51 protein-coding genes (1 of these 51 running past the window's edge) are annotated in these 53,208 nt (G+C 35.2%); 29 read left to right on the top strand and 22 right to left on the bottom strand.

Going from position 1 to position 53,208, the window contains the following annotated elements; translation table 11 throughout:
- Positions 1-181: 181 nt before the first annotated feature.
- The gene (locus tag VXN63_RS04975) at positions 182-712 is read left to right on the top strand and encodes a hypothetical protein (protein WP_327756872.1); all 531 of its coding nucleotides are present in this window, start codon (positions 182-184) and stop codon (positions 710-712) included.
- A gap of 673 nt (positions 713-1,385) precedes the next feature.
- On the opposite strand, the gene queF is transcribed toward VXN63_RS04975, so the two are convergent.
- The 3 genes from queF to VXN63_RS04960 form a co-directional block, all read right to left on the bottom strand.
- Positions 1,386-1,883 (bottom strand): preQ(1) synthase, encoded by a 498-nt coding sequence (gene queF, locus VXN63_RS04970; protein ID WP_327756871.1) that lies wholly within the window; start codon positions 1,881-1,883, stop codon positions 1,386-1,388.
- Entirely contained in the window at positions 1,880-2,383 is a 504-nt protein-coding gene (locus VXN63_RS04965) for a QueT transporter family protein (RefSeq protein WP_327756870.1), read from the bottom strand. Before VXN63_RS04965 ends, queF begins: the two co-directional genes overlap by 4 nt.
- Before the next feature lie 342 nt (positions 2,384-2,725).
- Positions 2,726-4,594 (bottom strand): diguanylate cyclase domain-containing protein, encoded by a 1,869-nt coding sequence (locus tag VXN63_RS04960; protein ID WP_327756869.1) that lies wholly within the window; start codon positions 4,592-4,594, stop codon positions 2,726-2,728.
- Positions 4,595-5,118: 524 nt separating this feature from the next.
- Here VXN63_RS04960 and VXN63_RS04955 point away from each other — a divergent pair.
- From VXN63_RS04955 to VXN63_RS04930, 6 genes are all read left to right on the top strand, one after another.
- Complete coding sequence (locus VXN63_RS04955) at positions 5,119-6,882, top strand: ABC transporter ATP-binding protein (RefSeq protein WP_327756868.1); 1,764 nt, start codon at positions 5,119-5,121, stop codon at positions 6,880-6,882.
- Positions 6,875-8,644 carry an ABC transporter ATP-binding protein gene (locus VXN63_RS04950; protein ID WP_327756867.1) on the top strand — a complete coding sequence of 590 codons (1,770 nt, stop codon included), beginning with the start codon at positions 6,875-6,877 and terminating at the stop codon, positions 8,642-8,644. The genes VXN63_RS04955 and VXN63_RS04950 overlap by 8 nt, the downstream gene beginning before the upstream one ends.
- A gap of 61 nt (positions 8,645-8,705) precedes the next feature.
- Entirely contained in the window at positions 8,706-9,143 is a 438-nt protein-coding gene (locus VXN63_RS04945) for a MarR family winged helix-turn-helix transcriptional regulator (protein ID WP_327756866.1), read from the top strand.
- A gap of 163 nt (positions 9,144-9,306) precedes the next feature.
- A complete protein-coding gene (locus VXN63_RS04940; protein ID WP_327756865.1) occupies positions 9,307-10,296 on the top strand; it encodes a metallophosphoesterase in 990 nt (329 codons plus the stop codon).
- A gap of 228 nt (positions 10,297-10,524) precedes the next feature.
- Positions 10,525-12,213 carry a methyl-accepting chemotaxis protein gene (locus VXN63_RS04935; RefSeq protein ID WP_327756864.1) on the top strand — a complete coding sequence of 563 codons (1,689 nt, stop codon included), beginning with the start codon at positions 10,525-10,527 and terminating at the stop codon, positions 12,211-12,213.
- A gap of 145 nt (positions 12,214-12,358) precedes the next feature.
- Positions 12,359-12,976: a hypothetical protein gene (locus tag VXN63_RS04930; RefSeq protein WP_327756863.1), complete on the top strand. Its 618-nt coding sequence runs from the start codon at positions 12,359-12,361 to the stop codon at positions 12,974-12,976.
- 20 nt (positions 12,977-12,996) lie between these two features.
- On the opposite strand, the gene VXN63_RS04925 is transcribed toward VXN63_RS04930, so the two are convergent.
- From VXN63_RS04925 to VXN63_RS04895, 7 genes are all read right to left on the bottom strand, one after another.
- Positions 12,997-13,389, bottom strand: coding sequence for a hypothetical protein (locus VXN63_RS04925; RefSeq protein WP_327756862.1), 393 nt, complete (start codon positions 13,387-13,389; stop codon positions 12,997-12,999).
- Positions 13,390-13,619: 230 nt separating this feature from the next.
- Positions 13,620-13,979 carry a hypothetical protein gene (locus VXN63_RS04920; RefSeq protein WP_327756861.1) on the bottom strand — a complete coding sequence of 120 codons (360 nt, stop codon included), beginning with the start codon at positions 13,977-13,979 and terminating at the stop codon, positions 13,620-13,622.
- Between the two features lie 27 nt (positions 13,980-14,006).
- A complete protein-coding gene (locus VXN63_RS04915; protein ID WP_327756860.1) occupies positions 14,007-14,828 on the bottom strand; it encodes a metallophosphoesterase in 822 nt (273 codons plus the stop codon).
- A gap of 42 nt (positions 14,829-14,870) precedes the next feature.
- Positions 14,871-15,248: a hypothetical protein gene (locus tag VXN63_RS04910; RefSeq protein ID WP_327756859.1), complete on the bottom strand. Its 378-nt coding sequence runs from the start codon at positions 15,246-15,248 to the stop codon at positions 14,871-14,873.
- Between the two features lie 40 nt (positions 15,249-15,288).
- A complete protein-coding gene (locus VXN63_RS04905; RefSeq protein WP_327756858.1) occupies positions 15,289-15,672 on the bottom strand; it encodes a hypothetical protein in 384 nt (127 codons plus the stop codon).
- A 32-nt stretch (positions 15,673-15,704) separates the two neighbouring features.
- On the bottom strand, positions 15,705-16,094 hold the full coding sequence (locus tag VXN63_RS04900; RefSeq protein WP_327756857.1) for a hypothetical protein: 390 nt from the start codon (positions 16,092-16,094) through the stop codon (positions 15,705-15,707).
- Positions 16,095-16,114: 20 nt separating this feature from the next.
- Positions 16,115-16,543 (bottom strand): hypothetical protein, encoded by a 429-nt coding sequence (locus VXN63_RS04895; RefSeq protein ID WP_327756856.1) that lies wholly within the window; start codon positions 16,541-16,543, stop codon positions 16,115-16,117.
- Between the two features lie 209 nt (positions 16,544-16,752).
- On the opposite strand from VXN63_RS04895, the gene VXN63_RS04890 reads away from it, so the two are divergent.
- Positions 16,753-17,169: a hypothetical protein gene (locus VXN63_RS04890; RefSeq protein ID WP_327756855.1), complete on the top strand. Its 417-nt coding sequence runs from the start codon at positions 16,753-16,755 to the stop codon at positions 17,167-17,169.
- Between the two features lie 71 nt (positions 17,170-17,240).
- On the opposite strand, the gene VXN63_RS04885 is transcribed toward VXN63_RS04890, so the two are convergent.
- Positions 17,241-17,828, bottom strand: coding sequence for a sugar O-acetyltransferase (locus VXN63_RS04885; protein ID WP_327756854.1), 588 nt, complete (start codon positions 17,826-17,828; stop codon positions 17,241-17,243).
- Positions 17,829-18,381: 553 nt separating this feature from the next.
- Here VXN63_RS04885 and VXN63_RS04880 point away from each other — a divergent pair.
- Positions 18,382-19,824 (top strand): sodium/glutamate symporter, encoded by a 1,443-nt coding sequence (locus VXN63_RS04880; RefSeq protein WP_327756853.1) that lies wholly within the window; start codon positions 18,382-18,384, stop codon positions 19,822-19,824.
- Positions 19,825-19,874: 50 nt separating this feature from the next.
- Here VXN63_RS04880 and VXN63_RS04875 read toward each other — a convergent pair whose 3' ends face one another.
- Positions 19,875-20,903 (bottom strand): YdcF family protein, encoded by a 1,029-nt coding sequence (locus VXN63_RS04875; protein ID WP_327756852.1) that lies wholly within the window; start codon positions 20,901-20,903, stop codon positions 19,875-19,877.
- A 121-nt stretch (positions 20,904-21,024) separates the two neighbouring features.
- On the opposite strand from VXN63_RS04875, the gene pgeF reads away from it, so the two are divergent.
- From pgeF to VXN63_RS04855, 4 genes are all read left to right on the top strand, one after another.
- Positions 21,025-21,759, top strand: a complete 735-nt coding sequence (pgeF, locus tag VXN63_RS04870) for a peptidoglycan editing factor PgeF (RefSeq protein WP_327756880.1) — start codon at positions 21,025-21,027, stop codon at positions 21,757-21,759.
- A 99-nt stretch (positions 21,760-21,858) separates the two neighbouring features.
- Positions 21,859-22,068, top strand: coding sequence for a helix-turn-helix transcriptional regulator (locus tag VXN63_RS04865; protein WP_327756851.1), 210 nt, complete (start codon positions 21,859-21,861; stop codon positions 22,066-22,068).
- Positions 22,069-22,096: 28 nt separating this feature from the next.
- On the top strand, positions 22,097-22,423 hold the full coding sequence (locus tag VXN63_RS04860) for a hypothetical protein (RefSeq protein ID WP_327756850.1): 327 nt from the start codon (positions 22,097-22,099) through the stop codon (positions 22,421-22,423).
- Positions 22,424-22,548: 125 nt separating this feature from the next.
- Positions 22,549-23,190: a helix-turn-helix domain-containing protein gene (locus VXN63_RS04855; protein WP_327756849.1), complete on the top strand. Its 642-nt coding sequence runs from the start codon at positions 22,549-22,551 to the stop codon at positions 23,188-23,190.
- Positions 23,191-23,557: 367 nt separating this feature from the next.
- Here the strand turns inward: VXN63_RS04855 and VXN63_RS04850 are convergent, their stop codons facing one another.
- Genes VXN63_RS04850 through VXN63_RS04840 form a run of 3 tightly spaced genes read right to left on the bottom strand, consistent with a single transcriptional unit; the run spans position 23,558 to position 26,010 of the window.
- Positions 23,558-24,031: a PH domain-containing protein gene (locus tag VXN63_RS04850; protein WP_327756848.1), complete on the bottom strand. Its 474-nt coding sequence runs from the start codon at positions 24,029-24,031 to the stop codon at positions 23,558-23,560.
- Entirely contained in the window at positions 24,021-25,532 is a 1,512-nt protein-coding gene (locus VXN63_RS04845) for a PH domain-containing protein (protein ID WP_327756847.1), read from the bottom strand. The genes VXN63_RS04850 and VXN63_RS04845 overlap by 11 nt, the downstream gene beginning before the upstream one ends.
- On the bottom strand, positions 25,525-26,010 hold the full coding sequence (locus VXN63_RS04840) for a PH domain-containing protein (protein ID WP_327756846.1): 486 nt from the start codon (positions 26,008-26,010) through the stop codon (positions 25,525-25,527). The genes VXN63_RS04845 and VXN63_RS04840 overlap by 8 nt, the downstream gene beginning before the upstream one ends.
- A gap of 162 nt (positions 26,011-26,172) precedes the next feature.
- On the opposite strand from VXN63_RS04840, the gene VXN63_RS04835 reads away from it, so the two are divergent.
- The 4 genes from VXN63_RS04835 to VXN63_RS04820 all read left to right on the top strand — a co-directional run bounded on the left by VXN63_RS04835 (position 26,173) and on the right by VXN63_RS04820 (position 29,688).
- On the top strand, positions 26,173-26,511 hold the full coding sequence (locus VXN63_RS04835) for a PadR family transcriptional regulator (protein ID WP_327756845.1): 339 nt from the start codon (positions 26,173-26,175) through the stop codon (positions 26,509-26,511).
- A 2-nt stretch (positions 26,512-26,513) separates the two neighbouring features.
- Positions 26,514-27,188: a permease prefix domain 1-containing protein gene (locus VXN63_RS04830; protein ID WP_327756844.1), complete on the top strand. Its 675-nt coding sequence runs from the start codon at positions 26,514-26,516 to the stop codon at positions 27,186-27,188.
- Positions 27,181-27,789, top strand: a complete 609-nt coding sequence (locus VXN63_RS04825; protein WP_327756843.1) for a DUF4825 domain-containing protein — start codon at positions 27,181-27,183, stop codon at positions 27,787-27,789. Before VXN63_RS04830 ends, VXN63_RS04825 begins: the two co-directional genes overlap by 8 nt.
- Positions 27,790-28,308: 519 nt before the next feature.
- Entirely contained in the window at positions 28,309-29,688 is a 1,380-nt protein-coding gene (locus VXN63_RS04820) for an FAD-dependent oxidoreductase (RefSeq protein WP_327756842.1), read from the top strand.
- Positions 29,689-29,798: 110 nt separating this feature from the next.
- On the opposite strand, the gene VXN63_RS04815 is transcribed toward VXN63_RS04820, so the two are convergent.
- On the bottom strand, positions 29,799-30,350 hold the full coding sequence (locus VXN63_RS04815) for an NADPH-dependent FMN reductase (protein ID WP_327756841.1): 552 nt from the start codon (positions 30,348-30,350) through the stop codon (positions 29,799-29,801).
- Positions 30,351-30,704: 354 nt separating this feature from the next.
- Positions 30,705-31,244 carry an NADPH-dependent FMN reductase gene (locus VXN63_RS04810; RefSeq protein WP_442915297.1) on the bottom strand — a complete coding sequence of 180 codons (540 nt, stop codon included), beginning with the start codon at positions 31,242-31,244 and terminating at the stop codon, positions 30,705-30,707.
- A 249-nt stretch (positions 31,245-31,493) separates the two neighbouring features.
- Between VXN63_RS04810 and VXN63_RS04805 the strand changes: the two genes are divergently transcribed.
- Positions 31,494-32,063, top strand: a complete 570-nt coding sequence (locus VXN63_RS04805) for a TetR/AcrR family transcriptional regulator (RefSeq protein WP_327756839.1) — start codon at positions 31,494-31,496, stop codon at positions 32,061-32,063.
- A gap of 137 nt (positions 32,064-32,200) precedes the next feature.
- Positions 32,201-33,133, top strand: a complete 933-nt coding sequence (locus VXN63_RS04800) for a magnesium transporter CorA family protein (RefSeq protein ID WP_327756838.1) — start codon at positions 32,201-32,203, stop codon at positions 33,131-33,133.
- Between the two features lie 47 nt (positions 33,134-33,180).
- Here the strand turns inward: VXN63_RS04800 and VXN63_RS04795 are convergent, their stop codons facing one another.
- Complete coding sequence (locus VXN63_RS04795) at positions 33,181-34,125, bottom strand: aldo/keto reductase (protein WP_327756837.1); 945 nt, start codon at positions 34,123-34,125, stop codon at positions 33,181-33,183.
- Positions 34,126-34,282: 157 nt separating this feature from the next.
- Here VXN63_RS04795 and VXN63_RS04790 point away from each other — a divergent pair, with 157 nt between their 5' ends.
- Together VXN63_RS04790 and VXN63_RS04785 are read left to right on the top strand one after the other, a co-directional pair.
- Positions 34,283-34,456 (top strand): PspC domain-containing protein, encoded by a 174-nt coding sequence (locus VXN63_RS04790; protein ID WP_327756836.1) that lies wholly within the window; start codon positions 34,283-34,285, stop codon positions 34,454-34,456.
- Positions 34,457-34,594: 138 nt separating this feature from the next.
- On the top strand, positions 34,595-35,032 hold the full coding sequence (locus VXN63_RS04785) for a GNAT family N-acetyltransferase (RefSeq protein ID WP_327756835.1): 438 nt from the start codon (positions 34,595-34,597) through the stop codon (positions 35,030-35,032).
- 74 nt (positions 35,033-35,106) lie between these two features.
- Here VXN63_RS04785 and VXN63_RS04780 read toward each other — a convergent pair whose 3' ends face one another.
- The 4 genes from VXN63_RS04780 to VXN63_RS04765 all read right to left on the bottom strand — a co-directional run bounded on the left by VXN63_RS04780 (position 35,107) and on the right by VXN63_RS04765 (position 42,259).
- Complete coding sequence (locus tag VXN63_RS04780) at positions 35,107-36,018, bottom strand: AEC family transporter (RefSeq protein WP_327756834.1); 912 nt, start codon at positions 36,016-36,018, stop codon at positions 35,107-35,109.
- 149 nt (positions 36,019-36,167) lie between these two features.
- A complete protein-coding gene (locus tag VXN63_RS04775) occupies positions 36,168-37,925 on the bottom strand; it encodes a methyl-accepting chemotaxis protein (RefSeq protein WP_327756833.1) in 1,758 nt (585 codons plus the stop codon).
- Between the two features lie 396 nt (positions 37,926-38,321).
- Positions 38,322-40,082: a methyl-accepting chemotaxis protein gene (locus VXN63_RS04770; RefSeq protein ID WP_327756832.1), complete on the bottom strand. Its 1,761-nt coding sequence runs from the start codon at positions 40,080-40,082 to the stop codon at positions 38,322-38,324.
- A 416-nt stretch (positions 40,083-40,498) separates the two neighbouring features.
- Positions 40,499-42,259, bottom strand: a complete 1,761-nt coding sequence (locus VXN63_RS04765; RefSeq protein WP_327756831.1) for a methyl-accepting chemotaxis protein — start codon at positions 42,257-42,259, stop codon at positions 40,499-40,501.
- A gap of 626 nt (positions 42,260-42,885) precedes the next feature.
- Here VXN63_RS04765 and VXN63_RS04760 point away from each other — a divergent pair.
- The 8 genes from VXN63_RS04760 to VXN63_RS04725 all read left to right on the top strand — a co-directional run.
- A complete protein-coding gene (locus VXN63_RS04760; RefSeq protein WP_327756830.1) occupies positions 42,886-43,854 on the top strand; it encodes a phytoene/squalene synthase family protein in 969 nt (322 codons plus the stop codon).
- Between the two features lie 25 nt (positions 43,855-43,879).
- Positions 43,880-45,394 (top strand): phytoene desaturase family protein, encoded by a 1,515-nt coding sequence (locus tag VXN63_RS04755; RefSeq protein WP_327756829.1) that lies wholly within the window; start codon positions 43,880-43,882, stop codon positions 45,392-45,394.
- 78 nt (positions 45,395-45,472) lie between these two features.
- Complete coding sequence (locus VXN63_RS04750; RefSeq protein ID WP_327756828.1) at positions 45,473-46,600, top strand: glycosyltransferase; 1,128 nt, start codon at positions 45,473-45,475, stop codon at positions 46,598-46,600.
- A gap of 14 nt (positions 46,601-46,614) precedes the next feature.
- Positions 46,615-47,112, top strand: coding sequence for a glycosyl-4,4'-diaponeurosporenoate acyltransferase (locus VXN63_RS04745; protein ID WP_327756827.1), 498 nt, complete (start codon positions 46,615-46,617; stop codon positions 47,110-47,112).
- Positions 47,113-47,185: 73 nt separating this feature from the next.
- Positions 47,186-48,049 carry a VOC family protein gene (locus tag VXN63_RS04740; protein WP_327756826.1) on the top strand — a complete coding sequence of 288 codons (864 nt, stop codon included), beginning with the start codon at positions 47,186-47,188 and terminating at the stop codon, positions 48,047-48,049.
- A gap of 58 nt (positions 48,050-48,107) precedes the next feature.
- Entirely contained in the window at positions 48,108-48,572 is a 465-nt protein-coding gene (locus tag VXN63_RS04735) for a glutathione peroxidase (protein ID WP_327756825.1), read from the top strand.
- 177 nt (positions 48,573-48,749) lie between these two features.
- Positions 48,750-50,159, top strand: coding sequence for a cryptochrome/photolyase family protein (locus VXN63_RS04730; protein WP_327756824.1), 1,410 nt, complete (start codon positions 48,750-48,752; stop codon positions 50,157-50,159).
- A gap of 589 nt (positions 50,160-50,748) precedes the next feature.
- Positions 50,749-53,208, top strand: the 5' portion of a protein-coding gene (locus tag VXN63_RS04725) for a sigma 54-interacting transcriptional regulator (RefSeq protein WP_327756879.1). Its footprint extends 408 nt past the window's final position; 2,460 of the gene's 2,868 nt are visible here — the first part of the coding sequence; its start codon is at positions 50,749-50,751; the stop codon falls past the right edge of the window.

Raw genomic sequence — 53,208 nt, 5'->3', positions numbered from 1 at the left:
GCGATCATATGGCCTTTCTTTTTACACAATTATATGGACTTTATCAACTACTAGAAATAAATTGAAAAATTCTAATTAAGTTAATTTAGATAGATTATCTATTTTAAACCCGACTTCTAAAGGGTAGTTATATAAATGATTGATAAAAGTATACTAAGGTTTTTTTAAGGAGAGTTTTAATATGCAAGGAAAGTATCATTTAAGTTTCGAAGATATGTATCTATCAGAAAGATTAGCTAGTAAATTTATTAATGAAAAAAAGCGAGTAAAAAAAATCAATAGCTTTGTTATGGCGTCATTTTTAATTGCGGCATGTTATTTGTTTGCTCCAGATTTAAGGCAATCTAAGTATATAATCTCTTTATTATTAATTTGGTTGTTGATGTATTTATATATGTATTTTTTTGGTTATTATTTACAGTTAAAGAATACAATAAAGCTTCACAGGAATAAAAAAGAAATTATTTCAGCAAGTGTAATAGTTCAAAAAGATGTGCTTAAATTGAATTACCCAAAGGTATCATACTCTGTTTACTGGTCATCTATCACTGATATTAAACAAGACAAAAAGAATTTTTATATACTTTTTGGAAACTCCGTAACTTATTTCATTGTCAAAAAGGAATTTTTAAATTTGTCTTCTGAGGAAACAGAGTATATTGTAGATATTTTAGAGGACAGAGGTCAAAAAAGAAATGGGGATACTATATAATGAAATTTTCATTCAGGGTAGATGACACAGACATATTTGTAGCTGAAAGTGTAATTTTAAAGAATAAAATAACTAATAGAGAAATTATATATACTCTATTTATATACGCTATGATATTCTCAAGTGTATCATTTATTATAACGAAAAGTTTTTTATTCACTTTTATATCTTCCTTGGCTTTTATAAGCTTATACATTTTAAACATTAAAAAATCTAAATTTATACCAAGGTTGAAAGCTAAAATTGAATATAATAAAGACTTTTACCATGGTAGTTATACTTGTGAAATTATGGATGACTATATTTACATAGACTTTAAAAACTATATAGTAGAATTGAAAAAGGACGATGTAACTAATTTTTATGAAGACGAAGATAGATTAATAATTTTCAATCCATTGTCTGTATATTTTGTAGTCAACAAGTCAAATGTAAATATGAATATACTAGTAGATTGATGATTGGGTTTTTAATTGTCTATATAAAGAAGAATTTAAAGGCAAAAAGAACTATTTGAAGATAACTTATTAATGCTAGTCTTTTATTTAGAAGCTGATTTTATGTAGGTTTTATTGAATCAATCAATTTTCTTAGTTATTTTAAAGTTTGAAAAAGAGCAATAGTGATTGAGTATAAACTCGTTACTATTGCTCTTTCTTGGTCATTTTAAATTTTAACGATTATCAATCGTTTCTGGATACATATCGTGATTCGCCAAACGGTTCCAAGCTATGTCTTCCCAGCGCGTACCAGGTTTTCCGTAGTTACAGTATGGATCGATTGAAATACCACCGCGAGGAGTGAATTTACCCCAGACTTCGATATACTTTGGATCCATAAGCTTAATCAAATCTTTCATAATGATATTCATACAGTCCTCGTGGAAATCTCCATGATTTCTGAAACTAAATAAATAGAGTTTTAAAGACTTACTTTCAACCATTTTTTCACCGGGTACATAAGAGATATAGATTGTCGCAAAGTCAGGTTGTCCAGTGATGGGACAAAGACTTGTGAACTCCGGGCAGTTAAATTTCACAAAGTAGTCATTGTTAGGATGCTTATTATCAAAGCTTTCTAGTACTTCTGGCGCATAGTCCATACTATATTTAACGTCCTGATTGCCTAAGTGAGAGACACCAGTCAGTTCTGCTGCATTACGTCCCGTCATAGAATCACCTTTCTAGCTTTAAGTGGTTTTTCAAGCGCTTGAACGAGTAACACACCAATGATACCTGGAATGATTTGACCAATCACGAGATTAGTTACGAGTGCCCAGTAAGGGACGCCAAGCAACGCGCTCAAGTAACTAGGAATACCCAAACCAATTAAAAAGATAATCGGAATAGCAATCAACCAACGTGGTAAAGCGAATCGTCTAATGAATACGATTGAACCGGAAACAAGTATTCCAATGACTAATCCTCCAATCACATCGATGGATCCTAATCCGCCAAGGAAGAAGTTTGAAAATGCGTTTGCCAAACCAAGTGGAAGAACAAGAAAAGGGAATAAATAAGAAAGAGCGTAAAGACTGGTTGCGATTCGAATTTGATACGCTCCAAAAGATATCGATGCAGTAGAAGCCATAGCGACGATATAAAGCGCAATAACAAGTGCTGAAATGGTCAGTTTACGGGTATTGAATGACTGTCGAGTAGTCTCTTTCATATTAATCACCTCCAATAAATTTGCGTTGCTAGTATCTTAAATAAGATAGTAGACAACAAAAAACGTCCAATGCATGAGTATGCTAGGACGTTAAAATAGGCAATAGTCTTATGCTATTGCTTCCCTAGTTTTGTTTTCCGACAGGATGGTTACGAACTGTCTATTCTATTGGCTTATAGTAGAATACCATGGAATGAATAGATATGCTAGCAGTACTTTTTATAGAAATAATCGATATGCTTCAGTAGAAGTGCTCGCTAAAGAATGGTCTAAGGCACTTTAAATCAAAAAAAGCAGTAAGTTATCGACCGAAATGGTTTAACTTACTGCTTTTTAACTGGTTTATTTAAAGTGCTGTCCACTTCTTTTGACTCGGTACATTGCATTGTCCGCTCTACTGAGTAGTTCAGTTGCGGTTAACCCATCAACTGGATAATAGGCGAAACCGATACTAGCAGCACAGGTCAGAGAATGTCCATTGATCATATGAGGTTCACTTAATAGTTCTCGCAAGGATTGTATCTTTGCTGTAACAAGGTATGCGGAGATATTTTTTATAAGAACCGTAAATTCATCTCCGCCAAGTCTTGCCGCAATGTCATCTTCTTCTGTGAATTCTTGTATTCTTTTAGCAATAGAAATTAATAACTCATCACCAAACGCATGACCATAATAATCGTTGATTTCTTTGAATTTATCCAAATCGAGAAATAATAGTGCAAACTGTGTTTTATTCGTCTTTGAAAGAACTACGGTTTCTTGCAAGTTACTTTCAAAGGATCTTCGATTAGCCAGGCCAGTTAGATGATCATGATACGCGTAGAAATGAATTTTTTCTTGATCTAGTTTGTGCTCAGTGATATCTCTTCCCACACCAAAACTACCAACAAGCTTACTTTTAACTAAGATAGGGATGTGGGTCATATGAATCCAAAGCTTTTTCCCATGATTATTTTGGAATGGAAATTCATGACTATTAATCCAACCTTCGTTTATTTTCATAATATTTTCTCGAGCCTGTTTTAGTTGTTGGGAATCAATATAATCAGTGATTGGAGTACCAATCAAATTGCTTTGATCTTTACCTAAAAGAGAAGCACCAACAGGATTCGTACTTTCGATTTTTCCTTTCAAGTCGAGTGAAAATACAGAATCTGGATGGTATTCAAATAGCGATCGATAGCGCTCTTCACTGATTTCGAGCTCTTCAGCTTTATCATAATATTGTTTAACTAGATTTCTATTTTCGAAAATTACGACAAATTGCCTAAGGATAACAAGAACAATGGAAATACCTGAACCAATACTAATAACATCTAGTCCGCTAGAGTGATTGATCATAAAAATAAATAAAATCACAACAAATGTATACGGCAAGATCAGTCGAGGGATGGATGTAGCAACACCTTCAGTTTCTGTCAATTCAGGAATTTCTTGCATATCGCACTCTCCCTCAAGTAATGATGTATACCCAATCAGTAAAACAGGTAAAATGAAGAGCGGATCAAACCAGCTTCCAGATAAATAAGCAGCCTGTGCACTGTCAAGAAAGTACATAGCGATTGAAAATACTTGTATACAAATGGCTAATACAATGAAGAAAAGTGCCTTTTTTTGATAAAAATATTCGCCACCAAAATAAAATATTGATACACAAAGAATTAATACGATATCTCCTACAAGATAAAATAAGGCTACTAAGACGGAAGCGAGTATGGAATCAGACGTTTGAGAGACTATCGGTCCAAGGATATAATACCAACTGAATGTCAATGAAACAGATAGGATCACTAAAATATCAAATAGAAATTTTAAGATCAAAGATTTCTTAGCATAAGTTATAATACGCCAAAAAAAAGCAAGAAAATAACAAATACCAGAAATGGTATAGAAAATATCATAAATACCTGGGAAACTTGGTTCTCCTGGTAAAACTGTATCTACCAAAGTCCAACTGAACTCTGCAAGTAAATAACTGATGGAAGCGAGCAATAGCAACTGCCAATACCGTTTATTTTTCTCTAATTGTGTATATTTAAATGAATCGACTATCCAAATAACAGGTATAAAAGTACCAATCAAGGATAGGACATTACTACCAACACCCCGAACAGATGCATCATTTGGCCAAATCATAAGCCAACTATAATAAAATATAATCCAACCAACAATAGCAAATAACCAGATTTTATTTTTTGATTTTACGGTCATAGTTTATCTCCTTTAAATAAAGCAGTCAGAATAAGGGCAAATAATAGGTTAAAAACGATGATCATATTGTTGTTCGCATGAATCTTTATAATATAGTCAATATCGTAATAAATCGCTTTATATTAAGTGTATCACAGCCGAAATTAAATATAACACAGGATCTATAAATAGTTTCTCAAAATGATTTTTACAGAGTAAGTTATACTCTATTTATAAAAGAAAACGATTTAATCTACAAAACATTTTTTTAAAAGAAACTGCAAACGTCAACAACATTGAAGATATAGATTTCAGGCGTTATAATCCTTGATACGAAAAGGATTTCATAGAGCCGAGGGCACAGAATATTCATGAATTTCACATTGACATTTACTAAAAGTAAGGATAATATAGTTAGCACGGTAACTATATTTCGGTAAGCGAAAAAAATAGCCTATATTCATTGAAAGGAAGAGTACGATTTTTAAGACGCTACTTGAGTCTTAGAAGAATGCAAAGACGCTTACTGCTAGACGGAGGACGATATGTTAAAACTATTAAGAAAAGCAAATACAAAAGAAAGAATCGGGATTATTCTCAGTGTTCTTTTCATCATGGTTCAAGTGTGGTTGGAGTTGAAAATTCCTGATTACTTGGCTGATATCACTACAAGACTACAAACACCAGGAACAACGGTTTCTGACATTTTCTCACCAGGATCGATCATGGTCACACTGTCTTTACTAAGTTTAGTGGCCTCTATTATCGTTGGGTACATCGCGTCAAGAGTTGCGGCAGGCGTAACGCAAAGAATTCGTGGACAAGTCTTCAATAGTGTCATGGACTATACACCTGGAGAAATCAAACAGTTTTCCATTCCTAGTTTGATTACACGAACAACAAATGATATCACGCAAATTCAGCTCGTTATTGCAGTTGGACTACAAGTGGTTATCAAAGGACCGATTACAGCTATCTGGGCGATTACGAAGATTGCAGATAAAAACTGGCAATGGACTGCGGCAACTGGTGTAGCGGTATTAGCTTTACTAATCATGCTGAGTACAATTCTAGTATTCGTTCAGCCAAAATTTGGCCGAATCCAATCTTTGACAGATAGATTGAATAGTCTGACTCGTGAGAACTTACAAGGTATTCGTGTAGTTAGAGCCTATAACGCTGAAGGTTACCAAAACGGTAAATCAATGGATGCGAATGAAGAACTAACAAACGTGAACTTGTTTACAAGTAGAATGTTAGCCATCATGAATCCCGGAATGTCTATCATTTCAAGTGGATTAGCTTTATCGGTTTACTGGATTGGTGCACATTTGATTGATGCAGCAGGGCTAGAAGACAGAATCACATTATTTAGTGATATGGTCGTATTTTCTTCTTATGCTTTCCAAGTTGTTTTAGGATTTATGTTAATGACGATTGTCTTCTTGATTCTACCAAGAGCACTTGTTTCAGCAAAACGAATCAATGAAGTGTTGGAACTAGACTCTACAATCAAGTTTGCTAGAGAGAGTGAACAAGCAGCTAACGGAAAAGGAACAGTCTCATTTAAAAACGTGACGTTTGCTTATCCAAATGCTTCCGAACCTGTGATTAAAGACATCAACTTCACAGCTAATGCAGGAGATACTGTTGCTTTTATCGGTTCAACAGGTAGTGGTAAAAGTACCATTATTGGCTTAATCCCAAGATTCTACGATGTAACAGAGGGTCAGATTCTGATTGATGGACAAGACATCAAATCCTATAGCCACCAAGATTTAAATGAAAAAATTGCCTATATTCCTCAGAATCCATTTTTATTCAGTGGAACGATTCGTTCGAACATGAACTTTGGACATAGTTCTAAATTACCTGAAGATGATTCGGAAATTTATAAAGCACTAGAACTCGCAGAAGCAAAAGAGTTTGTCCTTGGAAAAGAAGACCAGTTAGAAAGTCGTGTTGCACAGGCGGGAAGTAACTTCTCTGGTGGACAAAAACAACGTCTATCTATTGCACGTGCGATTGCTAGAAAAGCTGAAATTCTAATCTTTGATGATTCATTTTCTGCTTTAGATTACAAAACAGATAGAAAATTGAGACACAACCTGTCTGAACAAATGGCCGAAACGACTAAACTGATCGTTGCGCAAAGAATCAGTACGATTATGGATGCAGATCAGATCCTTGTTTTAGAGGAAGGAAGAGTCGTTGGTCAAGGAACGCACAAAGAACTGTTGGAAAGTAATAAAGTGTATCAAGAGATTGCCTATTCTCAACTTTCCAAGGAGGAACTGAATAATGGATAATACAAAAAAAGATCAAAACTATAGTTTGAAAGAAATACTAGCGAATGTAAATATCTATGCTGGACAATACAAGATTCCATTCTTGTTATCGATCATCTTTGCAGCATTCGGTAGTGTTACAGTTATTATCGGACCTGACCGCTTAAGTGAAATTACAGATATTGTTGTTCAAGGTATTGGAACACAGATCGATATCGCGCAAATCAACCGTATTGGGATCACTTTGGTGATTTTGTACTTGATCGGTAGTGCCTTAACTTATGGACAAGGCTTCATTGTAGCAACGATCACTCAAAAATTCTCGAAACGCTTGAGAGAAGAAATCTCGATCAAAATCAATAAATTACCGCTTAAATATTTTGACTCTAATAGTCAAGGAGATATTTTAAGTCGTGTAACTAATGACTTGGATACAGTTGGACAATCACTGAATCAAAGTCTTGGAACGCTCGTCAGTTCAGTTGTCTTGTTTATCGGATGTCTGTTTATGATGCTGAAAACAAATCTCATCATGAGTTTTTCAGCCATTGCCTCTGTAATGCTTGGTTTCGTGATTTTGACATTTTTAATCAAGAAATCTCAAATTCACTTTAAAGGTCAGCAAAGCAAATTGGCTAAAGTTAATGGATTTGTCGAAGAAGCTTATACTGGGCACAATACAATTTACTCTTACAATGCAAAAGATCAATCAGTCGAAGATTTTGACGAAATGAATTCAGATCTTTATTCAAGCGTTTGGAAAGCTCAGTTTCTTTCTGGGATGATGCAACCCTTAATGGGATTCATCGGGAACTTTGGATACGTAGTGGTTTGTATCGTCGGTGCGATCCTAGTGATTCAAGGATCAATCACTTTTGGTGTGATTGTAGCTTTCACTGTATATGTTAGATTGTTCTCTCAACCACTTGGTCAAATGGCACAAGCATTCACTGGTCTACAACAAGCGAATGCTGCAATGGGTCGAGTATTTGAATTCTTAAATGAAGATGAAATGCAAAACGAAGCAGGTAAAACTCAAAAAATCACGAGTAAAACAACTGGACACGTTGAGTTCGACCATGTCAGCTTTGGATATGATCCTTCTAAAACGATTATTGATGATTTCTCTACAGAAGCTTTACCTGGTCAAAAAATTGCTATTGTTGGACCAACAGGTGCGGGTAAAACAACCATCGTTAACTTACTGATGAAATTCTATGAAGTAACGGAAGGTAGAATACTCATTGATCATGAAGATATTGCAGAGATGACTCGTGAAGAAATTCATGAGCAGTTCTGTATGGTTTTACAAGATACTTGGTTGTTCGAAGGAACCGTCAAAGAAAACTTGATCTATAACCAGAAAAACATCTCAGATCAACAAGTGATAGATGCTTGTGTGGCTGTCGGTGTAGATCACTTTATCAAAACACTTCCTGAAGGTTACGACACAGTCTTGAACGATACTGTTTCACTTTCAGTTGGTCAAAAACAATTGATGACGATTGCTCGAGCATTACTGAAAGATTCTCCAATGTTAATTTTGGATGAAGCAACCAGTTCAGTAGATACAAGAACAGAAGAACTAATTCAAGCTGCAATGGATAAATTAATGGAAGGCAGAACATCATTTGTTATTGCCCACCGTTTATCTACGATCCAAAATGCAGATACGATTCTTGTTATGAAAGACGGTGCCATCATCGAAAGTGGTAACCACGAAGCGTTGATGCAAGCTCAAGGATTCTACTCTGATCTTTATAACAGTCAATTTGAAAAATGATCTTATAACTTGATTTAACCTACAGCGTTAAGTGGGCATGGTTAAGAGAGGATGAGTCAGCATGGACCCTCATGGTACGATTGGATATGAATTAAGAGAGTTATCGATCTTATTTGTACGCTTTATCGAAAAGGAAAAAGCCGGAAAAGATTTCGAAGAGATGCACCGAATGCAAGCATGGACGTTGAGTTTCTTGTATGAAAATCAACACAAGCCCATTTTTCAAAAGGATATCGAAAAAGAATTCTCCATTCGTAAATCTACAACAAGTAATTTAGTTAAACGCTTGAAAAATAATGGTTATATAGATGAAAGAAAAGGCACGCAGCCAGATAAGCGTTTAAAGGAAATTGTTTTAACAGAAAAAGCGATTGAACAAATCAATGCATTCAGACCGTATGTCGAAAAACTTGAAGAAACCATTACTCAAGGGATCAGTGAAGCGGAACTTGCACAGTTCAAAGAGACTTTATCCAAGATTAAAGCAAATTTCAAATAATTCTCAAAATCACCAACGACTAAATAGTTGTTGGTGATTTTTTTGTTGCATACAGTTCTTTACAGGTTTGTTTTGAGTTCTCACGAGTAATTGCTTTATTAATCCAACCTGCATACCGTATACTAGGGATAAGAGAAATAAGGTTTAATAGGAGAATAATAGGATGTTTACAGACAGAAGGTTGACAGAAGCTTATCAGAATGCCAAACAAATGTATTTTGACGATCACTCTCGTATCGTTTTTATGAGTGATGCCCATAGAGGCGATGGTAGCGTGTCAGATGAGTTCCTGAGAAGTCAGAACTTGTTTACACATGCATTAAACGAATATTATGAAAGTGAGTATACGTTTGTAGAAGTAGGTGATGGAGAAGAACTTTTAGAGTATTCTAAATTTGAACACATCAAAAATGCTTACGTCGGTGTATATGAAATGATCAAAAAGTTTTATGATGAAGATCGCTATATTCGAATTTATGGTAATCACGACCTCTTTTTGCGAAATGAAAAGTATGTAGAAAAGAACTTCTATGTTAATTATGATGAATATACAGAAGAATATTTTGATTTTATGAAAGGCTTAAAGCCAATAGAGGCGCTCGTTTTGAAGCATCGTCAGACGAGTCAGGAAATATTTGTCTTACATGGTCATCAAGGTGATGCACCAAATGATCAATTTTGGTTTTTTACCATGTTATCATTGAAATTCTTCTGGCGTTTCTTGCACCGTTTCGGAATCAGGAACCCGGCAAGTCCTATCAAAAATGTCAATAAACGACATAAAATTGAACGGAATTATAGTAAATGGATTCAAAAGAATAGAAGAATGCTGATTTGTGGGCATACTCATCGATTCAAGTTTCCTAAAAATAATGACCGTCCCTATTTCAATACGGGGTGCGGCATCTATCCTGCAAGCATTACGGCGTTAGAGCTTTCAGAAGGCATGATCCGCTTAGTAAGATGGAAAGAAAAAGTTAATGAAGAAGGACAATTGTTCATCGAAAGAGAAACGATGAGAGGTCCAGAACCCATTGAGTTGTTCGATATTCGTAAACCGAAAGAAGTAGTAGAGTATCTAGCAAAACTCAAGCTACAACGTACAAAAAAAGAAAGAGAAGATCGCGCAGCATTTAGAGAAAAAAATATGTGAGAACAATCAATCTTTGATGGTTTTAATACAATAATAGAAAGACCTTCGATCCATATTCGAAGGTCTTTCTATCGTCTAAAGTGTATTTAATGATAAAATGTGTCGGAAATTAAACTGACTTTCCTTAATAGTTAAAATTCTTTCTTCATTCTCTTTATCTAGATGACATTATTCCGATAATGATATTTCTGGAGAGAAAAAATAAGGATAAAGTTGAGGGAATGTGTATTGAAAAAGCAAGGGCTTAGATTAACGACTCAAATGAGTATCATTATTGCGGTATTATTTGCAGTAGTATTTATCAGTCTAGGGTTGACCATTTATGTTAAAACGACTGAAACGATTCAGGAAATGACTAGCGAAAAAGCACAGACAGATTTGAAGTTGACGGAAGAGGTACTAGATTACTGGTATCCAGGGGATTGGTCAGTGTATGATGGTGGATTATATAAAGGATCCGAGTTAGTGAACGACGAAATGGTAGATAGAATAACAGAAATCACTAATGGTCCATCCACAATCTTTTTAGGAGACACAAGGGTGGCGACAACGGTTGAAAGAGATGGCCAGCGTGTAGTCGGGACAGTAGCTTCAGAAGAAGTGGTCACAGCTGTTTTAGAAAATGAAGAAATGTATATTGGAACGGCAGAAGTTGCCGGAGAAAAGAACCAGACCGCTTATGAGCCAATCTATGATGCTTCGGGTAGCATAGTAGGTATGTGGTTCGTCGGCGTTTCTCAACAAATGATCAATGATTCAATTTGGTCTATTTTTTCAGTGTTACTTATTGTAATGATTCTTGCAGTTATCGTATTTATTATTATCTTGTCACTATTCAATAAGCGACTAAAAAGACGTTTTGCGGAAGTTTCGAATGTTTTGGAGCAAGGTGGTCAAGGAGACTTTACTAAGGAAGTCAATGTCACCTATTACGATGAAATTGGCCATATTGGAGAAAGCTTCAATATTATGAGAGCGCAGCTCGCTAATTTGTTACGTCATGTTGATGAGCAAGCCAATTCAGTAGCTGCTTCGTCTGAAGAATTGCTTGCGAGTTCTTCTGAATCTTCAAAAGCGACAGAGGTTATTACAGAATCAATGAATTCAATGGCCGATACAACAACGACTCAATCTGAGAAAACGAGTAAAGTGAACCAGACAATTTCTAACATTATACAAAATATCGCGAATATGTCTAAACGGATTAAAGTGATTCATACTTCAGTACAATCTGTTCAGCAGAACGTGACTAGTGGAGAGAGCATCATTCAAGACTCTGTTGCAGATATGCACACCATAAAAGAGAAAACGGATCAAACTTCTTCTTACGTAAAAGTATTGAGCACACAATCAGTAGAAGTTGAGAAAATCGTTTCGTTTATAAATGAAATTTCAGAACAAACGAATTTACTAGCATTAAACGCGGCAATCGAAGCGGCACGTGCAGGTGAACAAGGAAAAGGGTTTGCTGTAGTAGCAGAGGAAATTAGAAACCTTGCGGAGAAATCTGCCAACGCTACAAAACAAATTGAGTCCATTATCAGCGAAATCCAAGGAAATATTTCAAAATCTTCTCTTTCTATGAAAGAAGCCGATGAAGCAGTTATTCACGGGGAAGAAAGTGTTCAACAAGCTGGAAAAGTATTTGAAAAATTGACCAATTATATTAACCGATTAAACCAGGAATCCAGTTCCGCTGAAAAAGAGGGAACCGTTGTTGCGAATCATTCTTCAGAACTAGAATCGATGATCAATGAAGTAACTGGTGCAATCGAAGATATTTCCACTAAAGTAGAAGATGTTGCATCATCTACAGAAGAACAAAACGCTTCAATGGAAGAAATCACAGCCGCTTCTAATGACTTGGCAGAAATGGCACAAGAACTACAAAGCAAAGTGAGTCTATTTAAAGTTTAAAAAAATAGTAGGATCCTCATCAAACAGAAAATTTGATGAGGGTCTTTTCTATTTGGATAATGAATAAAGCGGTAACAATTTATATATCTATTAAATACATAAAGAAGTATAATCTTATTTATAAAAGATGGATGGAGGAGTCTATTTGAAAAAAACAAGGTGGTCAACCTTATTACTATTGTTTTTAATTGCCGGATGTTCAAGTCTTAAAGAAACCGTAGAAGCTGAGCCAGAAACAGAACAGGTGGAAGAAATAGGAGAAGCGAAAGAAGAAGTTGAAGTAAAGGAAGAACTCTATACATATAAGGAATACGAAGAACTTTTTCAATTGTTGAAAGAACAGCTCACAATAGATGATTTGAAAATTATAGCCATAAAAGATGCTCATAACTTCAGAATACTAGACGAAAAACAAAATGATACAGATAATAAATCTATTCCAATTGAGGGAGATGAAGAATTTCTAGAAGACCCAGCTTTAAGAATAGTATATTTAGAAAATAGTGAACGTTCTAATTTTATTTCTATAAATATGATTTACCATGACGAGGTATTTGATATGAGTGACACAACGGAACAACAGGATAATGAATTTTTAATACAGACAGGGAATTTTCAAGCTAGCAGTATTTCATTCAAAGGATACAAAAACTTAGAAATAATCATTTCAGCGGAGACTAACACATCATTAGAAGATGAAGCGTTCATTAAATTTTCAGATAAAGTCTTCGAAACTGCAAATAAAACCATTCTGTCATACTAAGACAGGATGGTTTTATTGCGTCAATTAGAATTTGGGATGACAGGTAGTAATCTTAATCGATAGACTGGAAAAATCAAATAAACAAGTGAAAAAATAACTATCAATACAATTCTGGAGAAAAAGATATACCCAGAAGGGAGAATTTGACTGGAAATACTGAAAGAAATCATAACTAAGATCAAACTAATTAACGTCCAAAAGCGAGTACTGATCTCAACTTTCTGACCATCTTTAACAGGTAGTAAGTTACTTTTAGAGCCAAATAGTTTTGCTTGGATTGTCGCTTGGTCACTATTTAAATTCAATTCAGTTGATGGACCTGCGACTTTTTTGTCTTGTTGTCCTTCAATTTTGAGTGTAATAAATCCTCCAGAACCCAATAGGCCGGTCTTTCTTATGATCGTAACGCTCATGAACTCATCCTTTCTAGACTACTATACAGTCATTAAAACTTAATTGAACGGCAATTGCAAAAGGTAGCTACTTATTATCATTGCTGATTAGCATGAACCACCCGCTTAAAGTCATGATTAGAAGGCAAATGCCATTAAAAGAGCCTCTAGATCGACCTGATTCGTTATAGTAATTTACAATGATAAAAAGAAAAAACACGCAAGCGCAAGATAAAAACGATAGAAAAATTTCATTGGTGGACTCTTTTCTTCGAATAGAGTTTGATACACATTAACTGAATGAAAACCATCATAGTGGTTACGAAAAATAAAAGTCCCATTGCTGAGAAAGGTTTGAAATACCATTGATTTTCAAGCATTCCGCTCGTTAAAATCAATAAAGCGGAAGAACAGTAGCTGACAATATTTCCTTTTACGATAAGTTCTCTCTGATCATTTTTCGTTATGAATAAACTTAGAAAGACGAATGCGATAAGCATGAATAGATACATCATCATACTCCCAAAAGTAAAATCAGCATACATTGATAGAAATATATAGGGAAATAGATAACCTAACAAACTGATTTTTTTAACCATTTTTGAATTCATAAGATTACTCCTCAAATGTCTCATTAATTAATTCGTTGAAAATCTTAGAAAAATGAGTTCTGGTTTATTGTTGACTCTAAAAGGGAACAAGCTATTTCCAAGCCCTCTACTAACAATCATATTCGTATCTTCTTCAGAATAAATACCCTCAGTATATTTTGGGAAAAGCCCTTGGTTTGGAGCGATGAGACCACCGATGAACGGAATTCTAAATTGACCGCCATGAGCATGACCGCTGAAGACTAGGTCGATATCTTGATTAACGTATAAATTAAACAGTTCAGGGCGATGAGATAGAAGAATTTTAAATCCTTCGACATCTTCTGTAAGGTTTTCTAGCTCATTTTCTGGGTCTGCTCCTGGAAAAGAAGGATCTTCTATTCCTAAAAGGGTTAGCTCACTAACTCCGGAAGATAAGGTGAATCTTCGATTATCCATGAGTATGACCGTTTGATTAATAGCCTCAATCAGTTCTTCGTACTGATCACTTCTGGCCTCGTGATTACCCGTAACGAAATAGACAGGTGCAATCTGAGCAGCTCTCTCGATAAATTCAACGGCAACAGGAACATCGGTGTTTCTTGAATCAATCAGGTCTCCAGTGACTACAATGATATCTGGATAGACCGTTTCTAATTCACTGATCAGTTTATTTCCCCAATTTTTATTGTGTAGATCAGATACTTGAGCAATTGTATAGTTATCGAAATCATTTGGTAGTTCATCATCCATTAACTGATACCACTTTGTTTCAATATGTGTGTTACCCCATATGATCCATAATACTAGCAGTGGAATCATGAAAAGAATAAAGCTTAGAATTCTATGTTTTTTGAGACGTTTAATCATTCGTACTCCTCCAATTATAGAACAGATAAAATATTGTATGAGTTACTCCTCAATAATGGATAATTTGTAAGGTGGGAAAAGATAGTTCATAATGAAAAAAGCGGGTATAACAATCAGAAGGAATTTCCAAAAATTGCTTACACCAAATGTAGAATTAAATATGATAATCAATGTAATGATAGAAAAAATCAAAGGTGTGTACCACTTTCTTGTAACAATTTCTAACGTAGCCCCGTCTTTGACATTGACTATCTGTCTTTGAGTACCCAATTCCTTTAATTCAATTGTAGCTGTGTTTTCTTCTATATGGATGATGTTCGGTTTATCCAGTTTGAGTTTTTCTATTTTATCATTGACCTTGATTTTCATTAATCCACCTGAACCCATGAGTCCAGTGTTTCTATGTATCGTAATACTCACTTATACTTCCTCCAAAAATTTAGTATAGAACTTATTCATTTCAAAGCTTTTTTATGATCTTCAACTCGTAAAAATTATAAAAAAATCCTACTATTAAAGATTGAAGTAACAAAAAAAAGATTAAAATCAATCTCCATTTAAGACTAAGAATAAAAAATAAAGTGGTGAAAGATACAATCAATGTCCAATAGTAATAGTTGAAACTGGGTTTCACTGTAATTTCTAAGAAATCATCATTTCCTATAGTGATTGGTTTGTTCCTAACAGCAAATTGCTTGAGTGCAACTGTAGCGGTTTGTCCCGGAATATCAAGCTCAATCATTTGGTTTGGACGTATTTTCTCAATCTGTTGATTATTGATTTCAAGTTTTAATAGGAAAGAAGAACCCGGAGTTTTAGTCTTTCTATGTATTGTAATACTCACTTTTAGCCTCCCAATTTATTTTTATTATAAATCTAAGTTTTACATTCTCCATTTACGGTTAAATTATAAGTCCCATAAAAATAGGGAATGCTAACACCACAAAAGAAAACAAGCAAAAGTATAATCCATCTAACAGGGGCACTAAATAAAATTATAGACAAGAAAGTAAAAATCGTTATGGACCAGGAAAAATAAGTTGTGTACTTTTTCGGAGTGATAACAATCTCATCGCCATTTTTTACTATAATATCTTTTTTCTTTTCAAGAAAGATTTTGAGTCCAAAGGTAACTTGTTCTCTGGGGATTTGGATTGTCAATACTTCTTGGGGTTTGATTTTCTCTATAAAATTCTCGTTTATTTTAAGTTTCAACTTCATGGCAGAACCCATTAAGCCAGTATTTCTATATACTTTGATACTCATTTAATCTACCTCCATCATTATTAATAACTATTCCAGTGTTGCTCTTTTTCAGACATATCTGACGTGCTCCTAATTAAATACTTTGGAACAAACATATCAAAAATAGCCAGTCCTAAGATAAATAAAAGTTGAAAATAAATAGTTGGATGGATGATTGAGAAATCACCAAATAAGGGGATTAAAGCAGTAGCAACTATAGCTATACAGATTAAGAATCTAACTGACCACATCAAATTATTTCTTACTATTTCAAATGTTTCTCCGTCTTCTACACCAAATGTTTTACTCGTAAAAGCAGTGCTGATTTTGATAGATTCTTTTTCTTTCGGGATTTCGAAGGTAACAGATTCTCCTGGCGCAAGCTTTTCCAAAGCAACATCGTTCATCTCAACTGTAATATTACTCATCGCGCTAAATGCTCCAACACTTCTCTTGATAGTGACACTCATAATTAAACAACTCCTTTGAATAAAAGTACCATAACTAAAGCAGAAATGAAATCGTATTTATAAAATCATTTTAAGATTATTTGAACCTTTAATCAGTTGATAAAAATAATGATTCTAATTTGAAAGAATAGGACCCAATCCTGTATATTTTTCTGAACTATTTCAAAGAGATAGGTTATAATAAGACCAAACAAATAAGGAGAGTATATATGCCATTTTTATTAGAAGTTCCAGCAGTAATCATAATCGCCGTATTACATATGATCATTTCTTTTAGCCTCAATGTGCCTACCAAGTACAAAACGATATTTCGTATCTATTCAATCGTGGTTAGTTTCAGTTTCGTTTTATTTTATGTAGGATTTCCGATGTTTTTTTATGACATCATTTCTGAACAGACTGTATCAAGGGGATTTTACTTTGAAGGATTGGCTCTTTCCTATCTATTACTTTCCATTCCACTAATAGGGACAGCCGTGGTATTATTTGGAAAATGGATCATGAAACAATCTCATTTTTCGAAATTAACTAAGTCTATTGCACTAATAGCCCCATCTATCTTACTAATTGCTATAGGTATCATGGGGTACTATCCATTTATGTTATTTTTCTATGGATTTAATTAATACGTTTTTAAAGACAAAGAAACAGCTTCTCCCATGCATACTGGGGGAAGCTGTTTCTGTTTAACTGTAGTCTATTTATGCCATCTAACATCTGATTCTTTTATGGGTCTGATTACTTTGCAAGGATTGCCTGCAGCAAGAACATTTGGCGGAATATCGTTTAACACAACGCTACCCATTCCAATAATGGAATTTTCTCCAATTGTTACATCTTGAGCGATTTTTACATCGCCGCAGAGCCAGACTTTGTCTCCAATAGTAACCGGTTTAGCATAGACTCCACCGTCAGCCCGTTCAATAGGGTCTTCAGCGTGATTTCCCGTGTAAATTCCAACCCTAGGTCCAATATAAACATCGTTACCGATACGGACTTCGTTACAATCTAAAATAATCATATCGTGATTGATATAAACGTTATCGCCTATATAAATATTGAATCCAAATTCACATCTGAAGTTCGATTCGATAAAAGCTTGTTTACCGATATGACCTAAGAGTTGCTCTAGAATAGTTTGATCATAGACACTATCGTCGTTAACTAGTTTATTGTAGCTACGGCATAATTTGATCGCAGATTTTCTAGCTTCTTCAATATTTTTATGGGTATCGTCATACATCTTTTGAGAATTCACAATTCTTTTGATATCTGAAATGGACATAGGTCACCTCTTATTTAAAATAAAGTAAATGTTCACGAGTGAAAGGTGTATAGCCAGACAACTACCTTATTTTTCGATTTTTACGCTGTTTAATAAAATCTTTGATGAACATTATTGACGCAAAAAAGATTAAAAAAATCGAAGTACCAAAAAAATCATCAATTAATCCATTTATAATAATCCAGAAAACTGTAACAAAGCCAATAACAATCGTAGGTATAATAATAAATCGAATATGTCTAATAAAGAAATCAGTGATTGGATTCATGAAAAAACCTCTTTCTTTGGATGATACTTCTTGATGTCAGTATACACAAATAATCCTCATCATATAAGACAAGTTTAAAAGAATAACTGATAAAAATTCACGTTTTTTTCGTATTGTAAATTGTATTATAGTACCGATTTCTTTTGTTTTGTATTTTATTTGCGATACTTTATAGTTTAAAGAAAGAGCAAGCGTAATCATACTATGAACGATTGCTTGATTGGCTTTAAGGCGGTATACTAGTAGGATAGCCCAAAAATCGGATTAGGGAAAAGGAGAAGGTTTATGACACCAAATATGATCGGATTTAGTTTTGTAATGATCGGGATTTTCCTGATATTAGGAAAGTACGTTAGAATCCATGCAAAATGGTTACGCAATTTATTTTTACCGAGTTCAATTATTGCAGGATTTCTAGCACTACTATTAGGACCCGATGCTTTAGGAAGAGTGACTTCCATATTTTTAGATGAAGGGAATTTTTTCTATAATGGATTGGTTCCAGAATTTATTCTTGAAGTATGGAGACCACTCCCGGGTATGTTTATCAATATTGTGTTTGCGGCATTATTCTTAGGAAAAACTGTACCAAGCGTTAAAAAAATCTGGAAGACTGCTGGCCCTCAAATCGTTATGGGACAAGCTGTTTCTTGGGGGCAGTATGTCGTAGGATTACTGCTAACCATATTCGTTTTGACACCGTTTTTTGGAATGAGTCCCTTAGCAGGTGCATTGATTGAAATTAGTTTCGTAGGTGGACACGGTACAGCTGCTGGTTTAGCAGATACCTTTGCTACTCTTGGATTTGCAGAAGGTGCAGACTTAGCACTAGGACTGGCTACGATCGGTATCTTAGTCGGTGTCCTCGTTGGAATTATCTTGATCAATATCGCCTATAGAAGAGGTACAGCGAAATATGTAGGTGGAGATACAGATTTCACAGATGAAGAAAAAGAACAATTGGGTGAGTCTTATGGGTATGATATGGAACCTACGGTTAAAGAAGCGAAAGCCATTGAACCATTAGCTTTCCACTTTTCATTGATAGCCGCTGCGATTGCTTTTGGTTATGTTTTACAACAAGGTTTGATTCTACTAGAAGCCTATACTTGGGGCGCTTGGACAGATGTTTATTTGTTCCCGTACATGCCATTATTCCCACTAGCTATGATTGGTGGTATGCTGATTCAATTATTCTTCGATAAGATGAATATCCATATGTACATCGACCAGAACTTGATCAGTAAAATTTCTGGGTTCGCTTTAGATATTTTACTCGTATCTGCACTAGCAACACTATCATTAGAAGTTATCGGAGACAATTTCATTCCATTCCTACTGATTTCAATTGTAGCGATTGTCTGGAACGTCTTTGCATTCTTGTATCTTGGACCTAAAATGATTCCAGATAACTGGTTTGAAAGAGGGCTTGGAGACTTTGGACAAGCTACAGGTATGACGGCAACAGGATTGCTGTTAATGAAAGTTGCAGATCCTAAACATCAGACACCAGCACTTGAAGGATTTGGATATAAACAGATTCTGTTTGAACCTTTCGTAGGTGGCGGGTTAGTTACCGCAGCATCACTACCATTTATTTATCAATTCGGACCAGTGGTTTTCTTGATTATTTCTATCATTGTCACTTCAGCCTTTTTGATATTCGGTTTGGTATACTTTGGACCGAAAAAGGATCAGGAAAAAAAAGGGTCGAAAAAATCTAAATAAGCACTACAAAAAACACGACAAACTCCTTAACGAGTTTGTCGTGTTTTCATTTAATCCAAATAAACAAGCAAAGCCGTTAAAAAAATATTTATGGCTAGTCCGATAGAGAGAACAATCAGATGATACTTACGGTAAAGATTCATAAAGGCGATGAATTCTCTAATAAATGCATTGGGAATATAATAAAAGGCGGTTCTTGCACCTATTCCGTCAGCATCTATATTGGCTCTTTTAGCATAGATACCGGCTCTCAGTAAGTGATAGTTATTGGTCACGAATACAGCTTTTTTATTAGAAGAAGAGGCCATTTTCTCAGCAGAAAACTTCATATTTTCATAAGTGTTTTTAGACTGATCTTCGACAATGATTTGTTCTTCTTCAAGCCCAAGTGTTTTTGCAAACTCTGCCATCGCTTCGGCTTCAGGTAAGAGCTCATCCTCACCTTGTCCACCTGAGAAAATCACATACGCTTTTTTATTGTTTTTCTCTAATTGCACTTTGTAAAAACTGAGGCCTTTCTTGATCCTGCTTTGTAGTAGAGGAGGTACTTTATGACCATCAATCAAGCCGCTACCTAAGATAATGATATAATCTTTATCGAGTTTAGGGTAGTAAATCTGGTAAAGAAGCGAAGAGACTCCAAACATGACCAAAAAGAAACTTAGATAGGCTACACAGAAACCTGCAAAAGAAAATAAGAAGTCTAGTTGAGTAGGAATATACTGATCTAGTTTTAAAATTCTAGCGATGTTCAAAAAGAGTATGCCGATACCAACGGCAAGTAATAGAGAATTTTTTAAACGAATGCCTTCCTTTTGATAGATTTTTACCGTATTGAAAAAAGAAAAAATAATCAGACCAAATCCTCCGAAGGCTAATAGAATAATTATCAAACCGAATAAAAACACGAAAATATAGGTGATAAACGTTCCAGGATTTTGAACTGTTTCATAAGCGAGTGATCCCATGACACTAATTAAAGCGAGTGTCAGGAAAAATCCATTTAAAACTTTTCGGCGATCTTGTATATATGCTATGATAAAAAGTGCTATAAAAAATACTGTAATTAAATGAACCATAGAACCTCCTTTAAATAGTGTGTAATAAGCGTAACTTTTGGTTTCTCATGAACCATCATATAATATTTAGTTCATTATGCCTACAAAAACAATAAACGAGTTATTAAGTAAAAAAATGGGAGTGAATCAATTGAATTCTAAACGATTAGAAGAAAATGGATTAATTAATAGGATTGCAGGTAGCGACTACAATTTTAGATACCAGAAAGCGGGAAATCGAGTTGTAGAAGATTTAGAAAAGGTTCTTAGAGAATTAGCGATTGAACCTAAAGAAATATACTCCGGTCAACAAACGCATAGTGCGCATATTGAATATGTAGACGGTATGAACGGAGAGGCTTTTGTATTTGGGAAAACCTTTAAAGATACAGATGGATTGATTACAGATCAAACAGACGTGGCCCTACTCATCAAATTTGCTGATTGTACGCCAGTCGTTTTATATGATCCAGTCAAAAAAGTTCAAGCGAGTGTGCATTCAGGATGGAGAGGGACAACAAAACAGATTTCACTGAAGGCAATCGAACGAATGGTGAAACAGTTTGGATGCGATAAAGAAACTATTTTAGCATATGTAGGGCCTTCTATAGATCTTGCGAATTACGAAGTTGGTCCAGAAGTTTACGAAGCATTCAAAGAATTTAAATCGCGAGACGATTTCTTCGAACCTAGAGGAGAAAAATACTTGATGAGCATGCTAGATGCGAATCTATCTATTCTACTCGAAGCGGGTCTCAAAGCAGAGAATATTGAAATAGAGCAAGCTTCGACTTATACAGATAATCGTCTTCATTCAGCCAGAAAAGAAGGAGCAGAATATAAACTTAATGGAATAATCACTATGATGCCATCTTAATAAAGTACAGCAAAAACTCCGAACCTCTTATCGAGGATTAAGGAGTTTTTGCTGTTTCTTCAATGTAATAGGTTGATTACATTGAAAGCAGGAGAAATAATGATTGAAAATTGTATTAAAGTTTTAAGGGCAGAGATGAAGTGGACGCAAGCAGATTTAGCCGAACGAGTTGGCATATCAAGACAAGCTGTTATTTCTATTGAAAAATACAAGTATACACCTTCTCTTGAACTGGATTTTCAAATAGCCGCTGTATTTGATAGAGATATTAATCAAGTCTTTACAATGAAAAAGGAGGAAAAAGAATGATGATATTATTAGAAATTATAGGAGGGTTATGCCTAGCCCTATTTGTACTTGTGGGGCTTTGAAAGAAGTGAAGGATACTGCGGAAAATAATGAAGATGAAAGATGGCGTATGATTATTGGTAAGGCAGATCAAGCGGCTTTGAATACGTTTATTGGAATCAGTTTTTTTTCATTTTTTGTTCCAGCTGTTCTAAGAGGTATTGGACATGTAGCTACTCGATTTTCTTGGGAGACACTATCAAATCTACCTGATGGGTTTTCGATCAGTTTTTATAATAGTTATCCGTTAACTTTAATGCTTATTGTACTCTCTTTCCGATACATAGCAATCTGGCATTATAAAAACAAATATTAAATAACTATCCATTCAGCGTGCTACAAATTGTATCGTTCGATATATCGCGTAAAGCTACGTTTTTAATCTAGAATATCACTCACCCATAAGCCATACTATGAATAAAGAAAAGGAGGAAATAGTAAATGAAAATTGGCGACAAGATAAAAGAAGGTAGACTCAATAAAGGCTATACACAAGAACAAGTGGCGGAAATTTTGCATGTTTCCAGATCTACTATATCAAGTTGGGAAGTGAATCGAACCTACCCTCCTTTAGACATGTTAGTCACACTGGGTGATTTGTATGAGATATCATTGGATGTTATCTTAAGAGAAGATATAAAAGTAGTAGAAAACATAGTGAAAGAAACTAAGCGAAGTAGAAACCGGAAGTACATTAACATTGCTCTACTGATTTTATTTATTCCATTAATCGTCTTCATGGGATATAACTTATGGGCATCAGGCAAAGATGTTAGTTATAAACAAATAAAAGATGTTCAAATTGCCTTAAACGGGGAAGCATTTAATAAGAACAGTGAAATTATCATTACTGCAGATTTCGATGGTCTCCATAATTATGGCGGGTATATGATTGAAGGGGGCAACGGTGAGTTAACACTCTCCTTAGGTCAATATTATGAACTATCCGATCGGTCTTTACAAAAAATTGTCATTCCATTAGAACACGTAATTAGTCCTTCAGAAGAAGTTAAGAAAATCGAATTGATTACTCGAGGTTCTAAGGTTATGATTTACGATATAGATAATCCCGCAACCTGGTAAAAAATATACTGAAAGTGATAGTGGTAAAAATATGAGTATAAAACGGTATATCATTAAGATCAGTCGCGTTACTCTCTACATAAGCATGACTTTTATCATTCTTTTAAGTATCATTATTAATCGAAGGTTTCATACACCTGTAGTAGATATTTTAATAAACTACATGATTCCTACTGTGCTCATCTTTATGAGCGTAGAAATAAAAGATGACCGTAAATATTTGAAAAGTATCTTATTTTTGTTCAGCATGAGTTATTTCATCTACATCGCATTATATTACCTGATTGGATTTCATAATCACTACTGGGGTAATTAAAAACGTATTCGACCTCCGCGGATCATTACCGCTAAAGGTCGAATACGTTTTTTATGTTAGACTCGTTTGGATTCTTTCTTGAATCTTTCGTTGGATTTCAAAAGCTTCTTCACGTTTCAACTCTGGCAAATAATTCGTTTGAGAAGCCGTAGTAACTCGCAATTCTGCGATATCGAAAGCCTTAGCAACGGGCCCAATATCTGATTCAATATTTTGTACGCGCGTTAAAGGAATCGAGATTTGTTGTCTTACCCATAAGCCTTTAAAAATGATGAGTTGGTTTTCGTATAAATCATAACGCCAGTGTTTAGCTTTAAGAGAGGGACGAAAAGCTATATAAAATAGCCATTGCGCTACAAGTATAAGTAGAACGAATAATAGAGTCCATTCTGGAACAGTGATAAAATCAAGAAATTGATTTAGGAAATACAAACTGATGAGAATGACTAAAAAGATTAGACAATGAATAAAAGCTTTTATTCTCCAGTAGCGGACTACATCTACATTCGTTTCGTTAGTATTCATTGCGCTCACTCCCTTCTGGTTTGAACCAGTTAAATAATTCGAAAGCATTTGATTCCTCAATAAACTTTAATTCGGTGTCCTGAGAAAGCTGACCTTGCGCAGAAAAGAAGACAGCCTTAGCTAGTCCAGCTTTTTTCAAAAAAGGATTTTGCTTGATCTGTAAATTCAAAATGCGACCTCTAGGAATATAGATCTTTTTCACGGAAAATCTTTGAGCGACTTGTATAGTGAGTTCATTATCTGAAAGCTTGTATCCGTTTAATCGTTGTGAACGGTAACCAAAGAGTAGGTTCAGTAAAATAAAAATCAAACCGATCATCCATGCGTAAGACCAAAACAGGATAGACATCGTTAATGTAGCAATAACCCAAAACAATAATCTGAATTGTATAAAGCGTCGTATAGAACGCTTTGGTGTAATCAAATCAGCAGGTTCAAAAAGGTAATTTGGGAAACAGGCTGTCATCAAACTAGCTAGCTGATCTGTTTTGACAAGTGGAAATAAAATGACTTTTCCGTTTCCAGATTCTTCATTTTTATCGTCATCCTCATCCTCATTTTCATCAGTAGCAATGGACAGTGATAGAGTAGTATATCCAAACCATTTCATTAACCAGTTTTGTTGTTCTTCAAGACTTTGAATATTTTCGAGAACAATAGTCTGACTGTTCGTCTCCAACAAACCTCGTTTGATTTTTAGTTGTTTATCTGTCAAAAAGACACTGAACTGGTACTGCTTGAAAATCACAAAGATTGCTCCAAGCAAATAAATTGCCGCAAGGGTACTTAAAATAACGAGAATTAAAAGGAGTACAGAGGTATTTAGTAAGTTATTAGTTTGCTCAAATGCAAAATCGATCAAAATATTGGATATAAAACTCCCCGCTAAAAGAAAGGCAATAAAACTACGAATCACTGAAATGTTCAAGACGGTCAACTTGATGATATCGATTAAGGAAAGTTGATAGATCAGGTTTCCTTCGTCTTTTTTTTTTGACAAACGAGCTTGTTCCGCTAACGCATCAGTAGTCAATTCATCTTCATTTTTGACTTCAATGGTAGTATTTAAGAGGTTCAGCTGTTTTGTGATCTCTTCCAGTTGCTCTATTGAGATAGCATCCAGTAGAATATTTTTCCCAGGCGTCTGAATTGTAACTTTGGTAATGTTCAAAAATCGATGTGCCAGAGTCTCAGAAGTATCAATACTTTGAATCCGACTGACTTGAATATCTTTTTCTTTTTTGATAAATAAGCCACTTTTGAGTATAAAACGGTTATTTTCGATGTAGTAAGAAGTTCGTAAGTATTTGATCAAATCAATGAGCGTCCCCAATAGCAAAACAACACAAAAAACAGCAAGCATAATCAAAAACATCTCTAAAAATTCTCCGTCAGTAAGGCCAATAAAAGAATAAATAGATAAAGGAACCACTAAAGTCGTCATTCTTTTAAAACATTTAGTGAATAAGGTTCCTTTGTTTAATCTTTGTTTATTATACATCTGACTGCACCTCTTTGATAAGATCCATAATCTGGGCTTTTAAGGCTTGTGCATCTTCTTCTAGTAAAAGTGGAACTTGATGACCCGTTCCAGCGGTCTGAATCTCAACAATCTGTACATGGTGTCTTCTAGATAATGGGCCATCTTCTATAGAAACTTGCTGCACTCTTTCTATCGGGATAATCTCTCTTTTTCTAAAAAAGACGCCTTTCAATATTTCTAGATATGTAGGATGAACTTCATAGCGAATCGATTTGTATCTTAGGTAAGGTAAGACAAAGTAATCGACACAGAAGACGAGTAACGTAATTAAAACAGATAAAATCGCAAAGATAATAGGCCAATCAAACCAGTAGACAAGAAAGACAAGTCCAGCACAACCAATCATATAGAAGATACCGATAACTAAACTATCTATTTTGTCATATTGGATAACAGCTTCATCCAATTTATTCAAGGGGGGGTGTTCTTCAATCAAGATCGTTCATTCCTCTCCATTCATTTTTCAACTCAATCATTATAACAGTAAGAATAGATAAATTCATAAAAAGTAGAGTCTCAAAAATTAAATTACAATGTAAATATAAGTACTATGCATGAAATAGTACTTATGCTATAATTTTCTTAAGGAGGGGATAGAGTGAGTGAATCCATTAATAAAGATTACATAAGAGGTCATATCGATACCATTATTTTAAGAATTTTGATTGATCAAGATAACTACGGATATGAAGTTATTAAAGCAATCAAAATCTTGAGTAACGGTCAGTACGAACTAAAAGAACCTTCTTTATATACGAGTTTAAAGCGACTAGAAAAGGGTGCCTATATCGAATCTTACTGGGGAGATGAGACGCAAGGTGGTCGTAGGAAGTACTATAAAGTAACAGATAATGGGAAAAAATATTATAAAAAAGCTATAGCAGAATGGAAAATAGCTAGGGAAATAATTGATCAGTTAGTTGAGGGGGAACGATAGACATGGATAAAATTGAAAAACATATTGAATGGCTTTTTAAACCCTATAAGAAAAATAAACAAATTCAAGAATTAAAAGAAGAAGTTTATTCCAATTTGTTGGCCCGAAAAGAAGATCTATTGCTAGAAGGATATAGCGAAGAAGAGGCCGTTAAAAATACGATAGCGCATATAGATTCTGTCGATCACTTGATAGAAGAAAATAAAAAAGTCGACATCAATCGATTCTTAGCCAGTCTTCTACAATCGATGACTTTATACAGTGTGATTATATGGATTTTGACGCTACCATTATCTTTGTTTCCAGAACATTTGTTATTGAGTTACTTTTTTATGATACTTTCGATATTGCTTAGCATCGTCTATATCGTTTATTTAAGAAAAGTGAACAACGGTGATATCAAAATTAAGTATATGAATATTAAAAGAACCAGAGAACTCAAAAATATTGCTTGGAAAATTTGGGTTGTCTTTATAATTATCAGTTTATTGAGTGTTACAGGTATTTATTTTGCGAGTAATCTGTGGTTTTCTAGACCAATTTCGATCAGCGGCCCTTATCAGTTTGCTGAAATCGCACTGAGATATCTGACACCGTTTGTTACAGTAATCATTCCATTGACTGTGAATAAAGCCAGAAATCTAATAGAGGAAAGTGAGGTAGAGGTATATGAATAAAAATAAAAATATGTGGATCATGGTACTGCTCCTGATTGGATTTGTTGGATTTATTTGGATTCAACTAGTCGTTCTTCCAAATAAAAACCAAGCAGAAGAGCGTTATGCAAAAGAGCAACTGAACCCATTGACACAAGACTTTAATTATATAGCTAAATATGAAAGCGACTATCTTGGAGATAATTCGAATACGTTCAATTTATTTAGAAGTTTGCCCATGACTCAAGATGAAATGACTTTTCAGCTCTATCCAGAGGAGTTAGGGGTTGAAGTTCATTATCCTACTACGTTAAGTGAATCTACTCATTCAACCATCACGACTGATAAAGATAATGAATACGGTCAAGATGAAGTGCTTATTGCATATAGAACTCTTTTGTATAATGCCACTGCAGGATTTGCTTTAATCAAGAATATGGATCAGCTGACACTAGAATTTCAGGACAATGTTTTCGAATTTAAAAGAAGTGATTTTAAATCTAAGTACTCAAACCTAGATCAGTTGCTCGACGAAAATATGTGGACTCAAGAAGTTCAACAACCATTGGAAGATGATCAATACGTAGAGGAAACTTTTGAAGAATTAGCTATTATCCATTAATAAAAACAAACAGTACATCAGGATAGCTGACTGTACTGTTTGTTTCACTTAAAAATGATGTTGTTGAATTGTTGCCAAAACAAGCTATAAGAAGATAGTTTGTGAAAAAATATCCTAACGGAAACATTATACGATTATTTTTACTTACTTTTCGTACGTTTAAAGCCCTTAATCCTCTACGAATAAGGCTTTTTATAAAATAGATCTTATTGAATTAATTTGAACAAACCCCTTGAAATTTAAATAATCAGGAGTATAATGAGTATGAAAACAGCAAGAGATCATGTTTTCATTGTAAGTCGAGTGCAGAAGGTCATCAGGTAAGGGATACGAAAGTTTATATTTACAAATAAAACATAGACAGTTTTTCATCGTGCGAAACAAGAGGAATCATTCTGATCGTGCTTGTGAATAGTTGCTCTATTTATTTTTGTGAATTCAATAACTTTTAGCCTGTCAGTCTCGCTGTTTTTCATTGTAAGACAAAATATTATATATTTCCTAGGAGGAAAATAGAGAATGAAAGTAGTAGTTGTAGGTTGTACGCACGCGGGAACATCAGCGGTTAAAACAATTTTAAGTGAAAATCCGGATGCACAAGTAACTGTATATGAAAGAAACGATAACGTATCTTTCCTATCTTGCGGTATTGCATTGTATGTTGGTGGCGTTGTTAAAGATCCAGCAGGACTTTTCTACTCAAACCCTGAAGAATTAGCTGAATTTGGCGCAGACGTTAAAATGGAACACGATGTTCTAAATATCGATTCTGAAGCTAAAACAGTAACCGTTAAAGATCTTAAAACAGGTGAAGAAACTCAAGACACTTATGACAAATTAGTTGTAACAACTGGTTCTTGGCCAATCATTCCTCCAATCCAAGGTATTCAAAGCAAAAACGTTGTACTTTGTAAAAACTACAACCAAGCACAAGAAATCATTGCACGTAAAGAAGGTAAACAAAAAATTACTGTCGTAGGTGGAGGATACATTGGTATCGAGCTTGTTGAAGCGTTCGCTGAAGATGGTAAAGATGTAACATTAGTTGATGGTCTTGACCGTATCTTGAACAAATATCTTGATCCTGAATTCACTTCTGTCTTAGAAAAAGACTTAAGAGAACGTGGAATTAAAGTTCAATTAAACGAAATGGTTCAAGGATTCGAAGATAGTGAAGATGGAACAATGACAACAGTTAAAACTTCTGGTGGAGAATATGAATCAGAAATGGTTATCTTATGTGTTGGTTTCCGTCCAAATACTGATCTTGTTAAAGGTCAAGTTGAAATGCTTGGAAATGGCGCAATTATCGTTGATAACTACATGCGTACAAGCAACCCAGACATTCTTGCAGCTGGAGATAGCTGTGCAGTAAACTACAACCCAACTGGTGGACACGCTTATATTCCATTAGCAACTAACGCTGTTCGTATGGGATTACTTGTAGGTAAAAACATTAAAGAACCAACATTAGAATACAGAGGAACTCAGTCAACTTCTGGTTTACACTTATTCGGATGGAACATCGGTTCAACTGGTGTAAGTGAGTCTAGTGCTCCAGTAATGGGTCTTGAAGCACGTGCGGTTATGTTTGAAGATAACTACCGTCCAGAATTCATGCCAACTAACGAAAAAATCATGATGAAACTTGTTTATGAAGTAGGCACTAAACGTATTGTTGGTGGACAAGTAATGTCTAAATACGACATCACTCAATCAGCAAACACATTGTCACTTGCTATCCAAAACAGAATGACAATTGAAGATTTAGCACTAGTTGACTTCTTCTTCCAACCAGTATTCGATCGTCCTTGGAACTACTTGAACTTACTAGGACAAGCAGCAATGACACACGAAGCTGAACTAGAAAAAGAATCAATGAACGCTGGTTCTAACTAATTTAAAACGAACACTTAAAAGAGGTCTCAGACATATGTCTGAGATCTCTTTTTTTGCGCAAAAAAAAGAAGCTTTACCAAATGGTAGGCTTCTTTAAGAGAGGGATTGAATTATCCTCTTACAGATTTAAGTGCAGTTCCCCAAGCGTTTAATTGATCTAACATCATAGTCATGTTTTCTAAGTGCAATTCACCTGGTTTGAATGTTGAAAAGTTTTCAAAGTCTAAGAATAGTGAGAATGTTGGGTGTACACGAGTGTCGGCAACCATCAATTCTCCTAAAATACCACGTAAGTGTTCAGCAGCACGTGCGCCACCAGTTGAACCGTAACTCATAATACTTGCGGCTTTGTTGTTCCAAGCAGTTGTTGGTGCGCTGTCTAGGGCATTTTTCAAAGCACCTGTGATGCTGTGATTATACTCAGCTACAACGAAGACATAAGCATCTAATTCGTTGATTTTTTCTGCCCATTTAGCTAGACCTGGTTCTGTTCCAGCAGTTGTTCCTAAGAATGGTAAATCGTAATCGGCGATATCAACGATTTCGTAGTGTGCATCGTTTCTTTCGTCAGCAATTTTTTTAGCCCATTCTCCAACTTGTGTACTAACGCGCCCTTGTCGAGTGCTTCCTAAAACGATACCGATTTTTAATTGTTCTGTCATGATAAAATCTCCTATTCTCTTAATTAAATTTGATGCTGTTATTTCTCCAACATCTGTTGTATATATTTATTATAGCTTACAAAATGTAAGTGACAATAGACAATAATCGATAAGTGTTGCTTAAGCAACAAAAATCAATAAATGTCGAAGAACTATTGATGAAGTGATACTCCTATAAATACACTTAGAAAGAAAAAATTTAATACTAAAGGATATTCCATTAATGGCCATGGTTAATACCGAAATTTTATATTATTTTTTAATTTATTATATCGTTCTCAGTTAAAGTTCAAGATTTCTTTTTTTATAAAGCTGCTTACTAATGGATAGACTGCTTTATTAGTAAGGCTTGAATTAGTTTCTTACAGATTTAAGCGCTCTTCCCCAAGTGTTTAATTGTTCAAACATCATAGCCATATTTTCTAAATGCAAATCTCCTGGTTCGAAAGTTGAGAAGTTTTCAAAGTCCATGAATAGTGAGAATGTTGGGTGTACACGTGTATCAGCAACCATTAATTCCCCTAAAATACCACGTAAGTGTTCAGCAGCACGAGCGCCACCAGTTGAACCGTAACTCATAATGCTTGCAGCTTTATTGTTCCAAGCAGTTGTAGGGGCACTGTCAATGGCATTTTTCAAAGCACCAGTGATGCCATGGTTATATTCAGCAACAACAAATACAAAGGCATCTAATTCGTTGATTTTTTCTGCCCATTTAGCTAGACCAGGTTCTGTTCCAGCAGTTGTTCCTAAGAATGGTAAATCGTAGTCGGCGGTATCAACGATTTCGTAGTGTGCATCGCTTCTTTCGTCAGCAATATTTTTAGCCCATTCGCCAACTTGTGTACTAACACGTCCTTGTCTAGTGCTTCCTAAAATAATGCCGATCTTCAATGGTTCTGACATGGTAGTTTCCTCTGTTCTCTTATTCTCTGCTTGTTGTCTTTTACCAAACATTCTTTTAATGATACTATTCATGATAAATTCTCCTGTTCTCTTTTATTAACTGGTATTGATTTTTATCCAACATCTGTTGTATACTTTTATTATAACTTACAAAATGTAAGTCACAATAGACAGTAATTGATAAGTGTTGCTTAAGCAACAAAATTAAATAAATGTTGAGAAAGTATAGGTGAAGAAATGCAAGAAATAGTAGAGAATAAAGATATTCGTAAAATTCGTACGCGCAAGTACATCATTGATGCTTTCTTTGAATTGTTGAAGAAAAAATCGTTTGAAACAATACGAATTAGTGACATTACAACAAAGGCTATGGTTAATAGAGCGACATTTTATAACCACTTTGCAGATAAATACGAATTATTTGAAGTCGTTACAAAAGAAATCATTATGGAAAACGTCCGAAACCAACTTGCGGAAACTACTAATTTTTGCCAAAATACACTGACAAACGTATTTGTAGCATTAACAAACTATCATAATGAGCTGTATGCATTGTGTTCTTATAGTTATGATGAAATGGCTAGTATCAACGAAACGATTTTAAGAAAAGAAGTAGAACAAGTTCTTTTTGAATCGTTAAAGTTAAAATACTCTGAAAAATCAAAACAAGAAATACAAAATATGGCTTCTATATTTAGTTGGATGCTTTATGGTGCAGCCTATGAATGGAAAAATCAGAATGAACTAGATCCAGTGGCTTATTTTGCTCAAACAATGGGCTCTATTGAGTCCATACTAAATGAATAGAATAGATTAAATAGTTTCAAAGACCAGAACAGAGGACCTCAAATTTGTTCTGGTTTTTATTTTGCTTAAAAAAATGCGATAATAGGAAAACAGGCATGATATCATGCCAAAGTCAAAGTATCTGAACGGAGAAAAAGATGATATCCTATTATAATTTTGGAGAAGAAGTTAATAAGAGTTCGAAATCTGCGGCTGAATGGGTTTCTGTAACAAATCCTACTAGTGAGGATATTGAATATCTATCAAATACTTTTGATCTTCCAAGAGATCTGTTTGTGTCAGAATATTTCCCGGAAAATATCACTGAAATTGAACAAGTCTTCTCAAATGTTCTTGGAGAGTGCTTATATGTTGTTTTAATTAACTACAACGAAGTAGAACCCCATTCTGTTGAGAATGGTTTGTATCCAGTTACGTTTATTTTTAATGAAGATATGCTGATTACAATTGCGAATGAAAAGGATCAGTCAATTTTGCCATCTATCCAAAATGAAGTAGATGCTGAAGTGAATTCGGGAGAACTGATCACGAGTTTTATTTTGAATATGTATCAGTTATACATTGCTGAACTGATCGATTTAAAGGTGCGCATCGATGATATCGACCAAAGAGCAAGAAATACAACACAAAGAGAAACGCTGTTAGATCTAACAGATGCAGAGCGGGATATGGTTTTTTTGGAACAAACATTAGATGATCAGAAGCAGACAATACTTAATTTACTAGAGCGAGATCTATTTAAAAAAATGGAAGTAGAAGAGCGGACGATCAAAGAAATCCATAAAAAAATCAGGAAATCTGATCGATTAGTAGAAATCTATAGAGACTTGATTGATACTACAGGTGGGCTGATTTCGGATATGATCGACAGTCGTTTAAATAGGATCATGGAATTTTTGGATTCTGCTCAGTTGGTGATTGCTGTCCCTACGTTAATATTCAGTCTATGGGGTATTAACACAGGTGGACTGTTTGGTACCGATACACCTTTTGGATCGCTGATTGTCGTTATTTTAGCCGCTGTCTTAGGTTTAGGAACATATCTTTATCTAAAGAAAAAAGAATACTAAAAAACAGAGTCTCCTCAATAAGAAGGGGACTCTGTTTTTAATTTTACTTAGCTTAATTTAAAAGACGGTGGAAAGACAGTTGAGATAAACTTGCATTCATCTTCCGTTAATTTGAAGCTAGCTGCTTCAAGGTTTTGTTCCATCTGCTTACGATTTCTAGCACCAGGAATCACGGCATCTACAACATCTTTAGATAGGTAGTAAGCCAATACAATATTTTGGAGTCCTGTATTATATTTTTCAGCTAAAGGTCTGATTTGATCAACTTTTCCAAGAATGTCGCTATACGTTGGTTCTTGGAATTGAGGACGACTTTTCTGACGATCAGTTAATGGAGTGTTTTGATCGTATTTACCCGCTAGTAATCCAGAAGCAAATGGGAAGTAAGGGATAAAGCTAATATTTTGTTCTCTATAGTATTGGAATACTTTGCTTTCTGCTTCTTGATTTAGCAAATTGTATTCATCTTGCACGACATCGATATCCTGATGTACGTTTGCTTCTTTGATTTGGTCAAACGAGAAGTTCGAAACACCAATCGAACGGATTTTACCTTGTTCTTTCAGACGAGATAAAGCACCGATTGCTTCTGCTTTAGGTGTATGTTCATCTGGGAAGTGGATATAATAAAGATCAATATAATCTGTTTGTAAACGGGTAAGGCTATCTTCTACTTGCTTTGTCAGAAATTCAGGGGAGTTATTCAATTTCAATTCACCATTAACGTATTCGTGCGCACCTTTTGTAGCAATCACGATATCTTGGCGTAAGTTATTCTTTTTAAGTGTTTCACCAATGATCGATTCAGATTTACCATCACCATAGATAAATGCCGTATCGATAAAGTTCAATCCTTTATCAATGGCATCTAATAAAATATCGCCACCGTATTCTGTATGTGTTTCTGGATTAGCATCACTAATTTTATTGGCACCTAAACCAATTGGATGTACCTTTAAACCGGATCTACCTAATGTCACAAAGTCACTCATCAAATCTCTCCTTCAAATGATTTTCTACTTCTAATTATATAGTAAAAAAATTCAAAATTCAGAATGATTTGCTTGTGTCGATAAAATAGTTGCAAATTTGGATAAAGAACGTTATTTTAAAGATAAGAAGTTCACTATGTTAGTAGGAGGTTTTTTAATGGATAAAAAATTGAGAAGGTCCAGAACAGATCGATGGGTTTCAGGAGTATGTGGAGGCATTGCAGAGTATTTAGACATTCCATCAATTGCTGTCAGACTAGGTTTCCTTATATTGTCGCCAACATTGTTAATTTACATTATTCTAGCAGTGTTAATTCCTGAAGAAGATTAATGTTTAAAATATAAGAGTCTTTCGCGAGGTATCTAATATCTTGCGAAGGATTTTTTGTCTTTAAAGATATATTTTTGTAAAGCAGACTGCTATACTAATTTTATCCCAACAGGGGAATTATTTAAAGCAGGTGAATATATGGATAACCTTACGATAAAAAAAATCACGACTGAAGATGCTGAGTATCAAGGATCTCTGACATTAAGAGATCAAGTATTAAGAAAGCCTCTAGGGATCAGCTTAGAACAAGAAGCGAAATCATCCGAAGAAGACGCGCACCATTTTGTGGCACTTTTAGAAGGTGAAGTTATCGGGACGCTTTTTCTTATAGAAACGGAAAATCAAATTTATCAGATGAGACAAGTGGCAGTCGATCAAGACTATCAAGGGAAATCGATTGGAAAGCAATTAGTGATTGAAGCTGAAAAGTGGGCAAAAGATTTTGGTGTAAAGAAAATCTGGATGCATGCCAGACAAAACGCTTGGCCATTTTATGAAGCTTTAGGCTATTCTTATACAAGTGATGAGTACATGCAAATAGGAATTGTTCACAAAACAATGGAAAAGGTAGTATAGATAGTAAAAGCAGGTCGTTTCTCAATGTCGAGAAGCAACCTGCTTTTTACATATCTTTTATATTACGTTTTGAATTATGCAAGTAAGGTCAGAGCAATCGTCATGAGTACTAGTGAAACGATCATACTAATGGATGAAAGGAAACTGGAAGTTGAGCGTTCGTTTCCATAAATTATCATGTTAATTGTTGATACCGTTCCTACGGGCGCAAGCAAAACTAATACAAGAGAGAGTCTAACCAGTTCAGGAAGTGGCAATAAATAGTAAAATCCAATAGCGATTGGAATAACGAGTGCGTAACGGATGGAAAGGACATTGGCTATTTTCTTAAGTGAACGCTTGTCGATTTCAATTTCAAGATAAAGCCCAATCATAAACATCGATAAAAAAGCATTCCCACTCGCAAAAAGTTGAACGACAGAAGTTACACTGGTAGGTACAGTGATGCCAATGAGGGCCAATAATAGCATGATAGAATACGTCGTAAAGGCTGGTGAATGAAATAACCGAAGAACTCTTTTCAAGTAGCTCGACTCTTCCCGTTCTTGCCCAAGTACATTATCCACAATCATCGGTGATCCGCCAAACAACATAAGCGCATTTCCCATATCAAAACTACCTATAAAAGGAATTGCAGCGGGGAAGAGACCTTGAACAAAGGGAATGGTGAAGTTGCCGATATTAAATCCCCCCTGAGAAAACATCATCATAGAGCGTTCAGGTAAACTTTTTTGTCTCCAGAATAACCCACCTACAAAAATTAAAACAATGTTGCAGAGTAATCCAAGCCCAATCATGATAAACAATAAGACATCTACTTGTACAGCATTAAAACCCATAATGATCGTAGCAGGAAGTGTAATATTTAATACGATTTTTTGTAAAATTGTACCGTCGGTTGACCTCAATATGCCAGCTTTTTTAAAGAGGTAGGCGATGAGTACAACGAGTAAAAAACTAAAGGATTGCAGGAAAATCGATGCCATATAGATAAACTCCTTCATTTATTTGTGTGAAAGTACGTAGGTTTATCATAAGGGCTTGAGTAAGATTGTTCAAGTTATTCGGTATCAATCTAAAAAAGCATACTCTCCAAAAAAATGGGGGATATGCTTTTTTAAACAACACTATTTGATTAGACGTCGAAGACTTGCATTTGGTTTTCTAAATCTTGTGCAATCTCAACTAATTGAGAAATTTTTCCACCGTCTCCAGCGATTTCTTCCATTGAGCTACTAATTTGTTGCGTAGCCGCAGAAGTTTCTTCTACGCCGGCTGCTGATTCCTCAGAAACAGAAGCGACTTCTTCGATGGATGCATTCATTTCATCTGTATTGGTTTTAATCTCAGATAAGTTTGTGTTGATAATATCTACACTGGCCGCTACATTGTCTAAAGATTTAGAGATTTGTTTGAACGTATCTCCAGTAGCTTTGATTTGTGTAGTTCCACTTTGAACTTCAGTGTAACCTTCTTGAAGTGAGTCACTAACATTTTTAGATTCAATCTGTATAGTTTGAACAAAACCGGTGATTTCAGATACTGAGACATCTACTTGTTCTGCTAGCTTACGAACTTCGTCAGCAACAACCGCGAAGCCTTTTCCGTGTTCACCAGCGCGAGCGGCTTCAATAGCAGCATTTAGTGCTAATAAGTTTGTTTGATCAGCAACGTTTTGAATGATTTCAACTAATTTTGAAATTTCTTGTGTCTGTGTATCGAGTTGATCCACTTTTTCAACAGACTGTTTCACAATTTCATTGATTTTTGCCATTTGACTTTCAGAAGATTCCATCAATGTACGACCATTGTTTGTCTCATCCATGACCTTGTTCGAAAGTATTTTAATGTATTGACCGTTTTCAGTTGTTGTATCTACTTTTTTGGAAAAATCATGCATGATTGTAGATAATTTACTTGCCGTATTCGCTTGGCTCTCAGAACCTTCTGAAAGTTCTTGCATCGTCATAGCGACTTGATCTGTTCCTGAAACGACTTCTGATGAAGTATCGAATAATTCTTTAGTGTTGTACGACAACGTATGAGAAACTTCTGATATGCTGCCAACAAGTGCTTTTAAGCGGTCTTGCATGATATTTGTAGATTCCGATAATTGACCAGTCTCGTCTTGTGAAAGAATCGGAAGGTGAGGGTTGTTTAGTTTTCCTCTACGAACAATATCCATACGATTCATTACAGCTTTAATAGGTGTTGAGATAGCACGAGAGGTAAGTATTGCAACAATAACGCCTAACAAAATAACAACGATTGCGCTCACAATATTAGTTATAAAGGTGGATTTTACAATAGTTAAAACATCTGATCCAGCTTGTTCGATGATTTCTTCTCTAATAATAGAAGCGCTAGATAGTTCTTCGATCATAGCCGTTGTTGTAGGAGATAATGCGTTCATATTCTGAAAAGCTTGTTCTGGGTCTCCGTTATCGTATACAGTAATAACATCGTTGATTAACGCTTCAGACCATTCTTTGTGTGTTTCAACAAGGTCGCCGGCTGTATCCGAACTAGACATGTCTCCAATTCTTTCGAAGTAGGGAATTGCAGCTGCGGTGTCATCGCCAACACTACTCTTAAAAAAAGCATCACCGGTTGCAAGGTAGCTTCTAACGTTATAGGCGCGTCTCGTTACGGAGAATGCAGCCCTTTCATCGGCAATCATTAGAGGAACTTGATATTCAACCATTGCTTCGGTATCTTCTTGAATTTTTTGACTCGAAAAAGAGGTAGCCGTTACTAAAACGATAACTAAAAATAGTACGATACCAAATCCAAATAATATTCTGGATTGTAAACTTTTGAATTTAATCCAGCTTTTCTTTTCTTTGTTCTCTTTATTTCTTTTTTGTTTGACCTTTTTTTCTTCTGCTGCCATTCTTCTATCTCCTTTTTCTTTGCTCCTTACAAACTATTTACCGAACCCGCTCATATGTACGTAGTGGAAAGTTGAGTATCCACAAAAGTTGAGAGCTTTGCCAATAAATGAACTTAGTTTTACAGATGTTGAGCTTAAGTAAGAGAGCAAATGAAAAACGATTAGCTGATCTAGGTGAAATGATAATAAGTATGGGTGAGTACTCAATTAGCATTCACGTAGTACAACGGTTTAGTCAATCATTAACTCCCCGAGAGTCACTATCGGAACAAATCAGATAAAATTAATATTCAAGTCCGCTATAATTTTTATTTTGTGAATGAACTTGTTCCCTTGCATTTAAGTAGAATAATAAAAACTCTGCTCCTCATAGAGAGAAACAGAGTTGAATAGTGTTTAAATTTGAAATTCTTTTAGTAAGTTGTCCATATTCTGTGAAAGCTCAACAAGTTGAGAAACTTTTCCACCGTCACCAGCAATTTCTTCCATTGAACTATTGATTTGCTCTGTAGCAGCAGATGTTTGTTCAACACCAGCAGCAGATTCTTCTGATACAGAAGCAACTTCTTCAATCGAGGCATTCATACTTTCGGTATGTTGACTAACGTCTGTCAGATTATGATTTATCGTATCAACACTTCTAGCAACTTCATTCAGAGAACGGCTGATTTGATCAAATGAATGAGCAGTAGATTTGATTTGCGAAGTGCCACTTTCTACTTCTACATAACCTTGTCTAAGGGATTGACTCATATTTTTCGAGTCTTGTTGTATGGCCTGAACGAACCCAGTGATTTCATTCACAGAAACTTCGACTTGTTCGGCAAGCTTTCTTACTTCGTCGGCTACGACTGCAAAACCTTTACCATGTTCACCCGCTCTAGCAGCTTCAATTGCAGCATTCAAAGCAAGTAAGTTTGTTTGATTTGCAACATTTTGAATGATTTCAACTAGTTTATTGATTTCTTGTGCTTGATGATCTAATTGATCTACTTGATGAACAGATTGTTCTACAATTTCGTGAATTTTTTGCATCTGTTCTTCAGATGAAGCCATCAGTGCTTTACCGTTTGTTGTTTCTTCAATAACTTTTGAAGAAAGCTTGGAAATATGTTTCCCAGATTTACTCGTTGAAGCAACTTTCTCAGAGAATTCATCCATAATACTAGCTAATTTACTAGCTGAATTTGCCTGATTTTCAGAACCTTCAGACAGCTCTTGCATAGTCACTGCAACTTGTTCAGATCCAGACATGACTTCCTTAGCGGCATCGGATAGTTCTTTACTATTGTAATTTAATAGGTAAGAAGCTTCAGAAACGTTTGAAAGAATCTCCTTTAATTTATCTTGCATCGCATTTGTGGCATTGGCTAGCTGACCAGTTTCGTCCTCGCTTGAAGCGATTAGGTATTCGTTTTTTAAATTACCATTCTTAATTTCTTCCATTCGAGCAATAACATTCTTTATAGGGTTAACTAACGAACGGGCTGTAAATAGAGCAACTAATATTGAAACAATGACAATAATAATGCTCAAAGCTAAGTTAGTATAGTAACTAGTCGTACTTGTCCGAGACAGATCTTCTACATGTCCGTTAATCACTAATTTTCTATCTGTAGAGATTTCAGTCAGTTTATTGATGATCAGTGTAGTGGTAGGGGAGAGTTGATTGAAATTTTGGGTTGCTAATTCGGTATTACCCGCTGCGTAGACATCAAATACGTCTGATCTTATATCATTCATCCATACATTCACTAAAGCAGTCATCTCGACCACATCAGAAGAATCAGTCAATTCGCTCAATATGACTATCTCTTCATCAAGCGAATCTGCATGAGTGTTGAATAACGCTCTAAGTTCATTATTACCGCTTGAGGTGTAAGCTCCGGCATCGTTCGAAATAGACGATACTAACAGGTTTGCATCTTGAAGGTTAGTCAACAATGGGACTTCCTGTGAAAGAATGGTATCAACGACATGATTTTTTTCTCGAGTAGCTTCTCCTATGTGCACAACCAAGATAATGGTTAGTAAAATGGTTATACCAAATCCAAACAACAATCTTGATTTAATACTTTTAAATTTTATAGAAGGGAATTTTTTCATACTTTTTTTATTAGTGGTAGTAACTTTATCTTTGCGAATACTATGATCCATTTGATCACTCCTTTGAATATAGTATCGGATAAATTCCTATTTCTTTTAATTAAAAAAATTCCAAGAAAAGAGAATGAGACTAAATAGGCGAAAATCACATGATAATATGATTCGAAACAAAAAAGGAGAGGAATTAAAAATTTAGGACTTTAAATGATTTCATTTATGCAATTGGAAACGTATATATACAATTGATAAGGGAAATGATGATCTAAACCGAATCTTAAAAAACACTTTAGTTATAAACCTGACCATTAGACGACGAGTGTAATAAAATGGATTTATCAATAAACAAAGATTTTGTAATTTGTGAATGAAATGTGGCGAAAAAATCGCAGTATAATTCTTGCACATTGAAACAGATTAGGAAATATAAAAAAACGACTCTCAATAGAGAATCGTTTTTCTTAAGCTCATTAAATTTGAAATCCTTTGATTAAGTTATCCATATTTTGAGCAAGTTCAACTAATTGGGAAACTTTGCCGCCGTCTCCAGCAATTTCTTCCATTGAACTATTGATCTGTTGTGTAGCAGCCGATGTTTCTTCTACACCTGCAGCCGATTCTTCTGATACAGAAGCGACTTCTTCAATAGAAGCATTCATATCATCGCTATGATTTTTAATTTCAGCAAGATTTGAATTGACCATGACTACACTACTCGCTACATCACTCAAGGATTTACTAATTTGGTCGAATGAGTGGGCTGTTGACTTAATTTGAGAGGTTCCACTTTCTACCTCTGCATAACCTTCTTTAAGAGATTCACTAACGTCTTTTGATTCTTTTTGAATAGCTTGAACAAATCCAGTAATTTCATTAACAGACACTTCAACTTGTTCAGCTAGTTTTCTAACTTCATCCGCAACTACTGCGAAGCCTTTACCATGTTCACCGGCTCTAGCCGCTTCAATGGCAGCGTTCAATGCTAATAAGTTTGTTTGGTTCGCGACATTTTGAATAATTTCTACAAGTTTAGATATTTCTTGAGTTTGATGATCAAGCTGATCAACTTTAGATACCGACTGACTGACAATCTCATGAATCTTTTGCATTTGAGCTTCAGAAGAAGCCATCATTGTCGTACCGTTTGCTGTTTCTTCAATAACTTTGGTGGAGAGTCGGCTAATATTTTGACCATTTTCGTTGGTAGAGGCGACTTTCTCAGAGAAAGCTTCCATAATACTCGCTAACTTACTCGCTGTGTTTGCCTGGTTTTCAGATCCTTCTGACAATTCTTGCATGGTCATCGCAACTTGGTCAGTACCAGACATAACTTCAGAAGAGGTTTCAGATAATTCTTTACTATTATAAGTAAGAAGGTAAGAGACTTCAGAAATGCTTGAAAGAATTTCCTTTAATTTATCTTGCATACCGTTCGCGGCTAAAGCAAGTTTACCTGTTTCATCTCGGCTATCAATCGATAATGGTTCTCCTTTCAAGTTTCCAGATGTAATCTCAGAAACCTTTTGCATCACACTCTTGATTGGTATAGAGATAGAACGTGCGGTCAGTATGGCTACAATTATTGCTAAAATAACAACTAAGATGGCAACAACAATATTGACGACGAACGAAAAATCACTAATTTCTTTGATGTTCTCTCCAGCCTCAAAGATTAGTTGCTCTCGCTCTTTTGCCGCAGCAGAAAATCCATCTAACATCTGTGTAGTAGTAGCAGACATATTGTCTAAATTGGCAATGGCTTGTTCTTCATCACCATTCTGGTAAACATAAAGAACGTCATTTAATATATCTTGAGTCCATGCTTCGTGAGTTAAAGATAGATTGTAGATTGTTTCAGAATCTGATAAGGATGTAAGAGTCTCCATATAAGGTTTAACAGCTTCTGAACTTTCCAAGAACATATCAATATAATTTTCTCTTCCAGTCATTAAGTAGGCGCGGACATTTGTAGAACGTCTGGCAATTGAAAAACCTACCCGTTCATCTGCAATCATCAAAGGAACTTCATGTTCGATCAATGCCCTAGTTTCAGCATCAGTCTTTCTATCCATCATACTACTTTCAATAATCAGTCCAATAACTAATAAGACAACTAAACCAAAACCAAATAATATTTTTGCCTGTAAACTTCGAAACTTCATTCTCTTACCAAATTGCTTTTTACTTTTGACCTTTTGACTATGTGTTACATCGTTTGTAGTTGCTTCCATTATATAAATCACTCCTTCCCAGTTATTATCGGTAGGCTAATTAAAGAATTTAATGAACAGATCAAAGTTAGTAAGAGATAGTAAGCGCTAATGGAAAGTAAGTAGTTTATTATGTATTATACATATCAGTATAATCTTTCACATTTTTTTAGCTCAATTAGTATATTTATGTAAGTTCAGTATTCATAAGCGTTAGTTATGTTGCATAGAGATAGTCTTTTTAGATAACGAATGATATATTTATGTAATAAAGTTCGAATGAAAAAATATAACTGAATGTATGAAATCTCTATATTATTAAGTAAATTAGTATGAAAATAACTAGAAGATTGTTGTGAACAAAAAAAGACACTATAGAATTCCGAATGTTATCATTATTTGCAAGCCGTTTATCAAATGAATAAATCCTTTTTTAGGAAAAATTTTAAAAATAGAAAGTTGATACTGAACTTGAACCCATCAAACAGAATAATAAACAAAAAGGAGCGGTCAACTCTTTAGAGGGGGAAGTGATGATTTTTTAATGAATTAAATCGTTGAACACTTTGTGATAACAGGTAATATGTTAATATAAAGTAAAGGTTCCTATCTTGGGAAAACGAAAGACTTCTGGTAGGGAAAAATTCTTGTTTAATATAAAATTAGATACATATTGCCTGAAAGTTATTTTGTGCAGACTATCTAATCCATTTCGAGGAGGAAGTGAAATCGAAAAAGAAAAAAGTAAGCAAAAAGACTTGGATCTGGATTATGCTTATTGCGAAGAAATTATAAAAGAACATTCAAAAAGTTTTTATTTTGCTTTTTCAAGATTACCCGAAGAAAAAGCAAAAGCTGTCTATGCCATTTATGCATTTTGTAGACAAGCAGATGACAGTATCGACGAAGCGGACTCTTCCGTAGAGCAACAGAAAGCATTACAGAGTATCAAAAAATTACTTGAGCAGTTTGAAAAAGGGGATATTCCTGACCTCCCAGTGTGGAGAGCATTAAGAGATGTATTTAATCGTTTTGACATGTCATTAAAGCCATTTTACGATCAGCTAGAAGGTCAGACCATGGACTATAACTTCAAGCAACCGGAAACGCTAGCTGATCTAGAAAAATATAGTTACTTTGTAGCTGGATCGGTTGGGTTGATGCTACTCCCAATACTCGCAACAAAGCATCATCAAGAATTGAAAGACACTGCAATTTCACTTGGAGTAGCTATGCAAATCACGAATATCTTAAGAGATGTCGGTGAAGACCAGAGAGAAATTAATAGAATTTATCTTCCAGTTGATCTTATGAAAGAAGTTGACTATACCTATGATGATTTGAAGAATCAAGTCATCAATCCTTCATTTATTTCTATGTGGGAGACTTTAGCCTCTCGGTCAGAAAAGCTTTATAAAATCGTGAAACAAGATTTAACTAAGTTTGACTCAGATAGCCAATTACCTGTGTTGTTATCAGCAAATGTTTATGCCGAAATACTATCGACTGTTCGCAAGAATGGATACGACTGTTTCAATCAAAGAAACAAAACTTCATTTATTAAAAAGCTGAGCATTTATAGAAATACTAGAAAAACATTGAAATCTTATAAGTAAGGTACTGGATAAAGGAGAACGGATCATGACGATTGAAGTACATGCAAGTAAAGAAAAGTCAGTAACGGTGATCGGTGGCGGTTTAGGAGGTGTTTCTGCAGCTATTGCGCTTGCTCAAAGTGGGTATAAGGTAGCGCTGTACGAAAAAAACCATCATATAGGTGGAAAGCTGAACCGATTAGAAGTAGAAGGATATGGATTTGATTTAGGTCCGTCTATTTTAACGATGCCATTCATCTTTGAACGACTATTTCTTGTTGGTGGTAAAAAAATGGAAGACTATGTAACCATTCAAAAGTTAGAGTTACAATGGCGATCATTTTTTACAGATCATTCGACCATTGATTTGTACGAAGACTTATCAGATATGGAGCAACACAATTCTTCTTTAAGCAAAAAAGATATGGAAGAGTATGAAAGTTTTTTAGAATATTCTAAATCTCTTTATGAAATCACTCAAGAAGGTTATTTTGATAAAGGACTGGATACAACTTTTGATATCATCAAATACCACGGACCGATATCAGCTTTTAAAGGGTTTGATTTACTTTCAACAATGTCTAGCGCGATTGAAAAAAGAATCAGCAACCCTCATTTGAGAGATATGCTGAAATATTACATCAAGTATGTTGGTTCATCTGCAGAAGATGCCCCTGCAATTTTAAATATGCTCGCATACATGCAACATGATTTAGGATTGTGGTATGTTCCCGGTGGTATGCATAAGCTTGGTGAAGCATTACAAAAGTTAGCTTTAGAAGAAGGCGTAGCGATTTATAATGGACAAGAGGTTGTGCGTCTTGAGAAAGATACACACAAAAATATTACAGCAGCTGTCTTAGCAAACGGGAAAATTGTGGAGTCTGACTATTATGTTTCTAATATGGAAGTCATTCCGACTTACCGTTATTTACTAGATGAAGACAAAAAAGAAATGAAAAAACTAGAAGAAAAATTCGAACCAGCAGCTTCCGGGATGGTTCTTCACCTTGGAGTGGATAAGTTATATCCACAGCTAGCACACCATAACTTCTTTTTCTCAAATGATTCTAAAAAGAATTATGAAGCTGTTTTTCATCGTCAGGAACTTCCTGAAGATCCAACGATCTACTTGGTCAATGTCAATAAAACAGACTCAGGTCAAGCTCCAGAGGGACATGAGAACATCAAAATTTTACCGCACATCCCTTATGTACAAGATGAGCCGTTTACAGATCAGCAATATGCCGATTTAAGAGAACGTGTACTGATCAAGCTAGAAAATATGGGACTGACTGATTTAAGAGAGCATATCGTATTTGAAGATATGTGGTTACCAGAAGATATCCAGCAGACATATTACTCAAACCGCGGCGCAATCTATGGCGTATTGGCTGATAAAAAAGCCAATAATGGATTCAAGCATCCTAAACATAGTGACCGTTATGATAACTTGTACTTTGTCGGTGGTTCAGTAAATCCAGGTGGCGGCATGCCTATGGTTACGTTAAGTGGGCAACAAGTTAGAGATATGATCGTAAGAAGAGATGCAAAGTCATGATTATAGAATAAAAGCGAAGGCAATAAGCTTTCGCGCTACATAAGTTTATCGTTTAGAAGGTTTAGTTAGGAGAATTGCATGCACGTATTATTGATTATGAGTATTTTCGTTATTTTAATCGCGATAGGTAGTGGGTTTTTTATGCTCTGGAATCTTCCTTATATCGCAAGATATAAAGGTGAGAAAAGAGGTTATCCAGCAATCTCTATAATTATCCCTGTCAGAAATGAAGAAGATAATATTTCTCATTTATTAGACTCTCTTTTTGCTCAATCCTTAAAACCAAAAGAAATCATCGTTGTGGATGACGACTCGACCGATCGAACAGTCGAAATACTCTCCAGATATGATGTCAAAATCAAACAAAGAGATCAAGCGATTGATGATCCGCAACTTGTTGGTAAAACAGTGGCCTGCTATAGAGGGGCTAGAGATGCGACAGGGGAATGGCTGATGTTTATAGATGCAGACACGACCTTTGATCATGAGAATAGTCTAGAATCAATCTGTCAATCTTTTCAAGAAAAGCATGCATCAGGCTTATTTACCATACAGCCGTATCATCGAACAAAAAGATTGTATGAGCACTTTTCAGCACCACTTAATATGATTGTAGTAGCAGGACTAAATGCCTTTACACCTTTAAAAGAACGGTTTGAAACTGGTGGTGCGTTTGGACCTTTCTTGATGTGTTCATCCAAAGAGTATGAAAAAACAGGTGGTCATGAGAAAACACTAGATTCATACATGGATAATATTGAACTAGCAAAAGTTTTTCAGGCAAACAATCTTCCTATTCATAATTATGGTGGGAGAGGGGTTTTCTCTTACCGAATGTATCCAGAAGGACCTAAGCAGTGGCTGCAAGGATGGTCTAAAAGCGTCGCGAACGGTTCAAGCAACACACATCCATCGGTCATGTCAGCGATCAGCCTGTGGATAACAGGTGGGTATATTGCTGTAATTTTACTTGTGTTATCTTTATGGTTAACGATGCCCATTTGGACAGGCATCAGTGTTTTTTTGTATGCCTGTTATGCTTGCCAGTTTATGTGGCTTGCTGGGAAAGTTGGTAAATTTCCTAACTGGTTGTTTCTGATTTACCCTGTAGTACTGAGCGCTTTTGTGGTGGTATTTACTTGGTCTTATATTCAAGTTAACGTACTGCATTCTGTTTCTTGGAGAGACCGTAAAATCAATGTTTAAGAAAGGATGAAACGATGAGTCAAGTATTGATTCTGATAGCAGTAAACGGTGTAGCCTGGTTTATCATTCATTTTGGTGTCTCGGTCGGATTACTTAAAGTATCAGATTTGACGTTCAGCAAACATCCTTTTTTTAAAAAATTGTTTGTATCGTATGATTGGGAAAATGAGGGTGAATTCTGGGAGCAAAAAACAGGTGTTAAAGAATGGAAAGATCGATTGCCAGACGGAGCTTCTTTATTTGGAATGGGATACAAGAAAAAGCATTTAGCCGCTAAAAGCCAAGCGGACTATCCTAAATTTATTTTAGAGACAAAAAGAGCAGAATTGACGCATTGGATGATTTTATTACCGGTGCCGTTATTTTTCCTATGGAATCCGCTTTGGGCAGCCTGGTTGAATGTTTTGTATGCCTTGGTGATTAACGTACCTTTTATCATTATTCAAAGATATAACAGACCAAGGCTTGCAAGAATACAAAAAATGAAAGAACGTAAGAGAACCTTTAAATAGCAGTGGACACTTTTCCACTTACAGTATATGATATAGGTAGTTAACTTATAAAAAGTAAGTAAGGGGTCTATTCATGAATACATCATACAAAATTGAACAAACAGCTAGTATCGGGTCGGTCACGTTAAAAGTCAAAGATTTAAATCGTCTTTCTGAGTATTATCAGGAATTAGGTTTGACCGTAATAGAAGCGGCAGAAGATAAAGTTTCTCTAGGTGCTAGTGGTTCTGATCAGCCATTGTTAGTTTTAAAAACTATTCAAAACGTAGTAGATAGAAGAGCTGCTGGATTATTTCATACAGCATTTTTATTGCCCAGTCGTAAAGATCTAGGCGACACACTTTACAGACTTCTTGTTAAAAAAGTTCCGATTGGTGGAGCTTCTGATCATGGGTATAGTGAAGCAATCTATTTGCAAGACCCAGAAGGTAACGGGATTGAGATTTACCGTGATAAACCAAAAAGTGATTGGGATATTCGAGAAGACGGAAGAATCGCTGGTATTACGATTGAAATGGATGCAGACGGAGTAATTGAAAGTAGAGACCAGTCTGGTATGGTAGAAAAGTTTCCTGAAAATACTACAATAGGTCATATTCATTTATCAGTAATTGATCTAGATGAAACACAAGAGTTCTATCAACAGTTAGGATTCGATTTAACTGATCAATTTGGAGATCAAGCAAGATTCTTTTCAGCTGGTGGATATCATCATCATATTGGTACAAATATTTGGATGGGTAAACATTTACCTAAATTATCAGAAGAAGATCTAGGGTTAGAATCTTATTCAGTTCTATTGTCGTCTGAAGAATCTCTTGAAAAATTGAAACAAATTATAGAAATCCGTGGTATACTTGTATTAGAAGATGCTCATCAAGTTCTATCTGTATTAGACCCTAATGGCATAGAAGTAAGATTTGAGCTTAGAAGATAAGCGATACTTTTTGCATCTTCTATCAAAATTGATAAAGATGAGAAAGGATTGAAATTGGATGACTGTAACAGATTTTACGGTGAAAGATTTAGATGGAAAAGACGTGGACCTTTCTAGTTACACTGGAAAACCGATGCTGATCGTTAATACAGCAAGCAAGTGTGGACTGGCTTCTCAATTAAAAGACCTTGAAGAATTATATCAATCCTACAAAGACAAAGGATTTGTCGTATTAGGCTTTCCTTGTAATCAATTTATGAACCAAGAACCGCTTGAAGGTGGAGAAATTGCTGAGTTCTGTCAAGTGAATTATGACGTAACTTTTCCAATGTTTGATAAGGTAAACGTTAATGGTGGCGATGCACATCCTTTATTCAAATATTTGAAAGAAAAAACTGGAAACAAAATGATCAAATGGAATTATACAAAATTTTTGATTGATTCTGATGGAGAAGTCATTAACAGATATGCTCCAACAACGAAACCTTTAAAAGTAGTAGAAGATTTAGTATCTATCCTTTAATAAACGATAAATAAACTGCCTTGTACAGTATCGGTTAGACTAAACCGACTTACTGAATAGGGCAGTTTTTTATTTTTAGCCTACTCTCTAATTTAAATAACGAATGAGATCTAATGATTGTATCTGAAAATAGATTGTGTCATACTTTTATACCAAGAGAATTAAGGAGAGTGGAATATGGTATCCGTAATGTGGTTTCGAAGAGATTTAAGGTTAGAAGATAATATTGCTTTATCGCAAGCATTTGAAAAGTCAGAAAAACTCATATTGTTATTTCAAGTGAACCCGGAGCAGTTTTTAGAAGATAGTATGAATCATGCGGCATTCTTTACGAGTGTGCTCCATTTAAAAAAAGAGATTGAAAAACAAGGGATGTACTTACAGATATTACATGGAGATATAGAAGAGAGTTTTCAGAAATTGAAAAAAGATGTACCGAACTGGACAGACGTTTACTTCAATCAAGATGAAAAAGGATACGGAAAACAACGTGATGACTTGATGAGAACCTTTTTCAAGGAGAACGATATCTCTGTTCATTCTTATATGGATCATTACTTGCACGGTGCACATGAAGTTCATAACAATTCAGGTGATTTGTATAAAGTGTTTACCCCTTATTACAATAAATGGATTGAACTGGATAAACCGACTCCAATGAAAGTGGAAATAGATCAGAGTAAGGTTATGAAGAAAGTTTTGTATGCTGATAATGAGGAAAAACTGGAAAAGATGGTTGAAGAGGCAGGACTAGATATCAATTATAAACCAGGGACCCAGGCAGCAAAAGAGCAGTTAAAATTATTTATCGAGGAAAGACTAGATGATTATGAGATTGGAAGAGATTATCCTGATGAGGATAAAACGAGCCGATTATCTCAGCATATGCGATTAGGTGAACTCAGTATTCGAACGCTTTGGGCAGCTGTACAAGCAGAAACGAGTAATGAGAGCCAGCAAACTTTTTTAAAGGAACTATGTTGGCGAGATTTTTATCATATGATCTATGTAGCAAATCCAAACCAAAAAGAACAACCTATCAAAGAACAGTTCTCTCATATTCAGTGGGATAATGATGAAGAACAATTTGAAAAGTGGATTCAAGGAAAAACCGGTTATCCGATAGTGGATGCAGCGATGAGACAACTCAGTACGTTAGGTTGGATGCACAATCGTTTAAGAATGATTACGGCTTCTTTTTTAACAAAAGACTTATTGATCGACTGGCGCCGTGGAGAAAAACATTTCCAGAAGATGTTGACTGATTACGATCCATGCAATAATATCGGTGGATGGCAATGGGCAGCTTCCACTGGAACAGATGCTGTTCCTTATTTTAGAATATTTAACCCAACTACTCAATCTGAAAAATACGATAAGTCTGGAGATTTTATAAGAGAGTTTGTGCCTGAACTCAAATCTGTGAAAAACAAGTACATTCATGCTCCAGAGAAAATGAGTAAAGAAGAACAAGAAGCTTGCGGTGTCATTATCGGAGAAAACTATCCGGCGCCTATCGTAAATCATTCAACTGCGCGTAAACGAGCAATTTCAATTTATGAAGAAAGCAAGGATATCAAACAATAGAGAAAGCCCCTAAATAATCAATTGATAAATGTTTGAACGCTATATATGTGAAATGTATACAGAACAGAAATGACCTACATTCTAAAATAAGCCTTTTGTATAAAGGTTTTATAATTAGGATGTAGGTTTTTTTGAAAATAATAAAATATATTGTTGACTATTTCACATATTTTCTTTATAGTTCTAATTGTAATGGAAAGAGAAGAACTTTCTTATTTGCATTCTCTCCTCTTCTCTTTTCATTCATTGTTTCAAAGCGTTAGGGATTGAGAGTCATTTATTTGATCCAGTCCCATTTTAATGTAAGACTATACTTCTGTCGTCTAATCCTCAGCGACAAGTATATCATTTGCGGGTATCCCTTACCGGGTGATAGAGAGAAAAACGGTGTGGCCCTTTTTTCTCTCTACACTCTTTTTATTGAAATCTTTTTCCAATAGGGGTAAAGTAACCCGTATAAAACGGACACACTATAAAAGAAAGAGCATAAGACTTATGTTTTTTCTCTTATAGTGTGTTTTGTTTGTGTGTTTTCTAGTGTATACTGTCTTTGGAGTTTCAAGTAGAGAAAAAACTTGAAAAGGAGCACATTATGAAAAGAAAAGAACGGATACTCGAATACGTTTTGGAACAGACTAAAGGATACACTAAGAAAGAATTAGAGTTAAAGCAAGGTGTAACCACTCAGCAACTTTCAGAGTCATTGGATATCTTGCGAAGCAATGTCTCAAAAGATTTGAATGCACTAGTTCGAGAAGGTCAATTGTATAAAATTGAAGGTCGTCCTGTAAAATACATTGATATTAAACTTATGAGGCACAAACCACTTACAAAATATGTTTCAAGTTACAAAGAAAACAAACAACCTATAACGGTACCAGAAACCGGCATCCATAATTTTTCATTTTCATCAGAAGAAGATATTTTTGAAACAACGATTGGTGCAAACGGAAGTATGAAAAATGCTGTAGAACAAGCTAAAGCAGCTGTACTCTATCCTCCTAAAGGTTTAAATACATTGATAACAGGGCCTACTGGATCTGGTAAAACATTTTTTGCGCATGCCATGTTCCGTTTTGCTCAATCAAATGGAATGGTTGACTCTTCAAAAGAGTTGATTGTATTTAATTGTGCGGACTATGCACATAATCCAGAATTATTGATGAGTCATTTATTTGGTTATTCCAAAGGGGCCTTTACAGGTGCTGTTACAGATAAGGAAGGTTTGATTCAACAAGCTGATGGAAGTATGCTGTTTCTAGATGAAATCCATAGACTCCCACCTGAAGGTCAAGAAATGATTTTCTATTTCATGGATCATGGTACGTATAGTCGTATGGGTGAAACCGGTAAAGCCAAGGCTGCAGAGGTTAGAATTGTTAGCGCGACAACGGAAGATCCTGGGTCAACTTTACTGGATACTTTCATGAGAAGAATACCCATTAACATTCATCTTCCATCATTCAAGCACAGACCAGCTAATGAACAAATTGACTTAGTAAAACTCATGGCTGGAATCGAAGCAAACCGCATTCAAAGAAGGATTAGTTTAACAGAAGATGTGATAAAAGCGCTGATTGCGAGTGTTGGATACGGGAATGTTGGACAGTTGAAATCTAATATTCAATTAGTGTGTGCTCGAGGGTTCATGCACCAAATGCATAAGGATGAAGTAAACTTAACGGTGATTGACTTGCCTGATGGGATTAAATCTGGTCTAGTGCAATTATCATCAGATCGTAAGGGACAAACGGAATTATCGAAGTTTTTAGAACCAGTGATCACCGTTTCTCCTAATGAATCCTTTGTTAAGATGAAGACGGATGCTTATGAATTACCGTACAATTTATATGACATTATCGGTGACAAAGCGGCGCTTTTGAAAGCTGAGGGATTAGATCAGGAATCCATTAACCATTATATTTCAACAGATATTAATGTTCACTTGAAGTCGTATTATCGAAATCACGGATTTTCATTTAACACGGAATCTAAACTAGCTGAATTCGTAAACGTAGAAGTGATTCAATTGACTCGGACACTTTATGATCTAGTTAAAAAAAGATTGGGACCTGAATTTCAGCAGAATTTTATCTACGCTATGAGCTTGCATATTAGTTCTTTTCTTAAAAAAATCTATTTAGGAGAAGAGCGCAGTATCAATCATAATATTAAAGAGATGGCCATTGATTTTCCAGAAGAATATGAGGTAGCTAAAGAAATCCGAGAAATCATTTCAGAAGAACTTTCAGTTTCAATTCCAGACAATGAAATTTACTATTTAACTGTCTTGCTGGTTTCGTTGAAAGACGAGCAAGCTAAAGGGAAAGTCGGAATTGTTGTAGCAACACACGGTCAGTCTACTGCGAGTAGTATGGCAAGCGTTGTTGAGGAGTTACTGGATATCGAGAAGTTACTTGCGATTGATATGCCTTTGGATATGCCTCCGCAAACAGCATATGAACGAGTAAAGCAGGCTGTAACAGAAGTAGATGAGGGTAATGGTGTATTGTTACTAGTGGATATGGGTTCCTTGTTTACTTTTGGAGATAAATTAACAGAAGAAACAGGTGTCGCCGTCAAAACAATAGACATGGTCTCAACAGCGGTTGTTTTAGAAGCTGTTAGGAAAGCTTCTCTAGTAGACACAGATTTGAATACACTGTATGATTCTCTGAAAATATTTAGAGGATATGTAGACACAGTCAAGGCGAAACCGGTCGAATTTGATTTATCGAAAATGAAACCTCAAGTCATTCTTGCGGTTTGCGCAAGCGGAGAAGGAACAGCTCAGAAAATTAAAGAACTTGTAAAAGGTGCAATTGACCATAACTTTGAAATCGACTTATCTGTCATAGCTTGTTCTGTAGCGGAACTGAAAGAACGAAAAGAAGAACTGAAAAGAAATTACTCTATTATTGCGACAACAGGAATCATGAACCCTAAACTAGATGCACCATTCATTCCGCTAGAACAATTCATTGAACGAGATGTAGCGGTTGTTTTGAATGATCTTGTTTCTAAAAACAATCATGCTTACTTTAAACCA

The organism is Marinilactibacillus sp. XAAS-LB27 (assembly GCF_036039175.1).
Taxonomy (GTDB): domain Bacteria; phylum Bacillota; class Bacilli; order Lactobacillales; family Carnobacteriaceae_A; genus Marinilactibacillus.
Note: the sequence above shows the minus strand (reverse complement) of the source record. Positions and strands in the feature narration are given on the sequence as shown.

What these genes read in the sequence shown, in the direction of transcription:
- VXN63_RS04740 (WP_327756826.1), top strand. Translation starts at nt 47,186, where the DNA reads ATGAATACATCATACAAAATTGAACAAACAGCTAGTATCGGGTCGGTC.
- VXN63_RS04925 (WP_327756862.1), bottom strand. Translation starts at nt 13,389, where the DNA reads ATGAGCGTTACGATCATAAGAAAGACCGGCCTATTGGGTTCTGGAGGA.
- VXN63_RS04940 (WP_327756865.1), top strand. Translation starts at nt 9,307, where the DNA reads ATGTTTACAGACAGAAGGTTGACAGAAGCTTATCAGAATGCCAAACAA.
- VXN63_RS04825 (WP_327756843.1), top strand. Translation starts at nt 27,181, where the DNA reads ATGAATAAAAATAAAAATATGTGGATCATGGTACTGCTCCTGATTGGA.
- VXN63_RS04950 (WP_327756867.1), top strand. Translation starts at nt 6,875, where the DNA reads ATGGATAATACAAAAAAAGATCAAAACTATAGTTTGAAAGAAATACTA.
- VXN63_RS04830 (WP_327756844.1), top strand. Translation starts at nt 26,514, where the DNA reads ATGGATAAAATTGAAAAACATATTGAATGGCTTTTTAAACCCTATAAG.
- VXN63_RS04955 (WP_327756868.1), top strand. Translation starts at nt 5,119, where the DNA reads ATGTTAAAACTATTAAGAAAAGCAAATACAAAAGAAAGAATCGGGATT.
- VXN63_RS04775 (WP_327756833.1), bottom strand. Translation starts at nt 37,925, where the DNA reads ATGGCAGCAGAAGAAAAAAAGGTCAAACAAAAAAGAAATAAAGAGAAC.
- VXN63_RS04750 (WP_327756828.1), top strand. Translation starts at nt 45,473, where the DNA reads ATGCACGTATTATTGATTATGAGTATTTTCGTTATTTTAATCGCGATA.
- VXN63_RS04960 (WP_327756869.1), bottom strand. Translation starts at nt 4,594, where the DNA reads ATGACCGTAAAATCAAAAAATAAAATCTGGTTATTTGCTATTGTTGGT.
- VXN63_RS04885 (WP_327756854.1), bottom strand. Translation starts at nt 17,828, where the DNA reads ATGTCCATTTCAGATATCAAAAGAATTGTGAATTCTCAAAAGATGTAT.
- VXN63_RS04845 (WP_327756847.1), bottom strand. Translation starts at nt 25,532, where the DNA reads ATGTATAATAAACAAAGATTAAACAAAGGAACCTTATTCACTAAATGT.
- VXN63_RS04790 (WP_327756836.1), top strand. Translation starts at nt 34,283, where the DNA reads ATGGATAAAAAATTGAGAAGGTCCAGAACAGATCGATGGGTTTCAGGA.
- VXN63_RS04965 (WP_327756870.1), bottom strand. Translation starts at nt 2,383, where the DNA reads ATGAAAGAGACTACTCGACAGTCATTCAATACCCGTAAACTGACCATT.
- VXN63_RS04800 (WP_327756838.1), top strand. Translation starts at nt 32,201, where the DNA reads ATGATATCCTATTATAATTTTGGAGAAGAAGTTAATAAGAGTTCGAAA.
- VXN63_RS04865 (WP_327756851.1), top strand. Translation starts at nt 21,859, where the DNA reads ATGATTGAAAATTGTATTAAAGTTTTAAGGGCAGAGATGAAGTGGACG.
- VXN63_RS04975 (WP_327756872.1), top strand. Translation starts at nt 182, where the DNA reads ATGCAAGGAAAGTATCATTTAAGTTTCGAAGATATGTATCTATCAGAA.
- VXN63_RS04945 (WP_327756866.1), top strand. Translation starts at nt 8,706, where the DNA reads ATGGACCCTCATGGTACGATTGGATATGAATTAAGAGAGTTATCGATC.
- VXN63_RS04805 (WP_327756839.1), top strand. Translation starts at nt 31,494, where the DNA reads ATGCAAGAAATAGTAGAGAATAAAGATATTCGTAAAATTCGTACGCGC.
- VXN63_RS04850 (WP_327756848.1), bottom strand. Translation starts at nt 24,031, where the DNA reads ATGAATACTAACGAAACGAATGTAGATGTAGTCCGCTACTGGAGAATA.
- VXN63_RS04875 (WP_327756852.1), bottom strand. Translation starts at nt 20,903, where the DNA reads ATGGTTCATTTAATTACAGTATTTTTTATAGCACTTTTTATCATAGCA.
- VXN63_RS04920 (WP_327756861.1), bottom strand. Translation starts at nt 13,979, where the DNA reads ATGAATTCAAAAATGGTTAAAAAAATCAGTTTGTTAGGTTATCTATTT.
- VXN63_RS04785 (WP_327756835.1), top strand. Translation starts at nt 34,595, where the DNA reads ATGGATAACCTTACGATAAAAAAAATCACGACTGAAGATGCTGAGTAT.
- VXN63_RS04890 (WP_327756855.1), top strand. Translation starts at nt 16,753, where the DNA reads ATGCCATTTTTATTAGAAGTTCCAGCAGTAATCATAATCGCCGTATTA.
- VXN63_RS04915 (WP_327756860.1), bottom strand. Translation starts at nt 14,828, where the DNA reads ATGATTAAACGTCTCAAAAAACATAGAATTCTAAGCTTTATTCTTTTC.
- VXN63_RS04895 (WP_327756856.1), bottom strand. Translation starts at nt 16,543, where the DNA reads ATGAGTGTCACTATCAAGAGAAGTGTTGGAGCATTTAGCGCGATGAGT.
- VXN63_RS04770 (WP_327756832.1), bottom strand. Translation starts at nt 40,082, where the DNA reads ATGGATCATAGTATTCGCAAAGATAAAGTTACTACCACTAATAAAAAA.
- queF (WP_327756871.1), bottom strand. Translation starts at nt 1,883, where the DNA reads ATGACGGGACGTAATGCAGCAGAACTGACTGGTGTCTCTCACTTAGGC.
- VXN63_RS04735 (WP_327756825.1), top strand. Translation starts at nt 48,108, where the DNA reads ATGACTGTAACAGATTTTACGGTGAAAGATTTAGATGGAAAAGACGTG.
- VXN63_RS04745 (WP_327756827.1), top strand. Translation starts at nt 46,615, where the DNA reads ATGAGTCAAGTATTGATTCTGATAGCAGTAAACGGTGTAGCCTGGTTT.
- VXN63_RS04855 (WP_327756849.1), top strand. Translation starts at nt 22,549, where the DNA reads ATGAAAATTGGCGACAAGATAAAAGAAGGTAGACTCAATAAAGGCTAT.
- VXN63_RS04815 (WP_327756841.1), bottom strand. Translation starts at nt 30,350, where the DNA reads ATGACAGAACAATTAAAAATCGGTATCGTTTTAGGAAGCACTCGACAA.
- VXN63_RS04880 (WP_327756853.1), top strand. Translation starts at nt 18,382, where the DNA reads ATGACACCAAATATGATCGGATTTAGTTTTGTAATGATCGGGATTTTC.
- VXN63_RS04900 (WP_327756857.1), bottom strand. Translation starts at nt 16,094, where the DNA reads ATGAGTATCAAAGTATATAGAAATACTGGCTTAATGGGTTCTGCCATG.
- VXN63_RS04730 (WP_327756824.1), top strand. Translation starts at nt 48,750, where the DNA reads ATGGTATCCGTAATGTGGTTTCGAAGAGATTTAAGGTTAGAAGATAAT.
- VXN63_RS04860 (WP_327756850.1), top strand. Translation starts at nt 22,097, where the DNA reads ATGCCTAGCCCTATTTGTACTTGTGGGGCTTTGAAAGAAGTGAAGGAT.
- VXN63_RS04780 (WP_327756834.1), bottom strand. Translation starts at nt 36,018, where the DNA reads ATGGCATCGATTTTCCTGCAATCCTTTAGTTTTTTACTCGTTGTACTC.
- VXN63_RS04755 (WP_327756829.1), top strand. Translation starts at nt 43,880, where the DNA reads ATGACGATTGAAGTACATGCAAGTAAAGAAAAGTCAGTAACGGTGATC.
- VXN63_RS04765 (WP_327756831.1), bottom strand. Translation starts at nt 42,259, where the DNA reads ATGGAAGCAACTACAAACGATGTAACACATAGTCAAAAGGTCAAAAGT.
- VXN63_RS04795 (WP_327756837.1), bottom strand. Translation starts at nt 34,125, where the DNA reads ATGAGTGACTTTGTGACATTAGGTAGATCCGGTTTAAAGGTACATCCA.
- VXN63_RS04820 (WP_327756842.1), top strand. Translation starts at nt 28,309, where the DNA reads ATGAAAGTAGTAGTTGTAGGTTGTACGCACGCGGGAACATCAGCGGTT.